Origin of the sequence: Enterobacter cloacae complex sp. ESBL7 (assembly GCF_041679625.1) — a bacterium.
Lineage (GTDB): Bacteria > Pseudomonadota > Gammaproteobacteria > Enterobacterales > Enterobacteriaceae > Enterobacter > Enterobacter asburiae_B.
In genome coordinates this window covers 1029636-1081788 of record NZ_JBGORN010000001.1, presented here as the reverse complement: position 1 = coordinate 1081788, position 52153 = coordinate 1029636, and the positions used below count along the sequence as shown (strand labels likewise).

Annotated in this window: 72 protein-coding genes, 4 tRNA genes and 2 pseudogenes; 19 read left to right on the top strand and 59 right to left on the bottom strand. The window is 52.3% G+C overall.

Annotated features, from left to right (window positions below; translation table 11 throughout):
- Positions 1–140: 140 nt before the first annotated feature.
- Positions 141–1640 (top strand): cyclic diguanylate phosphodiesterase, encoded by a 1500-nt coding sequence (locus ACERY3_RS05400; RefSeq protein WP_262770362.1) that lies wholly within the window; start codon positions 141–143, stop codon positions 1638–1640.
- Positions 1641–1930: 290 nt separating this feature from the next.
- On the opposite strand, the gene ACERY3_RS05395 is transcribed toward ACERY3_RS05400, so the two are convergent.
- From ACERY3_RS05395 to icd, 3 genes are all read right to left on the bottom strand, one after another.
- Entirely contained in the window at positions 1931–2176 is a 246-nt protein-coding gene (locus ACERY3_RS05395) for a DUF2543 family protein (protein ID WP_058840812.1), read from the bottom strand.
- A 74-nt stretch (positions 2177–2250) separates the two neighbouring features.
- Entirely contained in the window at positions 2251–2598 is a 348-nt protein-coding gene (locus ACERY3_RS05390; RefSeq protein ID WP_047061595.1) for a DUF1304 domain-containing protein, read from the bottom strand.
- Positions 2599–2675: 77 nt separating this feature from the next.
- The gene (gene icd / locus ACERY3_RS05385; RefSeq protein WP_032657958.1) at positions 2676–3926 is read right to left on the bottom strand and encodes an NADP-dependent isocitrate dehydrogenase; all 1251 of its coding nucleotides are present in this window, start codon (positions 3924–3926) and stop codon (positions 2676–2678) included.
- 117 nt (positions 3927–4043) lie between these two features.
- Between icd and rluE the strand changes: the two genes are divergently transcribed.
- The 6 genes from rluE to ACERY3_RS05355 all read left to right on the top strand — a co-directional run bounded on the left by rluE (position 4044) and on the right by ACERY3_RS05355 (position 9003).
- A complete protein-coding gene (gene rluE, locus ACERY3_RS05380) occupies positions 4044–4697 on the top strand; it encodes a 23S rRNA pseudouridine(2457) synthase RluE (RefSeq protein WP_058840813.1) in 654 nt (217 codons plus the stop codon).
- Positions 4698–4706: 9 nt separating this feature from the next.
- Positions 4707–5180 carry an NUDIX hydrolase gene (locus tag ACERY3_RS05375; protein ID WP_058840814.1) on the top strand — a complete coding sequence of 158 codons (474 nt, stop codon included), beginning with the start codon at positions 4707–4709 and terminating at the stop codon, positions 5178–5180.
- Positions 5181–5220: 40 nt separating this feature from the next.
- Positions 5221–6333 (top strand): tRNA 2-thiouridine(34) synthase MnmA, encoded by a 1113-nt coding sequence (gene mnmA, locus ACERY3_RS05370; protein WP_032657963.1) that lies wholly within the window; start codon positions 5221–5223, stop codon positions 6331–6333.
- 26 nt (positions 6334–6359) lie between these two features.
- The gene (gene hflD / locus ACERY3_RS05365; RefSeq protein ID WP_023311236.1) at positions 6360–6989 is read left to right on the top strand and encodes a high frequency lysogenization protein HflD; all 630 of its coding nucleotides are present in this window, start codon (positions 6360–6362) and stop codon (positions 6987–6989) included.
- Positions 6990–7008: 19 nt separating this feature from the next.
- The gene (gene purB / locus ACERY3_RS05360) at positions 7009–8379 is read left to right on the top strand and encodes an adenylosuccinate lyase (RefSeq protein ID WP_008500757.1); all 1371 of its coding nucleotides are present in this window, start codon (positions 7009–7011) and stop codon (positions 8377–8379) included.
- A 387-nt stretch (positions 8380–8766) separates the two neighbouring features.
- Positions 8767–9003, top strand: a complete 237-nt coding sequence (locus ACERY3_RS05355) for a hypothetical protein (protein ID WP_373225240.1) — start codon at positions 8767–8769, stop codon at positions 9001–9003.
- 15 nt (positions 9004–9018) lie between these two features.
- Here ACERY3_RS05355 and ACERY3_RS05350 read toward each other — a convergent pair whose 3' ends face one another.
- Positions 9019–9798: a DNA adenine methylase gene (locus ACERY3_RS05350; protein ID WP_373225239.1), complete on the bottom strand. Its 780-nt coding sequence runs from the start codon at positions 9796–9798 to the stop codon at positions 9019–9021.
- A gap of 900 nt (positions 9799–10698) precedes the next feature.
- Here ACERY3_RS05350 and ACERY3_RS05345 point away from each other — a divergent pair.
- Together ACERY3_RS05345 and ACERY3_RS05340 are read left to right on the top strand one after the other, a co-directional pair.
- On the top strand, positions 10699–11166 hold the full coding sequence (locus ACERY3_RS05345) for a type II toxin-antitoxin system antitoxin SocA domain-containing protein (RefSeq protein WP_335265247.1): 468 nt from the start codon (positions 10699–10701) through the stop codon (positions 11164–11166).
- Positions 11167–11177: 11 nt separating this feature from the next.
- Positions 11178–11567 (top strand): hypothetical protein, encoded by a 390-nt coding sequence (locus ACERY3_RS05340; RefSeq protein WP_335265246.1) that lies wholly within the window; start codon positions 11178–11180, stop codon positions 11565–11567.
- A gap of 105 nt (positions 11568–11672) precedes the next feature.
- On the opposite strand, the pseudogene ACERY3_RS05335 reads toward ACERY3_RS05340, so the two are convergent.
- The 11 genes and pseudogenes from ACERY3_RS05335 to ACERY3_RS05285 form a co-directional block, all read right to left on the bottom strand.
- A pseudogene (locus ACERY3_RS05335) lies at positions 11673–12037 on the bottom strand (tail fiber assembly protein).
- 62 nt (positions 12038–12099) lie between these two features.
- Positions 12100–14472 carry a pyocin knob domain-containing protein gene (locus ACERY3_RS05330; RefSeq protein WP_373225237.1) on the bottom strand — a complete coding sequence of 791 codons (2373 nt, stop codon included), beginning with the start codon at positions 14470–14472 and terminating at the stop codon, positions 12100–12102.
- Between the two features lie 65 nt (positions 14473–14537).
- Positions 14538–15200 (bottom strand): hypothetical protein, encoded by a 663-nt coding sequence (locus ACERY3_RS05325; RefSeq protein WP_373225236.1) that lies wholly within the window; start codon positions 15198–15200, stop codon positions 14538–14540.
- Positions 15200–16318, bottom strand: a complete 1119-nt coding sequence (locus ACERY3_RS05320) for a baseplate J/gp47 family protein (RefSeq protein ID WP_373225235.1) — start codon at positions 16316–16318, stop codon at positions 15200–15202. The genes ACERY3_RS05325 and ACERY3_RS05320 overlap by 1 nt, the downstream gene beginning before the upstream one ends.
- A 2-nt stretch (positions 16319–16320) precedes the next feature.
- On the bottom strand, positions 16321–16701 hold the full coding sequence (locus tag ACERY3_RS05315; RefSeq protein WP_373225551.1) for a phage tail protein: 381 nt from the start codon (positions 16699–16701) through the stop codon (positions 16321–16323).
- A 5-nt stretch (positions 16702–16706) separates the two neighbouring features.
- Positions 16707–17402 carry a phage baseplate assembly protein V gene (locus ACERY3_RS05310; protein WP_373225234.1) on the bottom strand — a complete coding sequence of 232 codons (696 nt, stop codon included), beginning with the start codon at positions 17400–17402 and terminating at the stop codon, positions 16707–16709.
- Positions 17399–18520, bottom strand: a complete 1122-nt coding sequence (locus ACERY3_RS05305; protein ID WP_373225233.1) for a type IV secretion protein Rhs — start codon at positions 18518–18520, stop codon at positions 17399–17401. Before ACERY3_RS05305 ends, ACERY3_RS05310 begins: the two co-directional genes overlap by 4 nt.
- Positions 18513–19484: a hypothetical protein gene (locus ACERY3_RS05300; protein ID WP_373225232.1), complete on the bottom strand. Its 972-nt coding sequence runs from the start codon at positions 19482–19484 to the stop codon at positions 18513–18515. Before ACERY3_RS05300 ends, ACERY3_RS05305 begins: the two co-directional genes overlap by 8 nt.
- A 3-nt stretch (positions 19485–19487) precedes the next feature.
- Positions 19488–21632, bottom strand: a complete 2145-nt coding sequence (locus tag ACERY3_RS05295; RefSeq protein ID WP_373225231.1) for a hypothetical protein — start codon at positions 21630–21632, stop codon at positions 19488–19490.
- A 98-nt stretch (positions 21633–21730) separates the two neighbouring features.
- Positions 21731–22018: a HigA family addiction module antitoxin gene (locus ACERY3_RS05290; protein WP_373225230.1), complete on the bottom strand. Its 288-nt coding sequence runs from the start codon at positions 22016–22018 to the stop codon at positions 21731–21733.
- The gene (locus tag ACERY3_RS05285; protein ID WP_373225550.1) at positions 22018–22296 is read right to left on the bottom strand and encodes a type II toxin-antitoxin system RelE/ParE family toxin; all 279 of its coding nucleotides are present in this window, start codon (positions 22294–22296) and stop codon (positions 22018–22020) included. Before ACERY3_RS05285 ends, ACERY3_RS05290 begins: the two co-directional genes overlap by 1 nt.
- Positions 22297–22458: 162 nt before the next feature.
- On the opposite strand from ACERY3_RS05285, the gene ACERY3_RS05280 reads away from it, so the two are divergent.
- Positions 22459–22638: a hypothetical protein gene (locus ACERY3_RS05280; RefSeq protein ID WP_373225229.1), complete on the top strand. Its 180-nt coding sequence runs from the start codon at positions 22459–22461 to the stop codon at positions 22636–22638.
- Between the two features lie 15 nt (positions 22639–22653).
- Here ACERY3_RS05280 and ACERY3_RS05275 read toward each other — a convergent pair whose 3' ends face one another.
- The 17 genes from ACERY3_RS05275 to ACERY3_RS05195 form a co-directional block, all read right to left on the bottom strand.
- Positions 22654–23031, bottom strand: a complete 378-nt coding sequence (locus ACERY3_RS05275) for a hypothetical protein (protein ID WP_373225228.1) — start codon at positions 23029–23031, stop codon at positions 22654–22656.
- A 51-nt stretch (positions 23032–23082) separates the two neighbouring features.
- Positions 23083–23571: a hypothetical protein gene (locus tag ACERY3_RS05270; protein WP_373225227.1), complete on the bottom strand. Its 489-nt coding sequence runs from the start codon at positions 23569–23571 to the stop codon at positions 23083–23085.
- 166 nt (positions 23572–23737) lie between these two features.
- Positions 23738–24139 (bottom strand): hypothetical protein, encoded by a 402-nt coding sequence (locus tag ACERY3_RS05265; protein WP_373225226.1) that lies wholly within the window; start codon positions 24137–24139, stop codon positions 23738–23740.
- A 14-nt stretch (positions 24140–24153) separates the two neighbouring features.
- Positions 24154–24588: a hypothetical protein gene (locus ACERY3_RS05260; protein ID WP_373225225.1), complete on the bottom strand. Its 435-nt coding sequence runs from the start codon at positions 24586–24588 to the stop codon at positions 24154–24156.
- Positions 24589–24630: 42 nt separating this feature from the next.
- Complete coding sequence (locus ACERY3_RS05255; RefSeq protein WP_373225224.1) at positions 24631–26172, bottom strand: phage tail protein; 1542 nt, start codon at positions 26170–26172, stop codon at positions 24631–24633.
- Positions 26173–26409: 237 nt separating this feature from the next.
- The gene (locus tag ACERY3_RS05250) at positions 26410–27021 is read right to left on the bottom strand and encodes a hypothetical protein (RefSeq protein ID WP_373225223.1); all 612 of its coding nucleotides are present in this window, start codon (positions 27019–27021) and stop codon (positions 26410–26412) included.
- Positions 27021–27716 carry a hypothetical protein gene (locus ACERY3_RS05245; protein WP_373225222.1) on the bottom strand — a complete coding sequence of 232 codons (696 nt, stop codon included), beginning with the start codon at positions 27714–27716 and terminating at the stop codon, positions 27021–27023. The genes ACERY3_RS05250 and ACERY3_RS05245 overlap by 1 nt, the downstream gene beginning before the upstream one ends.
- A 2-nt stretch (positions 27717–27718) precedes the next feature.
- A complete protein-coding gene (locus tag ACERY3_RS05240) occupies positions 27719–28111 on the bottom strand; it encodes a hypothetical protein (protein WP_373225221.1) in 393 nt (130 codons plus the stop codon).
- Complete coding sequence (locus tag ACERY3_RS05235) at positions 28111–28353, bottom strand: hypothetical protein (RefSeq protein WP_373225220.1); 243 nt, start codon at positions 28351–28353, stop codon at positions 28111–28113. The genes ACERY3_RS05240 and ACERY3_RS05235 overlap by 1 nt, the downstream gene beginning before the upstream one ends.
- A 43-nt stretch (positions 28354–28396) precedes the next feature.
- Positions 28397–29518, bottom strand: a complete 1122-nt coding sequence (locus ACERY3_RS05230) for a P22 phage major capsid protein family protein (RefSeq protein WP_373225219.1) — start codon at positions 29516–29518, stop codon at positions 28397–28399.
- Positions 29519–29529: 11 nt separating this feature from the next.
- A complete protein-coding gene (locus tag ACERY3_RS05225) occupies positions 29530–30291 on the bottom strand; it encodes a DUF6651 domain-containing protein (RefSeq protein WP_373225218.1) in 762 nt (253 codons plus the stop codon).
- Positions 30292–30402: 111 nt separating this feature from the next.
- Entirely contained in the window at positions 30403–31794 is a 1392-nt protein-coding gene (locus ACERY3_RS05220) for a DUF4055 domain-containing protein (RefSeq protein WP_373225217.1), read from the bottom strand.
- Positions 31795–31807: 13 nt separating this feature from the next.
- Positions 31808–33112: a terminase large subunit domain-containing protein gene (locus ACERY3_RS05215; RefSeq protein ID WP_047356340.1), complete on the bottom strand. Its 1305-nt coding sequence runs from the start codon at positions 33110–33112 to the stop codon at positions 31808–31810.
- Positions 33093–34139 (bottom strand): terminase small subunit, encoded by a 1047-nt coding sequence (locus tag ACERY3_RS05210; RefSeq protein ID WP_373225216.1) that lies wholly within the window; start codon positions 34137–34139, stop codon positions 33093–33095. The genes ACERY3_RS05215 and ACERY3_RS05210 overlap by 20 nt, the downstream gene beginning before the upstream one ends.
- Before the next feature lie 517 nt (positions 34140–34656).
- A complete protein-coding gene (locus ACERY3_RS05205) occupies positions 34657–34815 on the bottom strand; it encodes a hypothetical protein (RefSeq protein WP_373225215.1) in 159 nt (52 codons plus the stop codon).
- 1 nt (position 34816) lies between these two features.
- Positions 34817–35077 (bottom strand): DUF4752 family protein, encoded by a 261-nt coding sequence (locus tag ACERY3_RS05200; RefSeq protein ID WP_335266285.1) that lies wholly within the window; start codon positions 35075–35077, stop codon positions 34817–34819.
- Between the two features lie 230 nt (positions 35078–35307).
- Positions 35308–35520, bottom strand: a complete 213-nt coding sequence (locus tag ACERY3_RS05195; RefSeq protein ID WP_373225214.1) for a hypothetical protein — start codon at positions 35518–35520, stop codon at positions 35308–35310.
- A 321-nt stretch (positions 35521–35841) separates the two neighbouring features.
- On the opposite strand from ACERY3_RS05195, the gene ACERY3_RS05190 reads away from it, so the two are divergent.
- On the top strand, positions 35842–36348 hold the full coding sequence (locus ACERY3_RS05190) for a hypothetical protein (protein ID WP_373225213.1): 507 nt from the start codon (positions 35842–35844) through the stop codon (positions 36346–36348).
- 629 nt (positions 36349–36977) lie between these two features.
- Here ACERY3_RS05190 and ACERY3_RS05185 read toward each other — a convergent pair.
- From ACERY3_RS05185 to ACERY3_RS05060, 26 genes are all read right to left on the bottom strand, one after another.
- Positions 36978–37052 (bottom strand) — tRNA-Gly (locus tag ACERY3_RS05185).
- Between the two features lie 102 nt (positions 37053–37154).
- Positions 37155–37231 (bottom strand) — tRNA-Arg (locus ACERY3_RS05180).
- 73 nt (positions 37232–37304) lie between these two features.
- A tRNA-Ile gene (locus tag ACERY3_RS05175) sits at positions 37305–37381 on the bottom strand.
- Positions 37382–37596: 215 nt separating this feature from the next.
- Positions 37597–37672, bottom strand: a tRNA-Thr gene (locus ACERY3_RS05170).
- 326 nt (positions 37673–37998) lie between these two features.
- Positions 37999–38622: a hypothetical protein gene (locus ACERY3_RS05165; RefSeq protein ID WP_373225212.1), complete on the bottom strand. Its 624-nt coding sequence runs from the start codon at positions 38620–38622 to the stop codon at positions 37999–38001.
- Positions 38619–38876, bottom strand: a complete 258-nt coding sequence (locus ACERY3_RS05160; RefSeq protein ID WP_373225210.1) for a hypothetical protein — start codon at positions 38874–38876, stop codon at positions 38619–38621. Before ACERY3_RS05160 ends, ACERY3_RS05165 begins: the two co-directional genes overlap by 4 nt.
- The gene (locus tag ACERY3_RS05155; protein WP_373225209.1) at positions 38873–39175 is read right to left on the bottom strand and encodes a Ref family recombination enhancement nuclease; all 303 of its coding nucleotides are present in this window, start codon (positions 39173–39175) and stop codon (positions 38873–38875) included. The genes ACERY3_RS05160 and ACERY3_RS05155 overlap by 4 nt, the downstream gene beginning before the upstream one ends.
- 145 nt (positions 39176–39320) lie before the next feature.
- Entirely contained in the window at positions 39321–39488 is a 168-nt protein-coding gene (locus tag ACERY3_RS05150; protein ID WP_335265420.1) for a hypothetical protein, read from the bottom strand.
- A 386-nt stretch (positions 39489–39874) separates the two neighbouring features.
- Entirely contained in the window at positions 39875–40027 is a 153-nt protein-coding gene (locus ACERY3_RS05145) for a Hok/Gef family protein (protein ID WP_373225207.1), read from the bottom strand.
- 184 nt (positions 40028–40211) lie between these two features.
- Complete coding sequence (locus tag ACERY3_RS05140; protein WP_373225206.1) at positions 40212–40478, bottom strand: hypothetical protein; 267 nt, start codon at positions 40476–40478, stop codon at positions 40212–40214.
- Positions 40479–40524: 46 nt separating this feature from the next.
- Positions 40525–40920, bottom strand: a complete 396-nt coding sequence (locus ACERY3_RS05135) for a class I tRNA ligase family protein (protein ID WP_373225205.1) — start codon at positions 40918–40920, stop codon at positions 40525–40527.
- Positions 40910–41593 (bottom strand): hypothetical protein, encoded by a 684-nt coding sequence (locus ACERY3_RS05130; RefSeq protein ID WP_373225204.1) that lies wholly within the window; start codon positions 41591–41593, stop codon positions 40910–40912. Before ACERY3_RS05130 ends, ACERY3_RS05135 begins: the two co-directional genes overlap by 11 nt.
- A gap of 3 nt (positions 41594–41596) precedes the next feature.
- Complete coding sequence (locus ACERY3_RS05125; RefSeq protein WP_373225203.1) at positions 41597–41905, bottom strand: hypothetical protein; 309 nt, start codon at positions 41903–41905, stop codon at positions 41597–41599.
- Complete coding sequence (locus tag ACERY3_RS05120; RefSeq protein WP_373225202.1) at positions 41902–42360, bottom strand: ead/Ea22-like family protein; 459 nt, start codon at positions 42358–42360, stop codon at positions 41902–41904. The genes ACERY3_RS05125 and ACERY3_RS05120 overlap by 4 nt, the downstream gene beginning before the upstream one ends.
- Complete coding sequence (locus ACERY3_RS05115; protein ID WP_335265427.1) at positions 42357–42818, bottom strand: ead/Ea22-like family protein; 462 nt, start codon at positions 42816–42818, stop codon at positions 42357–42359. Before ACERY3_RS05115 ends, ACERY3_RS05120 begins: the two co-directional genes overlap by 4 nt.
- Positions 42815–43048: a hypothetical protein gene (locus ACERY3_RS05110; protein WP_115625659.1), complete on the bottom strand. Its 234-nt coding sequence runs from the start codon at positions 43046–43048 to the stop codon at positions 42815–42817. The genes ACERY3_RS05115 and ACERY3_RS05110 overlap by 4 nt, the downstream gene beginning before the upstream one ends.
- Positions 43045–43230 (bottom strand): hypothetical protein, encoded by a 186-nt coding sequence (locus ACERY3_RS05105; protein WP_193149846.1) that lies wholly within the window; start codon positions 43228–43230, stop codon positions 43045–43047. Before ACERY3_RS05105 ends, ACERY3_RS05110 begins: the two co-directional genes overlap by 4 nt.
- On the bottom strand, positions 43227–43424 hold the full coding sequence (locus ACERY3_RS05100; protein WP_373225201.1) for a hypothetical protein: 198 nt from the start codon (positions 43422–43424) through the stop codon (positions 43227–43229). Before ACERY3_RS05100 ends, ACERY3_RS05105 begins: the two co-directional genes overlap by 4 nt.
- Positions 43421–43705, bottom strand: a complete 285-nt coding sequence (locus ACERY3_RS05095; protein ID WP_373225200.1) for a hypothetical protein — start codon at positions 43703–43705, stop codon at positions 43421–43423. The genes ACERY3_RS05100 and ACERY3_RS05095 overlap by 4 nt, the downstream gene beginning before the upstream one ends.
- Positions 43702–44082 (bottom strand): hypothetical protein, encoded by a 381-nt coding sequence (locus ACERY3_RS05090; protein WP_373225199.1) that lies wholly within the window; start codon positions 44080–44082, stop codon positions 43702–43704. Before ACERY3_RS05090 ends, ACERY3_RS05095 begins: the two co-directional genes overlap by 4 nt.
- Positions 44079–44870 carry a ParB/RepB/Spo0J family partition protein gene (locus tag ACERY3_RS05085; RefSeq protein ID WP_373225198.1) on the bottom strand — a complete coding sequence of 264 codons (792 nt, stop codon included), beginning with the start codon at positions 44868–44870 and terminating at the stop codon, positions 44079–44081. The genes ACERY3_RS05090 and ACERY3_RS05085 overlap by 4 nt, the downstream gene beginning before the upstream one ends.
- Positions 44863–45084 carry a hypothetical protein gene (locus ACERY3_RS05080; protein WP_373225197.1) on the bottom strand — a complete coding sequence of 74 codons (222 nt, stop codon included), beginning with the start codon at positions 45082–45084 and terminating at the stop codon, positions 44863–44865. Before ACERY3_RS05080 ends, ACERY3_RS05085 begins: the two co-directional genes overlap by 8 nt.
- A gap of 96 nt (positions 45085–45180) precedes the next feature.
- Positions 45181–45474 (bottom strand): MarR family transcriptional regulator, encoded by a 294-nt coding sequence (locus ACERY3_RS05075; RefSeq protein ID WP_373225196.1) that lies wholly within the window; start codon positions 45472–45474, stop codon positions 45181–45183.
- A gap of 11 nt (positions 45475–45485) precedes the next feature.
- Complete coding sequence (locus ACERY3_RS05070; RefSeq protein ID WP_373225195.1) at positions 45486–45932, bottom strand: replication protein P; 447 nt, start codon at positions 45930–45932, stop codon at positions 45486–45488.
- Complete coding sequence (locus ACERY3_RS05065) at positions 45916–47052, bottom strand: DnaT-like ssDNA-binding domain-containing protein (protein WP_373225193.1); 1137 nt, start codon at positions 47050–47052, stop codon at positions 45916–45918. Before ACERY3_RS05065 ends, ACERY3_RS05070 begins: the two co-directional genes overlap by 17 nt.
- Positions 47053–47067: 15 nt before the next feature.
- Positions 47068–47526: a hypothetical protein gene (locus ACERY3_RS05060; protein WP_373225192.1), complete on the bottom strand. Its 459-nt coding sequence runs from the start codon at positions 47524–47526 to the stop codon at positions 47068–47070.
- 364 nt (positions 47527–47890) lie between these two features.
- Between ACERY3_RS05060 and ACERY3_RS05055 the strand changes: the two are divergent.
- From ACERY3_RS05055 to ACERY3_RS05030, 6 genes and pseudogenes are all read left to right on the top strand, one after another.
- Positions 47891–48055, top strand: a pseudogene (locus ACERY3_RS05055) (transcriptional regulator); the annotation flags it as partial.
- A 144-nt stretch (positions 48056–48199) separates the two neighbouring features.
- Positions 48200–48613, top strand: a complete 414-nt coding sequence (locus ACERY3_RS05050) for a helix-turn-helix domain-containing protein (protein ID WP_373225549.1) — start codon at positions 48200–48202, stop codon at positions 48611–48613.
- Positions 48614–48655: 42 nt separating this feature from the next.
- The gene (locus tag ACERY3_RS05045) at positions 48656–48979 is read left to right on the top strand and encodes a hypothetical protein (RefSeq protein WP_373225191.1); all 324 of its coding nucleotides are present in this window, start codon (positions 48656–48658) and stop codon (positions 48977–48979) included.
- Positions 48972–49451: a hypothetical protein gene (locus ACERY3_RS05040; RefSeq protein WP_373225189.1), complete on the top strand. Its 480-nt coding sequence runs from the start codon at positions 48972–48974 to the stop codon at positions 49449–49451. Before ACERY3_RS05045 ends, ACERY3_RS05040 begins: the two co-directional genes overlap by 8 nt.
- 413 nt (positions 49452–49864) lie before the next feature.
- Complete coding sequence (locus ACERY3_RS05035) at positions 49865–50014, top strand: hypothetical protein (protein WP_373225188.1); 150 nt, start codon at positions 49865–49867, stop codon at positions 50012–50014.
- A 25-nt stretch (positions 50015–50039) separates the two neighbouring features.
- Positions 50040–50324, top strand: a complete 285-nt coding sequence (locus ACERY3_RS05030) for a hypothetical protein (protein WP_373225187.1) — start codon at positions 50040–50042, stop codon at positions 50322–50324.
- On the opposite strand, the gene ACERY3_RS05025 is transcribed toward ACERY3_RS05030, so the two are convergent.
- The gene (locus ACERY3_RS05025; protein ID WP_373225186.1) at positions 50286–50528 is read right to left on the bottom strand and encodes a hypothetical protein; all 243 of its coding nucleotides are present in this window, start codon (positions 50526–50528) and stop codon (positions 50286–50288) included. The genes ACERY3_RS05030 and ACERY3_RS05025 overlap by 39 nt on opposite strands.
- Positions 50529–51481: 953 nt before the next feature.
- Here ACERY3_RS05025 and ACERY3_RS05020 point away from each other — a divergent pair.
- Together ACERY3_RS05020 and ACERY3_RS05015 are read left to right on the top strand one after the other, a co-directional pair.
- A complete protein-coding gene (locus tag ACERY3_RS05020) occupies positions 51482–51685 on the top strand; it encodes a hypothetical protein (RefSeq protein WP_373225184.1) in 204 nt (67 codons plus the stop codon).
- Positions 51678–51863, top strand: a complete 186-nt coding sequence (locus ACERY3_RS05015) for a hypothetical protein (RefSeq protein ID WP_373225182.1) — start codon at positions 51678–51680, stop codon at positions 51861–51863. The genes ACERY3_RS05020 and ACERY3_RS05015 overlap by 8 nt, the downstream gene beginning before the upstream one ends.
- The last annotated feature ends 290 nt before the right edge of the window (positions 51864–52153 follow it).

Genomic DNA, 52153 nt, shown 5'->3' with positions numbered 1-52153 from the left:
GAGAATTGTCTTAAAAAACTGATACTTTCGTATGAGTTCATCTGCCGGCATTTACTCACATGACGTGACTATCAGGCTTGTTCCTTGCCCTGGCTGTGTTAAGATTTGTGAAATCAGGGAGCGGACTGGATAACTGGAAAATGAAAAAGCTCATTGCCGTTGCTATTGTTTCATCGCTTCTGGTCTTCCTGTCTCTTTATGCGGTCAATGCTGTAATCATTGGTCAGCAGAAGAGCAAACAGCGTGAAATATCCCGTACCCTTTTACATTATTCAGAAGACGTGTCCCAAAGCGTGGCGCTGGGTCTCAAAAGCATCACGACGCAGGGATGCGATAAAACCAGCCTCGATCGCTACAGACAAATTAAGCTTAATAATCTTTATTTTGCCGATATCGGCTTTATTGAGAAGGGAAAAATAGTCTGTACCGCTTTTTGGGGGAAACTCGCGACGCCCGTTGCACTTCCTGCAGAACTGCATAAAACGCCGAGGGGCTTTCTCCTGGCCCAGTTTTCGAGAAAAGACTTTTTCACGGGCAATGCGGCAATTTATAATAATATTATTATCTTCACCTCCCGCTATGCTTACGATAAATTCACCCCGGTTACCGCAAGCTATTCGCTCAGTGCTACCACCAAAGACTTCGGCAGAGTCTTTTTTTCGGCCGCCACGGAGCTAAATCAGCAGAGCTGGCTGCATTCGACGTTGTTTACCCTGACCCTGACACAGTGCAGCGCATTCTGGGACCTGTGCGTCATCGTGAAGCATCACGACGCCGGGCTGGCCTCGTTACCTCCGTTTATCTTTGCGCTTCTCGCGGTCATTCTCTGTTTTATCTGGATTGCGATAACGCTATTTATCTTCCGTATCTATGAAGACCGTTTTTCTCTGGAACGTACGCTGATAAAAGCCGTCCTCACGAATACCATCAGCGTTAACTATCAGCCCATTATTCGCATTCACGATCAAAAAATCGTGGGTGTAGAAGTTCTGTCGAGATGGCGCGACCAAAAACACGGGGACGTCTCTCCGGAGCTGTTTATCCCATTAATTAAGAAGATCGGTCTGTATAAAAAATATTACAGTAATATTATCGAAAAATCCCTTTCCGAAATTGCCCCACTGGCGATAAAACACCAGCTGATAGTCTCAATAAACGTTGGGCACAAGGAAATTGAAGATGGACAGTTCATTACCATTTTGCGCCGTGCGTGTTTTGCCAATCACCTTCCCCTTTCCCTGATGAAGGTCGAACTCTCTGAGAAAGCCGTTTCCACGGCAGATATCCTCGAAGGATTCTGTCAGGAGCTGAAATCGCTCGGCGTTAAAATATCAATAGACGATTTTGGCGTGCAGAACTCGAACCTCGCCCGCCTTTCGCTGCTTGAATATGATGAAATCAAAATCGATAAGTCGCTGGTGGACGGCATCAGCGAGCATTATAAGCAAAACATCTTTGTAATCTTCAGCGATGCCCTTGCAAGATTGAATAAAACGCTTGTTTTCGAGGGCGTGGAAAATGAAATTCAATATCGGTTTATTGCAAGCAGATATCCTGATGCGCTGATTCAGGGATGGTATTTTTCAAAAGCGCTCACCCGAAGCGAGCTGGCGAAGCGACTCACCGGGGTCGCACCGTAACCCGAAGCCTTGCGCATCCGTTTTTTTCCAGTCGGGCATTTCTATTTTTTACGCAAAAACATATAGTCGTCACATTCAGCCGGTAGATTACCCTGAAGCACACTCATATTTTGGTTAAAAACGTGAAATTATCCTTACTATTCCCAGTGGTACTCTTTTGTCTAACCGTTATTTTCGCGCTGTTTATCGACGCCCCCGCTTCGCATATTCTGCGGAAAAAATGCATGTGGTCCGATAGCGTGATGCTGAGCTGTATCGCAAAGCATCAGCATAACGGTTTTTGAAGCAGACTATTCATTTCCCCACTGATTGAGGAAGTTCGCAATATCATCAACGCGACCCGCACGGATCCCGGCCTCAGTGGCCATATCCTGCTGGGCTTCCTCGCTAATCTCCTCATTATTCGATAAACGGGTGAGCAGCAGCTGGAAATAATGTGCCAGCGCGTCGCGCTCTGACTCAGCGACCTGCTCAGCGGCTTCCGTCGCGTACTCATCGGCAATGTCATAATATTTCAGTGGGATATCGTTGTTCATAACAGTCTCGTCGCTAACCTGTAAGGGTAAAGCCATCAGTATATCGGACGCCCTATCTCAACCAAAGCATTGCTTCAGATGAGTAACGCAAGCAGCGCTGCGAGAGCGGGCGCGGCCTGTACATACAAAATTTTTCGGCTGGCGGTGGCTGCGCCAAAGAGTCCGGCGATCAGCACGCAGGCCAGGAAGAAGATGGCCACCTGAATCCCCTTTTCCCCGAGCCAGAGGCTCCAGAGCAGACCGGCCGCCAGAAAACCGTTATACAGCCCCTGATTCGCGGCCAGCACGCGGGTCTCGCGCGCAAAATCAGGACGCAGATTAAAGGCCTTATGCCCTGTTTTGGTATTCCACAGGAACATTTCCAGCACAAGAATGTAAAGATGGATGAATGCAACGACAGCGATAAGGACGGTGGCTAACATCGTGTTGTCTCCCGCAGGCAGAGGCAAAAAAAACGGGAACCCTCAGGCCCCCGCTCTTGTTTAACCCAGAATCTGGATTACATATTCGCGATAATCGCGTCGCCAAACTCTGAGCATTTCAGCAGCTTAGCGCCTTCCATCAGACGTTCGAAATCGTAAGTTACGGTTTTCGCGTTGATCGCGCCTTCCATACCTTTAACGATCAGGTCTGCGGCTTCGAACCATTCCATATGACGCAGCATCATCTCTGCGGACAGGATGATAGAGCCTGGGTTCACTTTGTCCTGGCCTGCATATTTAGGTGCAGTACCGTGGGTCGCTTCGAACAGGGCGCACTCGTCACCGATGTTCGCGCCAGGGGCGATACCGATACCGCCAACCTGAGCAGCCAGGGCGTCAGAGATGTAGTCACCGTTCAGGTTCATACAGGCAATCACGTCGTATTCTGCAGGACGCAGCAGGATCTGCTGCAGGAACGCATCGGCGATCACATCTTTAATGATGATCTCTTTACCTGTGTTCGGGTTCTTGATCTTCTGCCATGGACCACCGTCGATCAGCTCACCGCCGAACTCCTCTTTCGCCAACTGGTAACCCCAGTCTTTGAACGCGCCTTCGGTGAACTTCATGATGTTGCCTTTGTGAACCAGAGTCACAGAGTCACGGTCGTTGGTGATCGCGTATTCGATGGCCGCACGCACCAGACGTTTAGTACCGTCTTCAGAGCATGGCTTGATGCCGATACCGCAATGCTCAGGGAAGCGAATTTTCTTCACGCCCATCTCTTCGCGCAGGAATTTAATCACTTTTTCTGCATCAGCAGAGTCCGCTTTCCATTCAATACCCGCGTAGATGTCTTCTGAGTTTTCGCGGAAGATAACCATATCGGTCAGTTCAGGGTGCTTAACCGGGCTTGGGGTGCCCTGATAGTAACGAACCGGACGCAGACACACGTACAGGTCCAGCTCCTGACGCAGTGCCACGTTCAGGGAACGGATACCGCCGCCAACTGGCGTCGTCAGTGGGCCTTTAATAGCAACGCGGTAGTCGCGGATCAGGTCCAGCGTTTCTGCTGGCAGCCAGACGTCCTGGCCATAAACTTGAGTAGATTTCTCACCGGTGTAAATTTCCATCCAGGAAATTTTACGCTCGCCTTTGTAGGCTTTCTCAACAGCGGCATCAACCACTTTCAGCATCGCCGGGGTAACGTCTACACCGATACCGTCACCTTCGATGAACGGGATAATCGGATTGTGAGGAACGTTAATCTTGCCGTTTTGCAGGGTGATCTTTTTACCTTCCGCCGGAACAACTACTTTGCTTTCCATTAACCTCTCCTTCGAGCGCTTCTGGTTGTTACTGATCTTATGTTAATAAATTGTAATGAGCCCTTCGATAGTACCTGATTGTCCTGCGCCATGAAAGGTCTTCGTTATTAGGCTATAATGCGGCAATTGATAACGCCTGAAAATACCATGAAGAAAACTTCTTTTACAAAACACTGGGTTGAGCGATTCAGCTCGCGACAAGCCGCCAGAAGACCGCAGGAAACCCAGCCGAAGCGGGTTATTTTGTTCAATAAACCCTACGATGTTTTGCCGCAGTTTACCGATGAAGCCGGGCGCAGCACGCTGAAGGACTACATCCCCGTTCAGGGCGTCTACGCGGCCGGGCGCCTGGACCGCGACAGCGAAGGCCTTCTGGTCTTAACCAACGACGGCGCGTTGCAGGCAAAGCTCACGCAGCCGGGCAAACGCACCGGCAAAATTTACTTCGTCCAGGTGGAAGGCGAGCCGGATGACGCGACGCTGGCAGCACTACGCAGCGGCGTGACGTTGAACGACGGCCCAACCCTGCCCGCAGGTATTGAACGCGTGAATGAGCCGGAGTGGCTGTGGCCGCGCAACCCGCCGATTCGCGAACGCAAATCCATCCCGACAAGCTGGCTCAAAATCACCCTTTATGAAGGCCGCAACCGCCAGGTTCGGCGCATGACCGCACACGTCGGCTTCCCTACCCTGCGTCTGATTCGCTACGCCATGGGCAGCTACACTCTGGAAACGCTGGCAAACGGCGAATGGCGCGACGTCACCCCTTAAGGAGTCACTATGTTTAAACCTCATGTCACGGTTGCCTGCGTGGTCCACGCCAGGGGTAAATTCCTTGTTGTTGAAGAGAGCATTAACGGCAAAGCGCTGTGGAACCAGCCTGCCGGACACCTTGAAGCCAATGAAACCCTGCTGCAGGCAGCAAAACGCGAGCTGTGGGAAGAGACCGGTATTCACGCTGAGCCCCAGCACTTCATCCGTATGCACCAGTGGATCGCGCCGGATCACACCCCGTTCCTGCGCTTTTTATTCTCCGTTGAGCTTAGCGAAACGTGCGCCACAGAGCCGCAGGATGACGATATCGATCGCTGTCTCTGGGTCACCGCCGACGAGATCCTGAACGCGCCAAACCTGCGCTCGCCGCTGGTTTCGGAAAGCATTCGCTGCTGGCAGTCTGCTGGCCGCTTACCGCTGGATGTCATCGGCGCATTTAACTGGCCGTTTACAGAGGGTGTCAATGGTGGGGGGGCGTGATAGAATACGCCGCCTTGAAGTTCAATGTCGTGAGTATTCCATGTCAGATAACAGCCAGAAAAAAGTGATCGTCGGCATGTCCGGCGGTGTCGATTCCTCCGTTTCCGCCTACCTGTTACAGCAACAGGGCTATAAGGTGGAGGGCCTGTTCATGAAGAACTGGGAGGAAGATGATGGCGAGGAATACTGCACCGCCGCTGCGGATCTCGCCGACGCGCAGGCCGTATGCGATAAGCTCGGCATTGAACTGCACACCGTTAACTTTGCCGCAGAATACTGGGACAACGTTTTTGAACTGTTCCTGGAAGAGTACAAAGCGGGCCGCACGCCGAACCCGGATATTCTGTGCAACAAAGAGATCAAATTTAAGGCCTTCCTGGAATTCGCCGCGGAAGATCTGGGCGCTGACTACATCGCGACCGGTCACTACGTGCGTCGCGCAGACGTGAATGGCAAAAGCCAGCTGCTGCGCGGTCTGGACGGCAACAAAGATCAAAGCTATTTCCTCTATACGCTGAGCCACGAGCAAATCGCCCAGAGCCTGTTCCCGGTCGGCGAGCTGGAAAAGCCGCAGGTGCGTAAAATCGCCGAAGAGCTGGACCTGATCACCGCGAAGAAAAAAGACTCTACCGGCATTTGCTTCATCGGCGAGCGCAAATTCCGCGATTTCCTCGGACGTTACCTGCCTGCTCAGCCGGGTAAAATTGTCACCGTCGACGGGGAAGAGATTGGCCAGCATCAGGGGCTGATGTACCACACGCTCGGTCAGCGTAAAGGCCTGGGTATTGGCGGGACCAAAGAAGGTAGCGAAGATCCATGGTATGTTGTCGACAAAGACGTCGAAAACAATATTCTGGTTGTTGCCCAGGGTCACGATCATCCGCGTCTGATGTCCGTTGGCCTTATCGCGCAGCAGCTTCACTGGGTCGATCGTGAGCCGCTGAAAGGCACGCTGCGCTGCACGGTGAAAACACGCTACCGTCAGACCGATATTCCTTGCACCATTACCGCGCTCGATGACGATCGCATTGACGTGCGTTTCGACGAGCCGGTCGCCGCCGTCACCCCGGGTCAGTCTGCTGTCTTCTACAGCGGCGAAATCTGTCTGGGCGGCGGGATCATTGAACAGCGCCTGCCGCTGCCTGCTGTTTAATACGATTCACACATAAAGGAGACCGTGTGGCGAAGAACTACTATGACATCACCCTGGCGCTGGCGGGAATTTGCCAGTCAGCCCGTCTGGTGCAACAGCTGGCGCATCAGGGTCATTGCGACGCAGATGCCCTGCACGTTTCACTGAACAGCGTTATCGATCTCAACCCCGGCTCGACCCTGGGCGTGTTCGGCGGCAGTGAAACTAATCTTCGTCTCGGTCTTGAAACCCTGCTCGGCGTGCTTAACGCCAGCAGCCGTCAGGGATTAAACGCGGAGCTGACCCGCTACACGTTAAGCCTGATGGTGCTGGAACGTAAGCTGAACGCCGCAAAAGGCGCAATGAATACGCTGGGCGATCGCATTGCCGGGCTGCAGCGTCAGCTCGATCATTTTGACCTGCAGTCCGAAACGCTGCTGAGCGCTATGGCCGGCATTTATGTTGACGTCATCAGCCCGCTGGGGCCGCGTATTCAGGTCACCGGATCCCCTGCCGTGCTGCAAAGTCCGCAGGTACAGGCAAAAGTGCGCGCGTCCCTGCTGGCAGGGATCCGCGCCGCCGTGCTGTGGCACCAGGTGGGCGGTGGCCGCCTGCAGTTAATGTTTTCTCGTAATCGCCTGACCACTCAGGCAAAACAAATTCTTGCTCATTGTTAACCTCCCGGAGTTGCGAATTATGGAATTATCCTCACTGACCGCCGTATCCCCTGTCGATGGACGCTACGGCGATAAAGTCAGCGCGCTGCGCGGGATCTTCAGCGAATATGGTTTGCTGAAGTTCCGTGTTCAGGTTGAAGTACGCTGGCTGCAAAAGCTGGCCGCCCAGGCAGCAATCAAGGAAGTTCCTGCTTTTGACGAAAAGGCAAACGATTACCTTGATAAAATCGTTGCCGAGTTTAGCGAACAAGACGCCGCGCGCATTAAAACCATCGAACGCACCACCAACCACGACGTGAAAGCGGTTGAGTACTTCCTGAAAGAGAAAGTGGAAAGCGTCCCTGCGCTGCATGCCGTGTCTGAGTTCATTCACTTCGCCTGTACCTCTGAAGACATCAACAACCTCTCTCACGCGCTGATGCTTTCCACCGCACGTAAAGAGGTGGTGCTGCCTTACTGGCGTAAAATCATCGACGCGGTAAAAGCGCTGTCCGTGGAATACCGCGACATTCCGCTGCTCTCCCGTACCCACGGCCAGCCAGCCACTCCATCCACGATGGGTAAAGAGATGGCGAACGTCGCGTACCGCATGGAGCGCCAGTACCGTCAGCTGGAGCAGGTTGAGATCCTCGGCAAAATCAACGGCGCGGTCGGTAACTATAACGCCCACATCGCCGCTTATCCGGAAGTGGACTGGCACCAGTTCAGCGAAGAGTTCGTGACCTCTCTGGGCATTCAGTGGAACCCGTACACCACGCAGATTGAGCCGCACGACTATATCGCCGAACTGTTTGACTGCATCGCCCGCTTCAACACCATCCTAATCGACTTCGATCGTGACGTGTGGGGCTACATCGCCCTGAACCACTTCAAGCAGAAAACCATCGCCGGTGAAATCGGCTCTTCCACCATGCCGCACAAAGTGAACCCAATCGACTTCGAAAACTCCGAAGGCAACCTGGGCCTGGCGAACGCCGTGCTGCAGCATATGGCGAGCAAACTGCCGGTATCCCGCTGGCAGCGCGACCTGACCGACTCCACCGTACTGCGTAACCTGGGCGTGGGCATTGGCTACGCGCTGATCGCGTACCAGTCCACCCTGAAAGGCGTGAGCAAGCTGGAAGTGAACCGTGACCGTCTGCTGGACGAGCTGGATCACAACTGGGAAGTGCTGGCGGAGCCAATCCAGACCGTGATGCGCCGTTACGGTATCGAAAAACCGTACGAGAAGCTGAAAGAGCTGACCCGCGGCAAACGCGTTGACGCCGAAGGCATGAAGCAGTTTATCGACGGTCTGGCGCTGCCGGAAGAAGAGAAAACGCGCCTGAAGGCGATGACCCCGGCGAACTACATTGGCCGCGCCATCACCATGGTCGACGAGCTGAAGTAACGCCCCTCTCCCCCTTTTCGCCCGAAAAGGGGGATGCTTTTCCCCGGTTTACTCAATGTTTATCCCCACAACAACATAATCAGCGTTAGACTGCACAGCGAAAAACACAACCAACACTAAAACAATAAGTTACTTATCATTCAGTGGTTTACTGAAATTGTAATGCGGACATTATCGGACAATAATGGTCATTTTATCGCCCCAAATCATGCCCCCAGAGCAGTATTGCCCCCAAATTTGCCCCCAAAATTCACACCTCTGCCAGCCCCCTTCTCACCATCACGCCTTGTAACACTCATCATTTCCACAACTCGCTTTTGGGCTGGATAGGTACCGCAACCAGAGTTAGTGTCTGACCCAACGAAAACACGCTATGGGAAGCACAACATGACCATCCAGACCGCAAAAACACGCCCTATGACCGATACCGCCCGCTGCATCAGAGATTCCATGATTCGGGCCGGTATTCGCAGCACATGGCCGCTGCACGACTTGGCTGACTACGCTGGTATTGAAGTGGGTAACGCTGAGTTTATCGTTACCCAGATGGAGCTGGCTGGATATGTGAAGAAAACACACTGGGGCCACTACATGCTGACTCAAACCGGGGTCACAGCGCTGTAACCCCGGCACTCATGGTCAGGTCGGGGTAAAGTTACAGATAAGCAGCTCTGCCGCCCTGTGGCCGTTATTACCGCCAACCGAGTAAGTGGTACTGGTGCTGCGAATGTCCAGACCGTCAAAAACCGCCCGCATGTCCGGGTGGTCGTTCACTGAAATAATAGCTTTCCCCTTAATTCCCCTTACCATTTCAGCCATAAACTGGTACTGCTCGATGCCGAAGGGTACGCCGTAGCCCTGAGTTTGCCAGTACGGCGGGTCGAGGTAAAAGAGCGTGCCGGGGCGGTCATAGCGGCGTATGCACTCCTGCCAGTCCAGATGTTCAATCGTCACGCGCTGTAGGCGAAGCCAGGCATCAGACAGCGTTTCTTCCAGGCGCATCAGGTTCAGGCGGGAAGGACTGGTGGCGCTGGTTCCGAACGTCCGGCTGTCAGCCCTGGCACCGAAGGACAGTTTTTGAAGGTAGAAAAAGCGGGCTGCACGCTGAATATCGGTCAGGGTTTCCGGTGGCGTCACTTTCGCCCAGGTGAATATTTCCCGGCTGGTTAAAGCCCATTTAAACTGCCTTATAAACTCTTCCGGGTGATTCTGCACAACACGGTATAAGTTGACGATATCGCTGTTGATATCGTTCAGCACCTCCACATCCGATGGCTCTTTCATAAAGAACATTGCTGCGCCGCCGCAGAACGGCTCGACGTAGCAGGTGTGCTCAGGGAACAATGGCAAAATGGTTTTTGCCAGCTTACGCTTACCACCAACCCAGGGTATTACCGGTAATGCAGAATGATTTTTCAAAGCGATCCCCTTCGTTATTGATGCTGCATTTATGCCCTTTATTGACATTCAGGGCATCCGTTCTGAAGATGAATCCGTCTGGTTCTTTCATCGGTTTCCAGACACAGCACAGCTTGTAGGATTCCGCATGGATGCGGTGCTGTGCGATATCATTATCAATGGCGGTGTGGTTTTACCTTTCATCTTGCGCTGATCGGTTACCCCAAAATTACACCGCCGCCCTCTATGGTGGCGCTTTCCGGGTTCCTGTTGTTCATCGTTATCGTCATTCTGGTTAGCGCCACCACCATTTGTTGACTTCTGCCACTCCCGTTATGAGTATCACCATGTCCGGTTTCCAGGCCGGTTTACCGGACACGGCGCAGCATTTGACGGGCAGTTGATGCTGCGCCATTTCCCTTTAGAGGCGATATGCTTCCTATCCATGGCAACGCAACCGCAGGATTTTGCGTTGCCATTTTTTTACTGCAGATTTTCCGTCAATTGGCAATTTGACCCAAGAACCTGAATCATTGTCATCACAAACGCAACTAGTTGAGGCACGCCATACGCAGGGCTCTCGATCGCAATAACAGCTGATACCGCAAGTTCTGTATTGGTTGGTTTATCATTTGCTTATTCATTACTCAAACAATGTGATACACCAGAACTATTGACAATTAAAAACACACACAATCAGTCAATTACTCCATCCAGTTGCGTACACGCATTTTATTGTGCTGTATTTTTTTATTAATAGGTTTAAGATCCTATCCAAGACTAGTGACTACAGAATCGAATGATATTATCATTCTGGGAATATAGGCTTAACCCTGCTATTTTTTACGTATCAGTTTTTTTTCCGGTGAATGCGTAGCCGCGCTTTATCCGACAACTTATTTTGATGAAAGGACGACCTCCATGGCATACCCAACAATAGCTGTTGCTAATGCCTTCATTGAACGTGCGTTAAAAGGCCAACTTCCCGATCTCGATCCCATGAAGCTGCAAAAACTGATGTTTTACGCACAATCCTGGCATCTAAAAATTTACGATGAACCTTTGGTCGATGACTTTTTCGCCAAGTGGCCATATGGCCCTGTAATCCCATCGTTATATCATGAAGTTAAGCATTACAAGTGCGGAAGCATCGGTACATTAATAAGCAATCTGGAAAGCAACGGATGGATTCAGAGCGTGGTTACTCCGACTGTTCCTCTCTCAGACATAAAAACCAATGAACTGATTGATAAAATCTGTAGCGTATATGGCCCACTTCGTGCGACCCAGCTTTCATATCTTACTCACCAGCCAGGTACTGCATGGTCAGTAACTGAAAAAGAGGGCTCTGTTATCTCTAACGAGGTGATGAAAGATTGCATCCAATAGGACAACTAAAAATGTCAGCTTCGCTCGATGACATTGGCAAGGGAAAGCCAAATGCCGGAGATATACCCGACTGGTCTCCTGGCGACTCAGCTCCTGTAAATCCTGAGCCAAAATCCCAAAAACACCCTGCACTAGTTAACGAGGATGTTCTCGACAGGCAGGCCGATCGGGCGCTTAGGGTAAAGTTCGGCGATAAGGCATACAAGGTCGCCCGCAAAAGCCTGTATGGCTGGAGCTGGCTTTTGGCTATAGACGCAGCCTTTCAATTCAGGTTTCAGCGTTCATTATTCGATGACAGTGTTTTGATTGCGATTACATCAGCTGTGACGCTGAACGTTTTTGCAGCCTTTCTGGGTGTAATTAGGGGGCTCTTTCCAGCGGGAAAGTCAGACAAGGAGTGATGGAGTGCGTCGCCATTAAAAGCCCCGACTGCTTACAACGGTTCGGGACTTTGCATTTTGGGGTGTAAAAAAGCCAGCTCATGGCTGGCATTCGCTCGTTGTTGCTTACTCCGGCTTATCCGGCCACTCAATCTCTGGCGCATCTTCCGGCTTAATACGCGTCAGCAGTACGCGGTATTTTTCCATTCGATAAGCTGAAACTTTTCGTCTTCAGTTGCCATACCGAGATCAACCGCATCCTGAAGAATGGCAATTTTTTCTCTGGCCTCTGCCAGCAATTGCCGCTGCGTCCCCTCAGCTACTACCACCGGGTCAACAACGGGGTCGGTCAGCACCGGCCTGCCGTTTGCGTCCGGGGTGATTTCCCTGCCTTTCTCCTGCCCGCTGAGCAGGGCGTTATATTTTGCCTCGGTGATTTCCACGGCATCATCAGGCCAGCCGTTAGCGCTTTTCTCGTAGGCTTCTTTCATTGAGCCGGGGTAAAAGCCGCGACGGGCGGCGCTGTAATAGTATTGTTCTTTCATTTTTCACCTTACTTGCCAAATGCAACCCAGAATGATGTGGCTTCCGGGTCACCACCTGAGCCATAAGTAAAACCGTTCTGGTCGCGCGATAACACCCTGATATTGGAAGCGGAATCTTTAATCGAGCCAACATATAAATCCAGCGTGAGCAGTACCCCTATACAGTAGTTCGGGAAGGCTCTCGGGAACGTTACGCCTGTGGATGGGCCGACGCGGTTAACCACCCCCATCTGCATAATCAAACCGGATGAGTCCTGCCACCAACCGCCGCCACTGCCAAGGGCGTCAATGATTGTCGATGGTGGCGGGTTGTTTGAAGAGTAAACTCGAACGCCTGGCGTGTCGTACACACCACCGCCCGCAATGATTGCATTTGGGGCGTTGAAGGTCCCGTCAGCATTAAAGCCAAATACGGCTCCATTACCGTTATCCCCGATAATCTGGATTATGGCAGAGCCAAAATCAGAATTTCCGCTGCGCAGGATGCCAAAGCTTACCGCAGCCCCGTAGCCATATTCTTCGGTGGCAGAAAGAGCTTTGATGATGGGTAAAAACTGAGAAACATCCTTAGGCGTCATTCGTCCATAAGGGATGATAAACGGTGCCGTAGGGTCAGCGTATTGATTTGCAAATGCCCCCGTACCCGGCCAGGCTGCCGGGTTTATATGGTAATAGCTGGCATTAGTAAGGTGATCAACGTTACCGCCATTGGCATTGAGTATTTCAACCCAGGCCTGCCAGGGGCCAGAGCCATTCCATTGCTCACTAAGCCCGCGAATAAATTTCCGCCTCGTGAACGTCGTGTATTCCTGCTGGCAGCCATATGCGCTCGGCGTGACCAGCAGAGTGCCGGCATCCGTTATCGGGTAATTATGTTCAGCTGTCGCGCCAGCATCAGCAGGCTGATAATAGACCCCTGCTGCGCTGATATCCCCCAGGGTATTGAGGTCGACACTTAGTGCCTGACTGAAAAGAGGGAGCGCCCCTGTTTGAGCTGCGGTCGGCGGATTCAGTGGACCGTAAAGCATTTGCTGCTTTTGATGGTTGACCGAACCATCAGCATTGACCTGCAGCCACTCAACAATGATGTTGCCGTCAGCGCGGACAAACATATTTGCTGAAAACTCCACCCCATCACCATTTGTGCCGTATTCAATATGCACCCCGGAACCAAAGTGCCCGAAGCGCTTATCCGCATCGCCGCCTCCCTGGATAAAGAATCGCGTGGGGAGTCTGTCCGGGGACTGAAGCTCGGCGTCAGTGGTTTGCAGGGCATAGCCGCCCAGCCCCATCCATCCGGGAACGGTCGCACGCCCGGCTGTCGTATCGGTCATGGAGGTGACGATATCGGCATCGGCAGCGCTGCCGAGTTGCACGTTGCCGTTGTCGGGTTCATGGCTGTTGACGGTTCGCACAAATCCCTTACTCAACGCGGACAGGTTAGTGTTCGCCAGCACCCAGGCGCTAAGTGTGCTGTTCCAGATCACTTCAATTTGTGCAGAGGCGAGAATTTCCCCGCCCGTCAGCGCGGTATTGGTATTGCTGTACACGGGAGCCGCTGGCAACCCGTTCGGTGAGAACGTCGACGCTCCGGTATTGGCACCTGAGGCCAGAAAGGTAAGCCGCATGCCGTCCGTCAGAGAAGTTACCGGCGGCGTGAAATCTGCCGCATAGGCATTTACGGTACCGTAGTCCCGTGCGTAGGTCATCTGAGAGGACTGGATTCCTGCAATAAGCCCACCAGCGGGAAGAAACGGTGCGCCGGGGACCATTATGATATTTGCGCTGGTCAGTTCCGTCTGTCCCGCGGCGACCATCACCACAAATGCGCCGATGTAACCCGAATCCGGCCCCGGCGTGGTCTGCGTACCGGTGGTCGCAGCAATACCTGCTTTTGCCTTAACAATGCATTTGCCGGAACGCACCGTACCCTGAGCGGTACCACTGTTATTCGGACCATGCCACGCCTGTGTGGGGTTTGAGGCATTGTAGTACGGCAGCACCGTGCTCTCCGTGTCGCTCTCTTCATATGCCATCTGAATCAGGTAGTTCTGGCTGAGACCATTCGTTGAAGGTGCCTGTAGTGGCAGGGTAATAGCATCAACCAGGAGCCCTTGCTTGAGAATGCTGTGGGTGGTGTCTGCCGGCAGCGAGGAATACGCCGTATCATCCACATTCTGCAGGCTGTAGATTTCGCCGGCACCTACCGTCACCGCCATGGAGGCGGGGCTGGTCGGCCGGCACGCCAGTCCGTGTAAAAACGTTGATTTACCCATGATGGCTTCAGCCAGTTTCGCGAGCCCCACCATGGAAAAACGGTTTGTTTCAAGCAGGTCATTTTCCAGCGGTATAGCGCCTGGGTAGATTATTTTTCGGTCCATTATTGCTCCGGATGAAAAAAAACGGCCACTGAGGGCCGTTTGTGTAGAAATGTGAATTTTGGGTATTACAGGATACGGACCCAGACGCGGGTTCCGCACATTTTGACACTGTCGATAGCGGCGTATATGTCCGCATCGCTCAACTGGCCATCGGCCATTTTTCGGGAAACCCACACCGCGCGGGAGGGGGTGCTGTAACCTGCAGTGCTGATACCGTAGCCGGCAATATCGGACACGCCATCGCCCACACTGCGGTAAACCGTTACAAACGCCTCATACGGCATATTCAGCGAACCGTAGCTGCCCGCCATGCCATAACCTGAGTTCGGGCAGCGGTAAGCGCCGGTATCTACCGGATTACCCGGTTCGATAATCAGCGGGTCGCGTCCGGTCAGCTCCCTGACCACCAGCACAATGGCACGGCGTGTTGCCTTCTCCCTGAACAGGTTCACCTTTATCCAGGCACGGTATGAGTCATCCGACTGCCCGAGCTGTCGCGGTAAATTATTCCCGAAAAAATCGCTGGCAATCATATCCAGCCAGCCGTCGGTGGCCGTATTAATACGGGTCTGCAGCCTGGCATACGCAATAAGCGCGTACAGCGACGCGTTGACGCTGGCGAAGCCCCGCAGGATGGCATCGATAACCACAGAATTATCGCCGAACCATGACTGCGGCATCAGACGCTTCAGGCGCCTGAACTGGTCGTTATTGTCTCCTGCCGCCATTATGTCACCTGCACCATTCCGGCCTTGATTGTCTGGCGACCATCAACGGCGATGTCGTCGCTGCCACCATTCAAAAAAATCCCCGTCACGTTGATGATGGCCGGCGATACGGCATACGCCACGGCTGACAGGCTGGTATATGCCAGAGGGTTACCGAGTCCCAGCGCGTTAATGTGTGTCACCAGTGCGGCTTTAACCTGAATCGCCAGCGCGTCATGGTCATAACCCGGAGCTGTCGTCACGCTCATGACCACATCCGCCGTTACCACGACGGGCGAAAAAACAGCGAAGACAATGGTAAAACCCCGCACGGCCTCAATCGCGTTGTACAGCGAGGAAATCAGCGCCTCTGTGGGATGGCCTGAGCCGTCATCCACCACCACGAAGAAAAAGCCCAGCCGTTCGCTGCCGTCATAGTTCTGGTTCTCAAAGAGCTGATACGTCAGCCCTTCACGCGAAGAAGATACAGCGTAACCAATAGCCCCTTTGGTGGCCTTGGACAGTGAGGCGATGTACTGAATAAACCGGGCGCGCAACTCCGGGTCGGTCTCTGCATCACTGCCGCTGGTAATCGCCGTTTCGTTGGTGACGGTATCGATCCCCGGAATGGCACTACCAATGGTATTAATGGCACCGACGACGGCGTTACCATCCGCCCCGGCCACCAGGGCCTGAACCGGCACCAGAACGGAAGTAATGCCCGGTGGCAGCACATAGCCCTTTAAGGACGCATCCCAGGTGGATTGCGTTGCATCGGCCTGTACGCTGTACTGCTGCGAGCCGTCGCGGGTCTGGGCAATGCTGCCCACCGGCACCACCGCCTGACTGGTGGCAGTGTAGCGGGCAAAGCGCACCATACCATCGGCATATTCCGCCCCGATACGTGTCACACCGAAATCCCCGACCCACGAATCAAGATCTGCACCGGAGGACGTTGCCGCCCGGGTTAGCGCCAGCAAATTGAGAACCAGGCTCTGTAGCCACATTGCCACTGCACTGTAAGCTTCCACCACTGCACGCAAAATACTGCCAATAGTGGTATCCAGCAGACTGGAGCTGCCCCCCTGAATGGCCGCCACCTGCTCAGCGACCAGCGTATTAAAGTCTTTTGTATCCATAGTCACCTGTTCACGTTAAAGGAAAGCAGCACGGGTTCCAGAGTTTCAGCATCGGTGTAGCGGATTGACACCGAGACCCCGTTGGGAATGGCCTTCACTGTGATAACCGGCGCAGGTGATTGTGCAACAGAAGCCTCCATAGCCATCTGCCCCCGGATAAGTGCAGTAATCTCCGGAATATTCGCCACCTCACCAACACGCTTCGGCAGTCCTGCCCCGTAATCACCATGGAAGAGATAATCACCGCCATCATCAGGTGAGCGGGGGTTGGTTAGCAGCCGGCGCAAGACCCGCTGCTGACTTCGGGTAGTGGCAGTGACGCCCTGCAGATCGCCGGAGGATGACGTACCAACATCCCCACCCATGTAATGGTCTAAATCCATCAGCTTCACTCTGGTCCCTCCGTTCTCACCGTGTCGCCACCGCCCTGCACGCCCGTCACTTCGTGATCGTGTGTTTCAACCTGAATGCCTTTGACCGTCGCCCCCTCTTTCACATCCAGCGGGCCAATAAGCGTGGCTGTGGTATCACCACCTTCCGCGACGGTCTGCGAAATTGGCCCGTTCAGCCCGATCGCACCGTTAAGGTCGATCGCCTGTGCGGTCGTGGTATGTTTGCCCTTCACTACTGTTGTGGCATCGCCCTCCACTGTCAGGTGATAATCCCCTTTTACGGTCTCTTTAAGATTGCCGGCAGTCTCCAGCTCGACGCTGCCATCGTTGTGAAATTTCAGTAACGAACCGGACTGATGCACCAGCCAGAACTCGCCCGATGGACAAGCGAGCGGTCTGTCTTCATCGTTATAAAATCGTAAGCCAGCAGAGCCGTATCCCGTCGCCCCCTCCTGATAGTCAATCTCCACCAGGTCACCGATGGATGGCGGACAGAACAGCCCCCACCCGCTGCCGACCCACAGGGATTTCAGCGGTAGCCACCCGGTCAGCACATTGTCCGGCTGCAGAGCCACCCTCACAGAGTAGGTTGCAGGGTCGTAGCTGGTGACCGTTCCCTGCCGGGTCGTTGCCACCGACTGCCCCGCCTGCTGCGCCGCCGCACGGATGGTATTGAGTAACTGGTTCATCATGAGGTTATCCCCAGATCGGGACTGGTGTTTTTGGCTGTTATGTTCATCCGGTATCCATCCGTTACGCTCAGCGTCCGTGCAATGCTTTCCGGGTAATACACCTGGTCAAAATCCGTCTGTGTTCCCTGTACGCGAACGGATTGCGCCACCGTCAGCAGGTTATCCGCCGGCATCCCAGCAGTAAGGTGCATCTCATGGCTGACAATATGCTCATACATCGCCTGCGCCCGCTGCTGCGCGGCCTCTTGTGTGAGCCCCGGTACGGTATAGCGATATCGCTGCGTTGGTGAGGTGGACTGACCCGGCAATGTGGTTTTACCCTGCTTCGGCCAGAAGGCGCTGAATCCCTTTTTGGCTTTAGCATTCCAGCTTCTGACCTCAACAGATATTCCTTTGGCAATGGTCAGGTTGCGGGAAAACTGCAGGTCAATGATGTTCGACCTGGCGTAGTCCCTCTGTGGATCTGGTGGTGTCCACTGAATCAGATAATGATTATCTGACGACGCCGCCCGCTGCGTGAAATACAGCGTGTTGCCGCTGACATACAGGTCAAATCCCTCCACGTTCGCCAGATAGCTCAGCAAATCCCATTCGCTCTGCTGCTGCGTGGTATCCACAAAATCGCTGTGGTAGAAGCTTCCCGACATGCGGGTGGTTGGCGTCACGACGGCCTTCAGCCCGTGGCGTGCCGCCAGCGTTTCGGCTATCTGGCTCGCGGTTTGGTTCGCAAAGTGTTCGCTTGTTTTTGTGTCGATAAAGAGTGCTGTATTGTCCCGCCCGTTTAGCTCCAGCGTCCCCATGGGGAAATCAGGGGAAAGCTCATCCACACGCCCCAGAATCAAGCGGTCGAGGTCTTTTTCGGTATAGTGCTGCGGGTCTTTGGGAAAACCGGCGAACACCTCCACGTCCATCTTTCTCTGGCTCGCGAACCACTGCAGGTTTCGCTGTGGCGGCAGCATCGAGGACACAAAGACCAGGCGAAACGTGTCTGCGCTGCGGTGTGCGTTGTTCACCACCTCCAGCGACCGCCAGCCGGTAATAATTTTTCCGCCAATTTTCACTATCCCCCGCGGGTAACGTACTGCTCCGGTTAATGCAACATCATTGATATCAGCCACTCATCCCCCCGCGGTTATTGCCAGATGCCGGTATGCTCAGGTCGGTCACACTGCCAATCTCCGGGTCGGTCAGGCCGTTTGCCTGCGCAATTGATGCCCACCCCATTGGATCCCCGTACGACCGCGCCGCCTGGGCATACAAATCACCGCCGGCCATCGTCACCACTTTCTCGCTTGAGGCTATCTGTCCGAGGTTCAGCGCCACCCGGCCGAGGGTTTTGGTAATAGCGAGCAGTGAGACGGTCTGCACCACTGCCGTGTTCTGTGTTGCAAAATTCTGAATATTGCGCGTCAGCGTATTACCCGGCAGCACGCCACCGAGGGTGGACAGCTGCTGAATGGACAGTGTCGCGGATGACAGCAGGTTACTGACGCACATCTGCACGCCGTGGATTTCGTACATCACACCTTTCACCGTACCGATCACGTCGTTGCTGAAATCATTGATGGTCTGCACCGTATCGACCAGGGAACCGAAGGCATCCGACAATTCGGGGATCCCCAGACTGTCCACCAGCGCCTGACACGCCGAAATATCGTCAAATACCAGTTGCTCCAGGCTCGGACCCGGCGGCGTATCAACAGCACTCGTCAGATCCTGCGACACCTCCAGCGTGATGTGGTAGGCGATCCGGTACGGCATCAGAAAATCAAAGGTCAGGCTTTTTATCACCGCCTGAAAACTCAGCTCCGACCAGGTGACCTTCACCGGCACGCCGGATTTACGCACGCCATCGAGATAGCGCGCCCTGCCCAAGCCATTGTTGCCCACAAAAAAGCCGCTCCAGGTGAGCGGCTCAGGGTCGGGTCCCATGGCATCTATTTGTTTGACTCCCCCCACCAGCCGATGGACCACCAGCGACTGGCTGCCGCCAAAGGGCAAGTTCTCCGGTAGCTCGTAGCGGGCAAAGGTAAACTGCTCCCCCGTAACCGAGTGAGTGAGGATTAATCGTGTAAGTGACATGATTTATTTTCCAAAGCCTACTGTTGGCGGTGCCATCGTTGGATCAAATGTACCCGGCGTTGAACGAGCTGCACGTTCAGCTTCTTTAACCTGGTATTTTGTGGTGGCCTGGTGAATGGGGCGACCATCGAGATTGGTGGTATGGTTTAGCTGAATGGTTTGCTCCTTCGCCGGGGGCACAAACTGGCTACTCATCGCGTTTGCATACTGCTGCGCATAGCTGCCACTATTGTCTTTGCTCTGCTGCTGACGCTTCATTTCAGCCACAAACTGCTCGTGCGCAGTCCCCTTTTCTGCGGTCACCGCCCCGGATGGAGCGACATCCTTCGCAGCATGCAGGGAGGGAGGATTTGTGTGAAGTGATGGTTCAGGATGCTCATGAGGATTTACCGTCACTGGCGTGATATTTACGCCAGGCAGATGATTCAGCAGACCAATGATATAATTTATCAGGGACTTAAAACCAGAAGCGATGACATCTATACCGTGTTGCATGGCTGCTTTCGCCCTGGCCCAGATATTCCGCATTATCTCTTCAAATTCTTTGCCCATCTGATTAGCGCTTTTTTTCACATCTTTATTATGTCGGTACAGATAAGACCCGGCCACCACTGCAGCGGTAATGGCCCAGACAACAGGCCCTCCCAGAATCTCACCCAGTACGCCCAGAGATCCCACCACGCCCGTAATCATCGTCGGGAGCCCAATCAATCCGGCAGCTGAAACCACCGAGCCAAGCAGCAATATTCCGCCGGACAATAGTGTGACACCCGCCAGTGCAGTCGCGGAATACATCGCAAGTTTTGAAGCCCATGGATGTTTCTCCATGAAGTCACTGATTGCGTCAAACATATGAGCAAACTCCAGCGTCAATTTGCTCACCGTGGGCAGTAGCTGAATGCCGAGAACGGCTTTTAAGTTCGTCCAGCTGGAGCTTAAGGCCATAGCCGCGCCATCTGGCGCATTCAGATAGTTATCATAGCCCTGGTTAAAATCCATGGCGTTTCTGAATACATGTGAATCTTTATCCAGCTTCGCTCTGTTTTTAATCTGCGCCGCCAGAAAATCCCCGGTTTTACGGTTAAAGTTGGCGGAAATAATTTGAGCAACCTGATCGTCGCTGAGATTTTTGCCGAATTTATCCCTGATCCTCTCTTCCAGAACAGAAACAAACTTATCCGGATCTCGCATGAACAATGTCGCAAAATTGGATTTCAGGCCCCCACTCAGTATTCGCTCAGCCCCCAGGCTTTGCATGTATATCTTTTGGTCTTCGGGGCTCAGCCCTTTCATGGCATTTTTTATTGACTGAATTCGCTCTTTGCTGATCCCTTCCTCCCCCAGCCCCAGCGTTGCCAGGAAGCCTTTAGCTTTCTGATCCATGTGACCGCCTACCAGCGAACTGAAAGAGGTCATGAGCATCGTACCGACCCGATCGCCTGATTTGAACATCGTCATCAGCGCCGCCATGGGGCCGTAGAGATAGCGATCGGAGAGGAAGGAGTACGCCATGCCGCCTGTCTGAGAGGCAAGCAGGAAATCCTGTGCTCGGACCCTGTTTTTTGTCGCCAGGGTGACCTGCGATGCCATAGACAGTTCTTTTTTGAACTCGGCCGGATTTGTCAGGACATCACCACCACGGTGCTCCAGCGCCTTCGCCATGGCATTCACGGCACCATCCGCGGCATGCTCACCCAGCGCCATTTTTAACATGGTTTCGTATTTGGTGAATTCTGGTGCGGTCTCGATGGCATGGTGCAGGTCACCAAAAGCGGTATGCAAGTCCTGAATTAACCGGATGTTTCCGGCAATAGTCGAGCCAAGAACCTTATGAGACAGGGTTGCTGCCATCGAGTTTACTTCTGCCATCTGCGATGCAGTAAGATTGAGCGTTCTGAAATCCGCCTGCGCCATCATCAGGTCTTTGGCTGACTTAAGCGTCGCGTCTATCCCTTTGGTTATCGCGAGACCAACACCGGTTAACGCCCCGCCCGCCAGCATCATTTTACCAATGCTATCCAGTCGGCGCTGAAACTCTTCCGCATCCCGGTTAGCGGTGGCGAACTTGCCAGAGATTGCCATCAATCCCTTGGTGATGTTCTCGGTCATCGTCACCCTGACGGCGACCTTATAGGCTTCGATGTCCATGGATTGCTTCCTGTGGGACCTGTAGAAAATAAAAAACCCACCATTTGGCGGGTTTTAGTTATTGGCGTTAATCCTGATAAAGGTACAGTTCAGCCTGCTCAGGCCATCTGAACCCGATGCAGTCTGGATACATCTATATGCTGCTGAGTCTGCCACAAATCATAATCATTTTGCATGCCGAGCCAGACTTGAGGCGAACTGCCAATGACAATAGACAGTTTCAGAGCCATCGCTGGTGACACATCAGACTGTCCAACAATCAAACGCAATACTGTCGACGGGGCCACCTCCAGCTCTTTGGATAAGCCACGCGCACTCAGCCCCAAAGCATCCATAGCTTCTTTAACCAGTACACCAGGATGTGGTGGGTTATACATCATAGCCATTAGTGATAATCCTCGTAGTTCACAATATAGACATCGCCATCAACAATCTCGAAGGTTATACGCCAGTTCCCGGTAACCGTGATAGACCAGATACCCTTCCTGTCGCCCATCAACTGATGCAGATAAAAGCCGGGAATGTCCACATCATCAATTTTCGCAGCCCTGTTAAGCACTTCCAGGCGAGTGGCTATCTTTGTTGCCTGTTTAGCATCAATTCCAGCCATAGAGCCTGATTCAAAAAACCTTTTCAACCCTTTGTGCTTAAAGCTCTTAATCATAATGCCCGTTTTTCGTAGTGTTGCGCGATACGCAAAGTATACACCATGCCGCGCACCATGCAACGCCTGGCAACGAATACACGGGATTACCTTGAAACGGGTGATAGCAGGCACAACATCCTGTTTTGCCACACTCCGTGGCGACATTTATGAGGATTACCAGTGTCATTAAAACCGGGCCAGAATTCTGGCAAAAATGGTGGTATTTTTCAGGAAATCGGACCTCGTGGTGGCGCAAAGGACAATTACGCTACCGTCCGTGATAACCAACGCATGCCACCTACGCAAAATCCTGGCAGCACGTGGAAAGAAATCAAACGTACGCCAGACAGCAAAAGATAATTAAGCCAAAGCCAGCTAACCCCTGGCTTTTTTAACATGCTCTTCTGCAAACCGAAACAACTTGTCCACCAGGTAACAGTACGTTTCATTGTTGCCGGCAGGGGAAATCTCAACGCCACTAATTTCGCATATTCTGAACGCAGCATGCGCACACTCATGCGCCAGCACATGCAGTTCGCCAGTAAACACGCCAACAAGAATGATTCGGGCACCGGTGTCGCAATTCTCCAGTTGGCGCACGCACCCTGCCAGATGGTCAACGTTGTCTGGCATAAGATGAAGTGACTGATACGCCTGCCGCCACTCTTCACGAGTGACGCACAGATAAACCTGAGCACACTCAAATAACGGAACCAGAAGCTGAGGAAGTTTCGGCCATTTCGCTTTTACCATTGTGACTCCGGTTAATAACCCCGCGCCGCTGGCGAGGCCGGGTATTAAGCTTCAGTACTCTTTGTTGTAACCGAGTGAAGCATGGATCGGTGAACCGCCAACGAAGCCGGAAACCACAGCTCTGCCGATGATCCGCTTGATAAACTTACCATTACGCTCAACAGCAGGACCCAGCACCGGACGTGGCGGGATTTTCGGTGTACCGAACTCATGGAAGACCAGCTTTTCATCCGTCGAGCCAATAACCGCCTCAAGCCCGTCAACCTGATGAGAAAAGCTGTCGCGCATCTCCCCTGTTCGCAGCAACGGCGCATCCAGAGGATACCCCTGTCTCGCCTTATCCTCCTCCGTTGATGGTGCCAGCGGATCCCATCCGGGAAACGGACCGATTGCGTCCTGATAGTGACCAATCTCTGATCTGGCCGTGTCTTCGATGCGCTGCGCAACCGCAGAGAGTCCTTCTTTCATTTTTTCGTGGATAGCCACATCCAGCGCAGCAAAATGAAGCGCAGCTCCCAAAAAACCATTCAGCTCTTTCACTTGCGCTCCTTCCAGCTCATGGATTGTAAATCGAACTCGCCACCTTCCAGCTCGCCAAAAATAACCGCAAGTCCCTGCCGTTTGGTCGCATCCATGGCAAATGCGACATCAAACGGCACGTTATTTTTAATAAGCCAGCAGGCTTCCCTGACGGACGGGTCCGTGATTATTTTTTTATATCGCTGGCGTTCTCACCTGCTGCCGCCTGACCGATAAAGTGTTCCGCAACCCCCCTGGCACATGCAAGGTTACCGTCTTCACCGAGGCGCTTATACAGTGCGCGGAGCTCACCATCGGATCCCGGCGTAACCACCACATCACCGTCAATGCTCGCCACATATTTGAGGTGAGCTACCTCCGACAGGTAGAGCATGTTAATCCCTTCAGCCCCCGAGCCGGCAGCTTTAGCAAAATCCAGATTTGCCAGTGGGTCGGGCTTTTTCAGCACTATGACTCGTCCCTGTGCATCGGTGACGGTCACTGTCTTATTACCAGCCTGAATAATCTTTTCGGACGGGGAAAGGGTCACCGTAGTACCGCCCACAGCCAACGTTTTTTGCTCATTCATGATTTAGTTCCTGTTTATGCCTGCTGGACACGGCGACTTGCCGTGAAAGTAACTTTCTGCGAAACGGATTTATCGCCGGCGCGTTCGCCTGAATCGTCATATTTCAGCATCACTCGTTCATAGCGATACTGCGACACGCTTCCATCCGGCTCGGTGATGGTTTCCTGCATGGTGACGGCTGGTTCATCCAGACCATTGAAGTAGTTAGCCTCCAGCTCAGCGAAGTACTGGTCCAGCGACGGCCCCCGCCGCTCAAGGCTGAACGAACCGTCCCAGCCTTTGAAGAAGCGCAGGTGGTCGGTATTGCCGGTGATATCAGTGATTTCCTGCTCTTTCGTCGTCTGCTTAGAGGTAAAGGAAATTACTTTGCCCAGATTAAGATGGGTACCGGAGGCGAGAGTCACGACAACTGTCGTATCGCGCCCGATGGAATAGCCGTTCTGCGGCATGATGCATACCTTATTAAAAAGCCCGCATTGCGGGCTGTGGGATTAAGCAGATGAGGATGAAACCACGTTGACGTTAACCGACTGACCGCCTTCCACGTTCACCAGTAGCTTAGTGATGATGGACAGATAGGTAACCCGGACATCGATTTGTTCCCAGCCCAGAGCAACACGGCTTGCCGGGTTGTTCGATTTATCCAGCTTCACGGTAAAAGCGTCTTTTGTCGGGTTGTTCACATCGCCAATCATGCCCTCCAGCTGCATATTCGCCAGAAAGCTCGATACCGTGGAGCGCGCCTGGCTACGCTGCGCCGGAGACTGGAGGCGACCGATATAAATCCCCATTCCCTTATCCAGCGTGTACGCGATGTAGTTGGTCAGCGCGGTATAGTTGTCGCCGTTAATCATCGGGTTGCTGGACGAGTTACATCCAATGCGCCCGCCGAACTGATTACCCGCGGGGATCGGGTTGGTAATGACGTCTATCCCGGCTTCCGTCAGCTGCTGCAGCTCTGCATACGAGTACTGCATACTCTGTGCCGATTTCTGGGTGGCGATGATGCCATAGAGCGGTTTGTTCAGCGTGGACTGCTCTGGTGACAACGCTGCACGACGACCGGCCAGAAAAGCCTGTGGCGAAATGAACCGCTTAACGCCGTTCACCGTGTCGTTAAACAGGCAGTAATCGCCCAGCATTACTTTCACCCCCCAGCAGTCGATGCCGGCGCTATTTTTAGCATTGATGGCATCCGTTATGGCTTCGCCGGAGGGGCCAACCACAAACATATAGACGCCTTCATCAAGCGAGAACGCAGCCTGATCCGTCCACGTTGTGCTGTCGTCACAGTCCGCCAGGAAAGCCGTTTTAACACCCGTACCGCGCAGGGCGTACATTCCTTTTCGGGGAGCCACATCGACACCCAACAATGTAGAGCCATCAACAGAGTTAACACCATCCGTTCCCCCTTTCAGGGTCACAGAACCCGCTGTTGGGGCCGTTGTTCCTGTGCCCGCTGTGGCAACCACCAGTCCCGAGGCTTCCCGCATCGGTCCGGTACCGTTGTTAATGGCATCAGCAATAGCCTTCCACAGCGCAGCCCCTGTCAGCCCTTTACCCAGGCCGTCATAGACCTCCGGGAGCAGACCGGGTAACAGCACGGTCACGCGCCATGTTCCTGGTTTACTCCCTGCGGCCAGCGCAGCGGAGATGCTGTTGCCGGTTGAGCCGGTATATTTCGCTGTCAGCGTCAGACAGTCCGTCTGAATCACTGCGGTTGCAGCAACGTCGGTTCCATCCGTCACACGCACACAGCGGAAATCGTTGGCACCGTTAAGAATGGATGCCCACACCGCGGTACCGAGATCGTATTTTCGGGCTTTGATATTGCCGAAAGCCTGTACGCAGGCGGTAAGGTCTCCAACCGTCACCGGCGCATTGACAGGCCCCCATGATGCTGTGCCCACGATACCAAGAATATTCGTCGGCACGCCGTTGATGTAATTATCCGACGGGGGCACAATCTGAACATACACGTCCGGCACACTAAGCGCCGTGGTGTTAATGTCCCCCTGTTGTAAAACGGTCATTTATTGCCTCCAGAAAAGCAAAAAACCGCCATCAGGCGGCGGTGTTATCAGATTTCCCGGCTTAGCGGGAGTTTTTATGAGGCGTTTTAGCAGTTGCTAACTTCTGCTCTGGCTGCTCTGGTAGGAGCCTGACAAAGTGCGCCCGCTCCGAGGACAGGATTTGTTCAATCACCTTTTCGTCGCTCAGAGTGTCCCCTACCTGGTATTCCGCGAATGCCTGGACCACTCGTACTTTCATTAAGTCTCTCCGTTAATAATGCGCCGAACAGAACCTAAAACGGGACTGTCAGGCTCTGACGCAGCGGCGACAATCACGCAATCCGCCTCAATCGCCCTGATGGCCCAGGCGCTTTCCGTCTGGTACACGCCGTAGTTGACGGCATAAAAGAAATCACGACGGTAAACGCCGAGTTTCTGATTATCGTCATCCTGCAGCGAGGAGATATAGGCGATGGTCGCCTGCGAACCATCAGACAGCGTGAGGCGACACTCCGCCGACAGCGATGGGTCGATGGCATTCGCCAGCGGGTCACGCCTGTCGAAACAGCTCGCCCACACCGTAATCTGGTACTGCCGGGTCTCCCGCCGGACTTCGCGGGTTATGGTACCCCGGCAGCCGTCGTTAGCGCTTTCTTCCCATTCGCCGTCGCCTGTTAACACAGAGGTCACCTTACTGCCGGGACGCGGAAAAACAGAGATATGCACCGCCCCTGCAAGCAGGTCCTCTTTCAGTTGTTCCGGGTTGGGCCAGCCCTGGTACACCCGGACCGGGTAATCCGGCGCGAGCGAACGGCACACGCCCGCCACCAGCTGCACCAGCGCATTCCCCACATCGGTAATATCGGCCATCAGATGTGCACCTCTATCGCCTGGAGCCGCCAGCCGGTATCGGACAGCTCTGCGCCACTGACGGAGAACATATTGCCCAGGTCGTCCACCAGCACATCCCCCGGGTGGAACACGAGCGGCACGGAGACCGGCAGCATGATTTGCCAGCCGAGCTGTTCCGGTGTGCCGGCTTTGAGTGCCGCGCCATTGCGCAACTTCCCTTTGCCGAACAGCACCGACGCGGGCCAGCCAGTGGCAGGAAGCCCACCGCGAGGGCTGCTTCCCAGCACATCGACAGATTCATCCGCCGACTGGCACAACCCGCTGTATGGCAGCACGCTGACGTTATCCGACTCGCTCTCCGGGACTGGAACAACGGGGCGGGTCATCCGCACGGTACGGTTACACTCAACGCAGATGACCGGCAGCAGCTGCTGTTGAGCGGCGATAAAGTACGTACTGTCGGTACCCACCAGATAATCACCTGCCAGCGTCTGACGCCCGTCAAGGTCGCCATACCATAGAGGGTCGCCTGGATGGTTAGCCTTGAGGTACTTGTTGTCGGTGTTGTTGAATGCCGCGTTAAGCGTAGTGACCTTGTTGGTGAATGGATCCGATGCCGTCGCCGGCCGCATCACGTCAAACAACAGTCCCAGCCTCAGCGCCGCCTTTCCCCTGCCTGCGTAGATTTTGGCGTGGATCCGCGCTGCATCCATCCTTACCCCCTCACCACCCGGCATCCGGTCTGCCCCAGCCCCGGTCCTGGTGCAATCCCCAGAAATGCACACATTTCCCGTCGCCACAGATTGTAAAGGCGAAGACGGTCGCCCACTTCTTGCTTGTTGTGCACCCAAACAGCGGCCACATCCGTATCCAGATTTTCACCCGATGCAGGAATCGCAGCCTCAAGGGTAGTAAGAGTTGAAAGATAACCTAGCAGGGTGCTTTCTTCCTCCGGCCGCAGCGAAGTCAGTCGATGCTGCAGGGTCTGCCAGGTACCGGGTGAAACCCAGCCGTAAGCAAAATCACGGCTGTCATCGGCTACGGTATCCCCCAGCATCGGATAACCAGCATAGCGCCGTACATCAGATAACTGCTGGTCATTCAGCATCACTTCACCTCAAGCCAGCCGCCGGGATAATAATTTCGCACTTCATCCGGATGAACATTTGCAGTGTGTGGAGGGGGCCACTGGTCCGCATCTCGAGACATTTTTACAAGCGTCGGCGTTTCCGGCGTTTCCGGCGTTTCCGGCGTTTCCGGCGTTTCCGGCGTTTCCGGCGTTTCCGGCGTTTCCGGCGTTTCCGGCGTTTCCGGCAGCGCAGGCTCATCAGTACTGTTTCGCTTAGCCATCTTTTTCTCCGTTAATGCCGCCGGTAGGCCGGCGGCCAGATAATTAACCCATCAGGATCGCAGTATGCTCGGGCTTGATGTTTTTAACCCCCCATGCCGCCGCCACTTCGTAACGCACGCGTTTGTACAACTTGTACATGGATACTTCGAAGCTCATTCCGGTCCTCGGATCGGTGATCATGACGCGGTCTTCTGCCATATCCCCTTCCTCCGGCAGAGCCGGCGCACGCGTTGCCAGCACGACAGCGGAGCGGCTGAATGCAAAGTTCGCAGTAAACGCACCTGCGAGCGTGACGGCAGAGCCTGTCGCGATATCCTCACGCAGACCTGGTGCACTAATAGCAACCACGCCACCAACAAGATCCGAGGCCACCACATACTGGAAGTTGCCAATAGTGATAACGTCACCGGCTACAATGGTACCAGTGCCCGTATCCACCGGAATAAGGTAAGTCCCGGCAGTCAACGCGCCGTTGGTGAGATATCCCGCCCCCGTCCCCGCCGTATGGATCGCCACACCTGCAGATTCACGAATTTTAAAACCATGCAGTTCAATCAGCGTTCCCTGAGAACGAACGACTTCAGTTCCGGCCTCGTTTGCTTTGGTCAGTTGCGCCAGAGTACGCAGACTCGCCCCCGAGGTCGTGTCGATGACACACTGCAGATCGCTCGTAGGAGCACCGTTATCCTTGAGGATTTTAAGCGTCTGGGCCGTATCGCCGAGGTTCTGTGCAAATGGCGTAACAGATGCTTTACCCGCTGCTCGTGATGCCAGAAATGCCTGCTGTCCAATATCCACTTCGATTTCATTCACCAGCGTACGGATAGCCTGGGTAATTTGATCGCGTCGGATATTGGCATAACCAGGCCCCGTATTAACTCCTCGCTGTTCTTCACCTGTCCAACGGAATGGCACCACACGGGATTTAGTGATAGCGAAAGGCGTGTTGCCGATATTCTGGTCGCCATCATCTGGTGGCAACTGTCCCGGTGTCGTGTCTTCCGCTTTGGACGCGGGTGTTATCGGGATGCGAATTGCCTGATTTAGCGACGCCCGCTCCGCCGTTGCATCAAGGGTCACGGATGGAATAAAACCGGCCATTTCACGCGATACAATATCGAGGGATTCATAAAGGTCCGGAATAAGGTTGTTTAATGAGTTCATCGTCTATCCTGTTAATCGGTAATTTTTCCGCCAGATTTTGAGAACTCCATGCGCTCTGAGGCAGACATGGCATCAAAACCTGCTCGTGATACAGATGTTTTTGCAGGGTTGGTTGGCCCGCCACCTCCACCGCCAGCACCGCTACCCGAAGCTCCGGTACCTTTAAGGATTTGATCGCGGTATGGGTAGCTATCTACAAGAATTTCCAGCGCCTCATCAAATCCGGCGACTTCCCCCGGGTTGCTGGGGCTAAACAGCTTGTTCCCCGCTTTGTCGTAGGCCACCACTGCACCATCTTCAAGACGGAAGTGACTTCCAAAACGGGCTTCCACCAGATCTGGCGGAATGGCCATTTTTTCGGTAATGAACTGCGAGCGGGAAAAACTGCCACCAACCTTTTCAGTAACCAGCGCTTCACGAAGTGAGTCACGTTCGGTCACCACTGGTGCGTATTTCTCCTCTACCGCCTTGATGGCCTCCAGCTTTACCTTTTCAACTTCACCGGCATCCACCAGTTTTTTCGCATCAAGGTTTTTAACGATATCCATGGCCTTTATGGCTTCAGCCGGATCCGCAATACCAGAAAACATCTTCAGACTGGTTTCAGCTGTCTCAGCACGTTCACGGTGTGATTTTGCCTCTCCGTTCAGTCGGGCGATGGTAGCCACCGTCCCGGAGACATCAAAGGCAATGTCTTTACCTTCGTCATTGACATAGACCGGTTTACCATCGGAGACCACAACGTGGCCGTTTTCATCAAGTTTCAGTTTCATTGGGAATTTGCCTAACTAAGGGGGGCCATCCGGCCCGGAGCACCGCTCGCCATCCGGTCTGCGGCAAGAAAAAACCCGCCAGGATGGCGGGTTCGAATTAATGGAAAGAAATCAGGCGTTCAGTTCAGTTGTGCCGGGTTTGGCAGGCTGGGTCGCGATACGTTTTTGTTCCTCTTCCCACTTAATTTCGGGGCTTATCATGCCCCGACGTTGGATCTCTCTGAACAGAGTCTCATTGGAGATCGAACCAGCAATATTCATCTCCAGCAGTAGCTCGGCAGAGGCTTCTGCCAGCGTGGCAGCGCCGAAATCCCGGAAAATGGTGATATGACCGCACTTTTTATCGCCTAACCATTCAGCCAGTAACGCGATGGCCTGACTGGCGGCATCCTGCAGGTCACCAACAATACGCTGCAGGGCGCAGGTGCCAGATTCATCGTCAGCCATAGTCTGCGCAACTGTATTACGTCCGGGTTTTATAACCAGCAGCTCAGCACCGATTTGACGCATCTTGTCTTCAAGATCGAGAATATCCATTCGTCCCGCCTCAATAGCCTTACCCGTGTGCTCCACATATTTGAGATCACCTTCGGGGGTGTCTGTCGATATAACTGAAGCAGCACCAACGGTAATCGGCGCGTCACCGAGCTGGCGACCAAACAGGATTGGAACGCGGGCCACGTGCAGAATTGTCTGCTGGTCGCTTTTTGTCTGCCAGTGCTCCACATTCATGAACGCCAGCTCAGCAAGCGGCGGGGTGGCCAGCATAAATCCGGTCTTGTTACCGTAGACGGGTACAAACGGGATTTTTTTCAGGCTGGTTTTGCCCTCTTCCACCAGCACCCATTTTTTCTCGCCGGTGGTTTCTTCCTGACGTTCCTGATAGATACGCCAGCGCCCAATATCCAGTACCCTGACCTGCTCTATCGTCTCTTCAGAAAATTCATTCTTAGGGTCTGATTTCTGGACATATTCAACAAAACGCAGGTGGGTAATGGTTTCCCTCCCCTGAATACGCTTCGATTTATAATCCAGCAACATGGTCGGGCTGATTTTGACAAAGTAAGGACGCAGCCCCGCAGCCTTCTCCTGCGCCAGATTCATCTTTCCACTGACCCGCGGGTAATCCACAAGAATACCACTCAGGCCATAGGCAAGAGCCTCTTCGCAGACGTTAGCGAGGAAGCTATGCAGATTGGTCCCTTCGAGGTCGATATCGTCAAACGTCTCGCTAACCCGTTCAGGAATATCAGCATCCCAGGTCACGGGTCGGGAGAAAGGTTTGCCGCTCAACACCTCAACGGTGCGGGAAAATGCCGGGAACAGCGTTGCGGTTTTACGCCGGGCCTCATAATAGCCCCCGTCTTCGTTAGGCCACTGAGGTAACCATTCTTTCCCCGCAGCACGCATCGAGGCCGTTCCGCCCAGCAATGCGGTAATCATCGGCCAGCAGCCTGCGATAGCCTCTATCCGTGGGGATCGCTTTCGAACATCATTACTCATAGGAAATATCCAGTTAACCAGAGAACGGCCGGACCGTTGTTTTACGGGAAATAATCGGGAACTGCTTCACGATGTAATAACCACCAGCATCGTTTGGGTGATCGTTATCGGATTTTTTATCAGGTTCTCCGGTTTTCTCATCCCATATCTGCTGTTCCAGTGATTCCGAATACATCGGGCAACGTTTCACATTGACCTTATAGCGGCGCTCGTTCTTGCCGTTACAGAACATCGCATTCATCGCGTTAATTCTGTCTTTCACCGGGGGATTAGCGGCATTGACCACCACATTAAACCCTGCCTGTTTTAACTGAGCGATGTCGGTCGCGCTGGCGTTGCTGGATTTACGCGAATCGCCGGAAGCATCCGGATAGACGTAAATCTCTCTGACCTTGCGGTAATTATTGCCGTCGTAAAGCCAGAACCGCTCCTTGATGATGCGGATCATATCCGGCGTGTCGTAGGCGTTGATGATTTCCGTTACTGCGCATGGCAAACCAAGGCGCAGCACGTGAACGATGCCGGCCATTTTCCCGACGTTAAAGTCCATGCCGATATAAAGCGGTTCCCCGGGCTGCTCCACCTCTTCGCAGTTATTCAGGCGCCTGTCGAACTGGTGGTAAATGGTCCCGCTGGTCAGGTTAGTAAATAACCCACGCAGATACGCTTTAATCAGCTCAGGTGGGTATGACTCCAGAAGCGACGGTATATAGTCGGCCGGCAGGTTGGCCTCGTTATCGAAGGTCGAAGCCTGCACCAGACCATACAGCGTGCCCAGCTCGGGCTTTTCCCGGATGGCTTTAACGAACTGCTCGTAAACAAACTTGAACCCTTCCGGCGTGGTGGTAACGTCGATACCGTTGCGTAATCCGTCAACCTTGTAGCGCATACGGGCAATGATTTTTCGCCAGGCGGTTCTCGCCTTCACCTTCGGCAATACATCAAGCTCGTCCACCAGCGCATTACCAATTTTAAAACCTACAATGGTCTGAGGCTTCTCCATGGAACGGCAGATGGTGGTTCCGCGGTATTGTCGTCCGGCGTAAAAGTGAACCTCTTTATTGCTCTCGTTGATTTTAACGTTCAGACCCCAGTCGAAAGCCACCTCTTCAACTGTCGGGTAGAAAATGTCACGAATCTGCGGATACGTTGGCGCGAAATAGCCCTGGTTTATTTTCGGGTGTTCCCACATCCCCTTACAGATACCACCGCAACCCACCCACGTTTTGCCGGAGCCAAAGCCAGCCACATAGGCTTTGAACTTATGCGGCATTGCCAGAAACTGTGCCTGGGGGACGTTAAGCGTCGGCGATATCATCGTCTTCGCTCCTTACGCGCGCATCCACCACGTTGATATTGACGACGACTGGTGTTGGTTCGTCGTCTTCAGGATCTGCTGCCAGTTCTTTGCGGAGTTTGTCGATCTCCAGTTGTCGGCGTTCAGCTTCCAGTGTGAGTAAACGTCTTGCCTCCGGACCGTCAAAGAGACCGAGATTTTTTGCGATATTTTCCAGCATCTTGTCACGGTTGCTAATGAGCACCTCGACACCATCACGGGTGGTCTTAACACCCTGGTATGCCATCTGCGCACCTGCGGAGAGTTTTTTCGACGCATGAATATGAACATGACCGTAACCATCTCCCTCACACTGTGGGCATTCAGGGTTAGCTGAGCGTTTGGGACGAAAACCAAAGCCACCTGCAATCTCCGGCGGCTTTTTACCTTTGGTCTCAGCCTCCGCTCTCGCCTTATTGAACTCACCCTCAGTCCACTGATAATCGTGGTGCTTCCCCCAACAATAACGGCAGCAGGTCCGCCGATATTCGACGAGCTCATTCACATCGACAGTCGCAATGGTCCACATGCGGGTTAATACATCATCAGCAGTGAAAAGCTGGCGGGCAATGGCCGCTTTTTGCTGATTCGCGATTGCAGTGCGAATTGAAGTTTTTTGAAGTAGCTGATAGCCAATCTGACCGGCAGTATCCTTACTGTATCCAGCGCGAATGGCCGCCTGTGTAGCATTAAAATCCTCAAGATATTCAACGACAAAATTAGCTTGCTGGTCGGTCACCCCACCATCATCCATTAACTCCTGTGCTGCCTCCGCCACTTGCGAATTCGCAGTTTTATTCGCAATTTGCTGTTGCGAATTCGCAGCAGCTGCAGAAGCATTCGCACCGACATTATCCAGGAGCGCTTTTGCTTTTTTTATCGAGATATGTCTTTTTGCTGATGTCCAGGAATAACCATTATCTTCACACCATTTCTGAGGCGATATCTCTGTTCGCCTCCATGCCTCGGCAAACAGGGCTAACACCTCATCCCAGTTCACTCTGGACATACAGAACATTCCTCTGGTCTGAAAACTATAACCCCGGAAAATCGAGGCACCCCAAAGAACTCAAACAGATCGTTTATGCTGATATCTGCACACAACAGGCACAGTAAACAGAAGAAAATAAAAGCCGCATACTACTGTATGCAGGATGCGTGATGGGAAGCGGCATACCGCTTTGCATTATTTCCAATCTCCCGCTCCCGTTCCGACACTAATCACGCTTTGCATTACATAACATCAGCAAAGTGCTTTATGACCATTTGCCCGTATCCATGCGGGCTTTTTTTTGTCTTTCCGATTTGACAACTCACCAACCCGTTTTGACGCTTAATATGCGACTCGATAAAAAGACGCATCCTGATGATGAATGCTCCTACTTGTTTCTTTGCCCGCGTGTAGCGGGCTTTTTTTTGCCTGAATTTGACAAGTTAAGCCACCGTGCTGACAGTAAAAACTGCAGTACAGATAAACTTCTTTTACTTCAGAGCTTTCTTTTACCCGCCGCCCAGGCGGGTCTTTTTTATGGCTCAAGATTACAAACCACCACCGAATTCCCGTTCACCAGCACGCGGGTAAAACTCATCGGTTCGGTTGAAGTGATCTGCACGCCGACGTAACGCTGGGATACGCAGCCGGTAAGCAAACACGACAATGCCAGGCATAATGTCAGCGTTCGCATATCAGCTTTCCCTTTTGATGACATAGACAACGATATCACCTTTGGTGGTGAGTAACTTCTGGGTGCCGGGAGGCATCTCATCAATATCGAAGGCATCACAGAACTCGCTCATTGCCTTGTCCTGTACCGGTTGCCTGCGTCGTCGTAGCCACTTGCGGAGAAGGATGCCCAACAGCCACTCGATGGACTTGACGATGATGAACACGTAACTAAGCGCTATCAGTCCCATAATCGCCCAATCAATGAAACTAAACTGGTGCATTAATCACCCCTTAATCGCAGTGATTAATTGCGAAATCACCCATATGAATGGAATCACCCAAACAAGTAAAAATTTCCAGCCTGGTAATTGCTTAATCATTAGTCGCAACTCCCGTATCAGTTTGCTAAAATCAATCACATGTTCTCCCTGCCTCACTCAGGTGCAGAAACAGAAAACCCCGACTGTTTGCCGCAATCGGGGTTTTTGCTTTTTGTTGGCTCAGACTACTTTTAAGGCTTACAAGTCTGGCTCTCGCCGGGGTTTGTATCGATGCAAGCAGAGCCGCTCGGATACGTCAGCACCACGGTGTTGTCCGGCTGAACCTCTGCGTTGGTGAGGCTCTGACCGCCTTTACCCGTAGCGCGGGTAAAGGAGACGGCAGAACATGCCGCTAATAGAGCAGCGCCCACCAGCAGCCCGGCGAGCAGTAGTTTTTTCTTCATGGGATCCTTACCGGAAATAAAAAAGCCGCGCAGTGCGCAGCTTGATGATTGTGCCAGAGTACGTCTGGCGGCGATTACCCTGCCGGTGATATAGTCAAATCGCCAAAATTGATATATCGAAACCTACAGTGAGAATTTTAAGTATGTCTGATAAAAAGATTCCAGTGTTCGACCATATGCCTGCAGGGTTGATTCGTTCTCATTCAGAGCCACCATCAAAGGGAGGGCACATGCCTTCTCAACCTGTTCGAACCCCTGTTAATAATACCCCCCCAGCTCCCCCTGCTAACTCAGGAGGAAGCAGCAAAAAGTGATTAATCTATGAGCCGAGAAGAAGTTTTAGACAGAGTCCTGTTCTCTCACTATTTTGAGAAAATGTTCAGCACATTAACCGGTCGAATCGACAGGTTACTATCCTTTTTGTCATTATTTCTCGGCTCTTCGATTGTTGCCGACATTGGAAGTCCAGTATGGAGCGGTATTTCCATCGCTATGATTTCCGCACTTCAGATGACTTTCCAGTTTGGCAAGTCGTCTGAGCACTCACGAAAGCAAGCTAAACAATACCAGGTTCTTTTTACAACGGCATTCAAGCTGGACGATGACGAGCTATTTAACAAAATGCTCGAAATTGAAGATAATGATTTTGAGCCATGGGCAGTATTGCATAACCCGGCAATACTCAGAACCCGAATTCACCTGGGTGTGGCCCCCGACGAACATGAACCAGACCTAAATATCATCGAGCGAATTACAGCCAGAATAGCTGGGGGTCCCTCTAAACGCCCCATGACCTCTTCACCAGATAGCAAAAAAAACACGCGTTAACGTGGGCCTGTGAAAAAATAGCTTAACGGGATAATCAGGGGTTGTGAGAGCTATCTGGAGTTTTCTTTTTCTCTGTGAGGGCTGGGGTACTTTCAGGCTGTAAGGCTTTAACCATCCGTGAATGCTGCACACCCTGCCGGGATGATTCAGAACGAATCTGTTTACCGCTTATTACCACCGGCCTGAGGCTTTCACTCCCGGTGTGCATCACTTCAGGTGTAGCCAGTGCAGAAAGCGTAATCAGCATTCCACCAAACAAAAAGCATAATTTTCCGTGCATTATTTACTCACCAGTAAAATAAGTTAACTGTTGCGGTGTGGAGTGCCTCTCCATGAGCCTTTGGTCAGCCACCGTAGCTCGCGACTTTCTCATTCAATCAGGGTCTGCTGTTTCGCCCCTACGCATAGTGGGATTCACCGCAACAGCAAAGCACACTACCCAACTTATCATCCCTGAGAAAACAGGTTTGTCAGCGCGCTTTGCTGTTGATGTTTTCGCATTCGACTGGGTGCCGACCTGGCTCTTCAGTATGCTCAGGCCAGATAAGAACATACTCAGGAGGCACCCATGCGAATGCGCCTTCCGGTAACTCGGGGTTAACCCTTCATCGCAGACCGGAAGGCAAAACTGGAGCGGTCAGCGGGAATCGAACCCGCATCATCAGCTTGGAAGGCTGAGGTAATAGCCATTATACGATGACCGCAAAATGCGGGTCTCTTTCCCCGCCGTCAACGCTGGCTTATTTAGAGTCCATCTCGTCAAGGACTATCGCGTCGGTAGACCTACGTCCAGGCCTACACTTGCATGGTGCGCTGTACTGGAGTCGAACCAGTGACCATTGCCTTCGGAAAGCAATACTCTATCCATCTGAGCTAACAGCGCTTTGGGCCGCCATCGAGGCCTCGAACCCCGTACCTGCAAAATGCACGCTCTTCCTGTTGAGCTAATGGCGGTCTGGTGGCCCTTGCTGGACTTGAACCAGCGACCGGGCGATTATGAGTCGCTCGCTCTGACCGACTGAGCTAAAGGGCCAAAAAAATTGTTGTGATGCCGGGTGCTTCCCGGTGAGCCTTTGGTCAGCAGCCATGGCTCGCGCGCATACGTCAGATTTCACACCAAACCGGAACAACCGCTCGCTGGTTACGCCCCTCCGCTTAGGGGGATCCATCACAACAAGGAAGTACACTGTCCCGACACGCCCAGTGAGCGGGATTCATCCATGCAGTGCACTTTCTTTTTGTATGAAATGGTGCCGACTACCGGAATCGAACTGGTGACCTACTGATTACAAGTCAGTTGCTCTGCCTACTGAGCTAAGTCGGCGCGGATGGAATGATGGAAACGGGGAAATGGGCGTGACAACCCTTCATTAACTCTTAGTTACCTGAATAATCAAAAATTAACACATCATCCAGAAACGTTTTCCAGTAAGGATGGCAGTTAGGTTGCCACCAGATATGCAGAAAGCCCACGCGTTAGCGTGGGCTTTCTGCATATCGGTGATCGTACGGCCATTCAGGCCGCGCAATATATCCAGATAATAAAAAACCCCGCCGGAGCGAGGTTCAAATTTTGATTGCTTATCGAGTCTGCCATCGTTGCGCAGCTCTGCCAAGCATGAATTAATTATCAACTTTTTGTGTCTGTTTTCAAGTTTTATTTTCTGAGGCTTGTTTAAGGGCTGCGCGCATGCTCAGGAAGACGGCGCTGTTAAAATGACTTACGCACCATCTGGCGCGGTCTTCAGCCTGCTGACGGGTCAGCCAGGGGGCAACATTCTGCAGGTAACGCCCAATGTCGCTGATACGCTTGCGGCGGGCGTAGAAATCAATACCGACCACATAGACCGGGTCATCATTGCTTAACGCTGACAGAATGCAGCGCTCTACAAAATCCGCGTCGTCTTTCTGCATCTGCCTGTCCAGCGTGTCAGCCAGAGATGGTTTCGGCCAGAGAATGGCTTTCGCCATCTTCAGCAACTCCTCGCCACGATAACCAATCTTCCTCAGACCTTTAATCGTATCGGTGATCCTCTTTGCCGCTTCGTCTGACCACTCCTCTCCCTGTAAATCGTGCCAGAATCCACCAGCCTCAAGCATCGCCTGTTCCGGCGTTCTTCCGCCATAGTATTCACCCCAGACAGACAGGAGTGATTTAGCCCATGCACTCTGGACGCTGGTTAAAGGGCGGAATTTACCCAGCCAGCTCTTACGCGGTGCGGCAGCTGCTTTTTCCAGGGCAGCGGTATGTTGTCGGCGTTGGCGTGGAGTCACAGCAGCACCTCCTGGATAATTCGTTCAATCTGCGATACCTGGCTTTCCAGCTCCGCTACGCAGTCCACCAGCTCGTCTACCGCCTTTTGGGTTCGGTGTTTTGCCTGCATCAGTTCACGGAGTGCCGGTACCAGAGATTTTTTCAGTGCGTCTTTGGTAGCTCCGGTCTTTTCCAGTTGCTCAGCGTGGCGGAGCATTTCCTGTGCCTGCTGGCGGAGTTGTTCTGGGGTTGGTGCGATTGTTCTTGATTTCATACTGCCTCTCCCAGCTCGTACATAACCTGCACCAGCAATTCGGTTTCGGTTCCGAAGTTGTTTTCCCATGTCTGACGGCCAGCATGCACGGCTTTACCGTGCCCGCCATCTCGGTGATGAAACGGGCAAAGCGGAATAACGTGGAAGTTGTCAGCGCGGACTGATAATCCTGTGCCTTTACTGCAGTGGTGGATTTCAGCAGGAGTGTCCTCGTAACCGAGGTTTTTACAAACGATGCAACCCAGCCCGGCAACGCGGGACAGGTGAAGCTTTTCGGCTTTGGTCTTTGATTTGCTCATGCCGCACCGCCTGGGTGCGAAAGACAAACGGAAACACCGTGCCGGAAGGTACGGTGTAAATAAGGTAGTTCTATTTGACGCGCCATCACGCTTCCTCAGTGATGGTGCAACAGGTCCGGTGTTCAGCCGGTCTGCTTATTATAAATCAATCATCTCGATTACCAAAGTAGTCTCTACTCTCTTTGTCAGACTCAGGCTCTATGAGGATTGCACAACAGGAAACCAAGACGCACTGATACCCTCCTTTGCCATCTGAAATAATATCAAAGCGACCAGCCACACGGATAATCTCCAGTAATTCTTGCTCACTCATAATTTGAAATCCTTCCAAATCGATAATCCCTTTCGGGTCCTGCCGTCCTGGCTATCTCCTTATGCACAACAGTGATTTAACCGAAATTTAACAACAAGTCTAATAGGCTGCGTAGATCAATCTTTACCATTTCGATCTGTTTTAACGATCAGTTTCTGACCGTTACACTTTTCTTTGTATTTTGATTGACAAATAGCCTGAAAAAGATTCATTAGGGATTTATTTGCATTTATTTTTGAAATATATGCTATTTCTTTGATTGTCAGGATTGATAAGTTTCATACGTAAACAAAAAGAAAAACCCGCACGAAGCGGGTTGATGGGTGTGGGTGCGTTGAGGATTGAACCAGCAACCAGATACGCGGGGATTGCTCCCCGCGCAATGGCTACTTCTTCGATTCGTAGGCGAGAACAGCCTTAAACTCCATACCATGCTCTTTGAGACTCAATTCGCAGAGCGAATCCCGTACCATGAGCGTGAACCCCAGCACTGTTATACACAGCACCACGATTGCCACAAGGGCATATTTTGTCAGCATGTTCTTGCCTCCATGCAAAGAAGAGACTAACATCTGAATTGTCTAGGTTCATACGTTTGCCTCAGGTTGATAGAAATATCTCCTGGGGCTTTCGTCTATCTGGACCTCAGTAAATGCCTGAAACCAGAAAGCCTCAAGCACCCGGCGTCATTCTCTGCCATTTCCTCAACATTTCAAAGCATTATTACATCGGGCTCTTCCGTTCCGTCTTATTGTGAACCTCCCACAGACTGATACCGCAGCTGGCTACGAATCCCGCCAGGTAATCCAGACCTGACCATTCTCGAATACCGCCACGCGCCGCCTCTACAAATACAGCGATATCTTTATCCCGCCATATACCGAACAGACGCCAGCCACCTTCATCTGTTTTAACTGCAGCTACGCGCGTAATAACACCCGTCTGGTGCAGTTCAATAAAGGCAGGTTTCTTACGGGTAATTATTCGCATAATGACAAACCTGAGATTTGTTGATAACAAATTACGTGTTTGCGTTTTATTGTTTTACCCCCTGCTCCGTATTTTTAAGGTCATTCTCTGCAAAGAGGATCGCCGTTCTCGCAGAGCGAAGCCGGGCTTTAGCGTTTTTCTCTTCACGCTCAAGACTTGCAACTGACTCGCGTAGTTCATCACGGCGCAAATAAAGCTTCTTAATTTCCCTCACGATGTTTTCACCATTGCGGGAGCGCGAAAGGATAAGCTCAAAGGGGTCAAGATACGCACCGCACTGCTGGCATAGCAGCGTTCTGTTGACTTCTGATACCTGGCACAGATGATGAGGGCAGTGCTTCTGCGCTGCCGTCTTATTGTCGGTAACCACTATATCGAGGAGCCTTTCCTCTTCCCGCTTCGGCTGCACCAGCTGGATGACGTTATCGCTGTTATCGTCCATCCGATACCTCCTGCTGCGGTGCTGCTGCAATCATGGCACGGTAGATATTTGAAAGTCTTGTCTTCATCAGGCGTGACATTTTCCCTGTATCAGTGAGCGTTCTGTACCCTGCGAATTCTTGCGACATAGTCGGCTCAACCGGCACCAGTACATAACCATCCGGAACCACTGAAGAGTTGCTGCAGCGCGACTCGGCAATTTTTGGCGAAGAATCCAGTGCTGGCGCGGCCTGGATGGTGCAGCGCGACTTGACGTTTTCGGCACCCTGAAGCATGGCGGCGCGTAAGTCTCTTACTTCCTCAGCAAGTCGATGCGCACAGTGCGTATAGGCTACAGCCACTCTCCTTTCGCAATTCATCGCATGGTTCAGCATTTCTCCAGCAAGGTTATCCAGCGCAGTTATGTCCAGCACAGATACCGGCGCTGGAGGGGCTGCGTAGAGAGCAACAACATCCCCAACAGTCCGCTCCATCGCCTCACCTAAATCGCGATATGCTGGCGTTGATATGATGCTGCTATCCTTCAAATCATCCGCCATAACAAACGCCACAGCCTCCGCTTCGAGCGATGCCAGCGCCAACTTGAACGCCTCGAGCGTATTGCTGTCGGTGATGCCAACAGCTTCAATTGCAGAAATCTGACTCTGCAGCCATTCTTTGGTAATAGTGCTCATCGGTTAGTCCTCGATGGTCGGCATGAATGACAGGTCAGCAAAGAACTCGCCAAATCCAAAGCACACTGAGTAAGCAAGTCGTCCGTGATGCTTGTAGCCAGGGTTGGTAATATCCGTAGTGGCATACGTCGCTGTGATTTCTGCCACTACTTCATCTGGTTTTGATGGAGTCTCTACCCAGGGGATGCAAATCAGATCAAAGTCACGCGCCATTGTCCCGTGGATTGCCATCGCGTACCCGTGCTTGCGTGCTATCTCTGCCAGTGCTGGGTATAGAGCGCAATAAACTGGTGCCAAGTTAGCTGGTTTCATGATGCCTCTCCTTTACCGGCTGCGGCGGCCGGCATATCGCACATGTTTGTCGGATGCGGGTTTTCGCGAATAATTCGAGCCATTCGTGCCGCCGGGGTTTTTGTCTCTTCGTTGAATTCACGAATTACAGCCGCCAACTTTTCGGCGTCAGCAGGTGAAATATCACCATCGATAAACATAACTGGCTTACCCTGCGTCGCCTCCAGCTCCGCAATGCGCTTGTCTTTGGCTTCAAGCTCATCCAGCAGCGCCAGCACGGTGGTTGGGTTAGCTGCGGCGATGAAGACTCCATTTAGCGCAGATTGTTCATCGTTGAGATGACTACTATCCATCCTCACAATGGCCAGCGATGAGGTGTCATCAGTAATGGCACAGTCAAAAATGGAATACTTCCAATCGCCCTGAGTCGCCATCTCCGCCGCTTCACGTAATGCGCGTTTGTCGATGTTGCTCATTTGATGCCTCCCTTGCCATCGGCACGAATGCCAAGGATGGTGTCGATTGTCTCGTTGCTCAGAGGGGCGTATTCGCCGTTTTTGACCAGGCATTCTTTAACGTGCTGGACAAACTCAGTAAGTTCAGCCACGCGTTCCTCTGCTGCTTTGCACTGCATTTGCCATTTGATAGCAAGATTGATAGTGCTGTCAGCGCAGGAGGATTCGTTAGCTTTGCCGTCTTGTGACTCTGACAATTCATCCAGCAGCGCCAGCACGGTCTCTGGGTTAGCGGCGGCGATGAATCTGGCGTTATCAAAGTCCTGCTGCACCGACGTATCGTCACCGCATATGCCAGTGAGAATGGAATTAGCGGTGCCATTTCGCATAATCCACACCTCACCGTTTTCTTCTTCCCATGGACCTGGTGTTGCCCTGGTAGCCAATTGGCGCAAAGCCTGTTTGTCGATGTTGCTCATTGGGCGGCCTCCTCAAACAGAACTTCACCCTCAATACCGCCAACCTGATAAACGATCGAACTATCATCCCGATATTCCATCGGTGCAGCGCTCCAGCCTTCTCCGTTCGGTTCATCATCATCACCTACCTGAACAAAGCCACCTGCAACTACACGGGCCGGATACACTTCACCCTCGGTCCACCAACCTTCGGTATCTTTGATGCACTTAATTTGCAGTGTATTGCTCATTGGGCGGCCTCCTGCGTTGCCTCGTTGATAGCCTTTTCAACACGACGATAAACACGCATTGATTCCTCTTCGGTCAGCTCTCGACCAAGCTCAAACTCAAGAGAATCAACAACAAGAAAAGAAAAACCCTCCACAGAAGACAGCATTGACGATTCGATTGCCGCATCGGTTAACTTGCTCATTGTGCGGCCCCTTCTGTCCGTACCGGGATGAAACGCGATGGCGACCAGTCGCAATAGTTATCCGTCTCTGTGTGGCCGAACATAGCCTTACAGCGCCGAATGTGATGGCAATTACCGCAACTAGAGCCTTTTGGCAGGCGCATTTTATCCGGGTCAGTTGGGTCAAAGTTCAGCTCTTTGGTGTTGTTGCTCATTGGGCGGCCTCCTGGGCTGGCATCAGTGCTTCACGCACGCAAGGCTTGTAGTAGTGGTGGAAAGCGAACGTCAGGCCAAGCTTAGTTGGCTTCTCCTGCTTCCCCAGCAACCCGAGGCGCGTGCAAATTGTCGTTGCTGTCCATCCTGAGTGATATCCAGCCGCACGCTTCATGACTGTTTCAGCCAGGATGGTGCGGAAATCAGTGCGCCCGAAATTCGTGTTTCCGAAAGCGGCATTGATCACTTCGTCGGAGAGGTGCGCGTCGATAGCGTTGCTCATTTGCCCTCCTGGCGAAGCTGTGCGGCGAAATATTTAGCGGCACCCAGTACTTCGCCAATATCTCTCTGAGACTCTCTATCTCCGCATGCATCCCTCAGAATAAACTGCGCGAACATCTCCACACCCTGCGCCCGCACTTCAGCCAGGGAAGCATCAGAGACCGCTGAAAGGAATCCCCGCTGGTGCAAATCCATCAGCAGCGTGAACTGGCTTCGCGCTGAGACAATCAGCATGTAGCGGATGCTGTTAGCGAACATCGATGTATTGTCGTCGTGCAGCAGCTCCTCGACGTCGTTCCCTCCCGTGTTGTGGAATAACGGCAGGTATTGACGCATCCAGTCGGGAACGGTATATAACTCTTTGGATGATTTACTCATACTGACTCCTCCTCTCCCAGCACCCAGCGCAACGCGGCTGCATATTCGCCGCTGGCAGTTTCGAGGGCACTGGTTATGTCTTTACGGGATTTCATGCGTGGCCTTGTCTCGCCCAGAACCTGCCGCTGACGGCGCGATTTTTCATGGCCTTTAGTACCGGCGGTTGCCACTTCCAGCTCTCTGACCTTTTCCCGCTGCTCGTCCGGCGTAAGTGATGCCAGCTGACGGGCCTGGGTGACGGTCACCGTGCCGGACTCCACGGCGTCACGTACTGCCTGCGTGGTGTCCAGCAGGGCCAGTGTGGCGCGAACGGTCTGGATACTGACGCCAAACATCAGGGCGAGATCTTCTTCGTCGTGCCCGCGCTCCAGTGCATCAGCCATTTTTTTCGCGCGCCCCACAGGAGTGTCTGCCTGGCGAATTTCGTTAGCGCTAATCATCGCCTGTGCCATACGAACTGCAGAACCGCGCTTCGTCACTGCAGGTACTTTCAGCGTTTCCTTTCCCGCGGCCTGCAGACGGATATTCGCTTCCAGTGTGTGCCGGACACGCTGTCGGCCATCTACCACGCAGGACAGCCCTGTTTCCGGGTCTTTCCAGACGATAATCGGCTCAAGGACACCCTGGTCCATGATGTTCAGCACCATCCCTTCGCTTATCGGCAGGTGAATACGCTCGTCGTATAGCGGGTGTGACCTGTCCGTCACCAGGTGCAGCTTTTCCGGCTCGAAAGAGAGAACGTTGCTCTTCCCGCTGGCGCCATAGGCGTCGATAGAGTTTTTAGCCATTGTTTTGTTCCTGTTTTACCTGGTCTGTCAGTTCCTGCCAGCGTCGCAGCAGTTCTTCACGCGCCCCCTGCTTACCACCCAGTGAATAACCCATGCCGATATGGTGATGGCCAACACAGCGTATTTGCGCTGAGCCCGCCCAGTAGGTCTCTTTGAAAAACATCTCAACCGTGCTGCCACAGGTTGGGCACTGAGGTAATTTATTCCCGCTCATCTTCATCTCCCCAGAACCCCATCAGGTACATAGCCCAGGAACTTAAAAACCATGCTGGCGTAACAAAAAACGCCGCAACGATAAGAAAATGCACAATCATGTCGTTGCCCCGCAACGCGCAGCATGGCGGCACTCCTTCAGCAGCTGGTTGAACATCACGATCGCAGGGTTGCTGCTGCACCCGAACGGCATTTCGTTGAAGTACCAGGTTGCGTTGCCACCACTGTTTTTCGACTGAGTAACCCGACCCGCGGCAAGCATCTGACGCAGCTGCCCGCTGACTGAGCAGACGCTTCTGCCCATCGCCCTGGCGATATCGCCGGAGGTCATGCCCGGGTTGGTCCTGATAAATTCCAGTGTTGTTGTTTCAGTGTTGGTTTTGGCTGCCATAAATCCTCCTGTTAAATCAGCCCTGCCGCTTTCCGGCGTCGGTATTCTTCCTGCAGCACCTGTGCTGGTGTCGGCCCTGTCGGGTGCCGGGGCGCTTCAAGTTGCTTTCTCACCAGCGGTATTTTTCCACCGCCAGCAACATGCTTTTCCCACTTCACCAGCTGCCTTGCTGCCAGCCCTTCCAGCTCCGGGGTTGTCATCTGACGCTCCACACCAGTACGACGCATTTCAGTGCAAATCTGGTACAGCACCGGATGCTTCCACGGGTAGCTCTCGCTGCTGTGGTATCGGAATGACAATCGACGCCACCGCCAGAACTCGGTCATCACATCCTCAACCTTCAGCCCCAGCCTTCCGCCGCTGCAATCCGCCACCAGCGTGACAAACTCAGCCAGGTCCGGAGGCCAAGAATTCCCCTCAGCGCAGCGGGCTACCATCGCATTACAGACGCTCGTCATCTGGTCGCTGGTCAAATTCCCAATCTGAGCAATCCATAGGTCCGACGGAGCCGATCCGTTTTTGCTCTCCCAACGGTTTGAGTAGATTTCCACCATGAGCCCCCAGAACGTCCACGCTCTGTCCTCGCTCTCTGAGCTGTGCTGCGCGCGCATCGAGCATTCTGCGCTGTGCTGCGTTGGCGGTAGGTGGGTACCTGTCCAGTCCTGCATGGTTGTTACCTCGCGATTGTGTTGGTCTTGCACCCTGCAGGTTGCTGGCAAATTTCAGCTCCCACTGCGTCTGGGTAAAAACTTTCCCTTCGGATATCCAGTAAGCAATAAAACTCGCCAGCTCAGCCCGCAGGTTTAAACCGTCCTGCACAGGCTTACCCCACAGCACGGCCTGTCGGCGAAAATCTGGTGATGGCGTCCATTCGGAATGCATCTGGAATTTCCCATTCAGCTGGGCTGCAGGAAAAATCATTCCCGGCTGCCCAGGGTATTCAGGAATCGGCCCGTCGTTAACTGGTTCGACCTCTGAAGCCTCGCGCGCGTTATGTGTGGGGTTTAATGACGGATCAGTAGTTAATGACGGATCGGGGGCAATTTTTAGGGGGGTTAAAATGCCGTTTTCACCAATTTTTGACCCCTCAATATTTGACCCGTCAAAATTTGCCCCCTTATTTCCACTATCTGACCCCTCAATATTTGTCCCCTCACCTTCATTATTTAAGGGGGCATTTTTTGAGGGGTTAATAATTACCCCCTCCCCCTCACACCCTGCCGGAATGCAGCGAGAGCCTTTCTTTTTCGCTCTTTTTTCCTTTATTTTTTTACGCCCCTGTGCGGCAGCAGCCTCAAGTTTCTCTATATTTATTTGGTAGATATTCGTTAAATTTCGACCGCCAACCTTACGCTCGGTTTTGGTGATCCATCCGCCACTCACCAGCTCAGCCAGTGCGTTCTTGACGGTCGCTTCACTTTTCGCGCCGATCTCAATCTGGAGGGTTTCAATTGCAGGCCAGGACACGCCATCAGCATTGCTGTAATCAGCAATTCGGGCCATCAGGGCAACACGTGAAATACCGAGTCCGGCCTGTGCACAACCCTCCCATACAAGTCCGAGCAACTTGCTGCTCAAGAAAAACCTCCAGACTCAGTGAAACAGGCTATTGCCAGCCGGGCCGCTGCCGTAATGGCGCTCCGACATGGAGATCATCGCGCCAAATAACGCATCCATATCGTTGTCGATGCGCTCACGGCGCTGTACAAGCTCCCGGATAGTCGGCGATGTATGGCTGCGCATTTTCATCACCAGCATCACAAGGTGGGATTTGCCGCTTTCAAGCATTGCCCGCTCAATAGCCGGGAGTAAGGCCAAAAACTTGGTGCGCTGTGCCAGGGTATTACCGTTAATCCAGCCGTCGTGCGTGCGAAATAAACGCTGGCGGTTGGTATTATTTGCGGTATCTGACGAACCCGGTCGCAGCAAAAGCGATGCTTTAGTATCAATTTCGTGCAATTTTTCAGCTATTTGTAGAGAAACAGCGTCCTGCTTCTCAAACTGCAACCAGGACCAAACCATCTGTGATGCGTGCTTGAATGTGTTTTCCATTAATCAGACTCCTTCTCGTTTTTCAGGCAAAGTTACACCGTCTGGAATTGCGTCAGTGAGGTTTGGGTATGTTGCACTGTCGATATCGTGAGGTGTAACACTCCACTCAGTTGCCTCGCACCACAGCAAAATGGTTGGCCCCTTTAGCCTGTAGCGACCTGTTATTACGTGGCTAACCATCCCCTGGCTAGCGCCCACTTTCTCTCCAAAAGCCCTCTGACTTAAACCAGAGAGCTTTAGATATTCTCCAAGCTTCATTTTTTGGCTCTCATTTTGAACAGGAGTAAATTAATAGCATAGTTATTTTTACATGTAAATAGCAATGCTATTTCTACATGATTAGCAAACCTATTAGAATGGGCGTATGAAAAGAAAGAGTTTGTCAGAGCAGGACATTGAAGCCGCTCACCGACTAAAAGATATATGGAATAACCGTAAGGCTGAGCTTAGGCTTACGCAGGATCGTGCTGCCGAAATTTTGGGGTTTTCTACCCAGGGCGCAGTAAGCCATTATCTCAATGCAAAAACGCCCCTGAACCTTGAGGCTGTGCTGAAGTTTGCGAATTTATTGCAAGTTCCACCGGAGTTGATTAGACCCGACTTCTCGGAGTTGCTGAGTATAGCTCGCCAACTAACTCCAAATGTTGTCGAAAAAGACGAGTCTCAAGAGTCGGTGGAAGATTCTTCCAGCAGCGTAATAGCGAATACAACATACCGCATCAAGCTGGTGATGAAAGAAACCGGCTTGAGTCAGGCTGAACTCGCACGCCGCATTGGCGTTGCACAGCAAACCGTTCAGAAGTGGGCTCATGGCATATCAAGCCCCACAACAACGAATATGGATAAGCTATCTGATGTTACGGGTCGCCCCCCTTACTGGTTCATGCTTCCGCCAGATGAAGGCGATCAGGTAGTGACTCCAGACTCAATGAAAATCGGCCCGCTTCAGCGTGACCTACTTAAGACGTTCAGCGCCTTCCCTAAAGAGGATCAGGAACTGATGCTCAAAGAGATGAAGGACAAGAAAGAAACGATGGACAAGACTGTTGCTCGCTGGCTCGAAGCTCAAAAGAGCCACAGAGCTTAACGCATTCAATACCTCCCCCTAACTATGCGAAGGTCTGCTAAGATGCTAATAACTAATGAAATACTAGCTGCATATTTTGGTCGAATGCCAAACGCAGAGATCATATGCCCTGTCTGTAAAAATATAGGCTGGAAAGTAAACGGCGCTCATGTAATTGATACATTTGATAAAAAAGGTGACAAGGTAGTTAATCACATACCTTATAGCCGATTAGATGAAGAAACCGATAAAACAACAACGTTTATGGGTGGGTTTCCTGTTATTTTCCTTGTTTGCCCTTCCTGCGGGTATATGCGATTGCACTCCTATAAGGTGCTGCGAGATAACATAATGAAAATGGATGCTCCTGGGGATGCAGATGGCTAATACGGCGGATATCTATCATCTTGAAGACCAGAAGAACGCTAGAGCAATGGTTGCAAATGCTATAACACCGCCCCATACTACAGAATATGGCAGCGGAAATGGCGGAGGAGGTAACATGGAAGCTCGCGTAGCTAAACTTGAAGCGACTATAGAACACATTGCTTCCGATGTGACAGACATAAAGACCGAAGCAAGGCAAATATCCACCAATGTTTCATCGTTAAAAACAGATGTTGAGCTAATAAAATACGACATTGGTACGCTGCGTACAAAAAACGAAGAGTTTAGCAATGAACTCAAAGAGTTGGAGAGAAAAATTGACGCAATAGGAACATCGGTCAACTCCTTTAAAACAACGATGAAAGTCTCAGCCTCAGTTTTATCCGCAGCAATAGTGGTTTTTGGCGTTATTGCTGGCCCCTACCTGGAAAAGATAGTCACCATACTGAATGGAATGGCTCTAAAAAATTAACGATCCCCCTTCCCATCCCGCTCCGGCGGGATTTTTTTTGCCTGCCGCATTAGTAAATAACAATGCTATTGACACAAAATAAATAGCAGTGCTATTGTTACCGCATCAACACCACTCACCCAAACGGACAACGGCAGAGCAATACTTCGAGTTACTCCGCTGCCAGATGGGTTAAGTAGCCAGCCTGAGGCCTAAGAACATGACGGCGAGTGAATAAACAGCAGGTGCAACAGGTTCAAAGTTCCGCAAGCCAGGCGTTACTGGCAAAGCAATAGTTAACAACCAAGGCGCAGTGATTCAGCAAAACGTTCCGCCAGCCTGGCGTTAAGGGCAAAGAATTTATCAGCAACACGACGCTGTAGGTAAAACGTTCCGCCTCCCCGGCGTTAAGGGGAAACACAGGAGAAGCCAGGATGACACACGCAATCAAACAGATCGTCGATACCGATGGCGAGCCAATGATGGAAGTAGTGGTTCACAGCGATTGCTCAGCTGTTGATATGGAAGCGATCCACGCTGAGGCGCTGGGGCTCAACGACCTCTCCTGCTTTTCTGCGTTTTAGCTCTTTAAGCAACGGTGAATTAGAAATGACGACCTACTCAGGAAAAAATGTATTAGCTCTTGCTGCGGAAATTGCAGAAACCGCTTATCAGATGGCCAGCACTCAAGGGATTAACCCGAAAGATGCCCGACTTGCACTGGAGCTCGCCAGCCGCGTATTTATCGGAAGTAAAGAATCGCCAGAAACCCTAGCGAAAAAAGTTTCCGACGAGATATTAAACCTTAAGGCTGTAATGATACGTAACCCAGATATCGGGGTTCAACTTGAGAAATTAATTATCGCTGCTGATCGGCTCCTTGAGGAAAAGTGAAAGTTGATAAGAAATAGTATAAGGCTCAGAAGCTGACGCATTCTTTACCGATGGATATTTGGAGATTATTGCCGAATCAAGTTTATCTCGTTGCTCGGGTGAGAGGAGTGTAATTAACTCTTCCAATACAGTTGCAACCGCCTCTAGCCGTACTGGAAGGAAGAGAGGCATGTTTTTCTCAATTTCTTCTTTTATATAGCTCATTTAGTTTCCTTGTATGGTTTGAACTCCCCGCAAGGATATCACCGCCGCCTGAGGTGAATAAATAAACAGGCAATCAACCAAACTCGACGTAGGGGTACGTAGAGGCCCCTCGCCGCCTGAGAGGGTTAACAAAGCAGGCACACAACGGAGTGAATCATTCCTGTCTCTGGTCCGGTATCGCGACTGGTGGGGACGGGTAGCCACACAAGCCGCAACGCGAAGCGGCCCGAGTGGAGTTAAGCGCGGGGAACCTTATCGGGGAAGTGAAGCCCTGGGGGAATGGTTCACTCCGTTGTGGTGAGTGCACAGGCTGATGTGCAGCGGACTTTTAATCCGTGCGGAGAACTGGCAAAACCAGCCCGAAAGCCGGAAGACGTGAGCCCCGGCCACCACAATCTGACACTACGCCCGGAGACGGAGACGACAAAGTAACCTGAATGGCGAAACGTCAAAGCACCTGAACCGGCAATGTGTGCCGAGGACGGAAGGCATATGCCGTGACAAGCCGGGAGAGACCGGAACACAACACGAAAGCGCATTCCGGCTTTTCACATTTGAGCTTTGTCGTTAAACCAGATGGTGGAATGCGCTTCCGGTTGTGGTAATCCGCAGAACGGTGCGGCGGTAAGTATGGCCAGGTGCCCTTCCTTCACCTGGATAGAGACACCGGGTTACCAGGTTGACCATACGCCTGAGTGGTAACCCCGCCACAACACAATGCTGTGTAGTCCTTGTCGGTATCAGTTTTCTTATCCTTTAGCTGATACCGCCCTTTTTAAAAATTGATTTTTCTGTGTGGTGAATGCGGCTAAGCGCACGCGGCAGAACTGAACAATCAGTCCTTATCAGTAGTTGGGTGAATTGTAGTCGGCGTTAATTCTCAGTTCGTTAACGTCACCGGGAGGCACCCGGCACCACACAGCAAAGTCTGTTTAATATATATGGAGATAATTATGGTTGTTAGTATTTCAATTGCCGTTATTAGTGTTATTTCATTCTGCCCTGTTATTGAATGCAGTGAATGTAAAACAACTACATGTCCTTTTGACCGCCATTACGCCAATCGACTGGAAAAAGCTAAATCTGAATATGATGAAGCATATAAAAACTTACTGGAAAAAGAGGCTAACCTCAGGATGGTGGTGCTGTATGGTTAACTTCACTCCTGAGGATGTAACCAGGCGCACAGCTGAAGCCGCCTATAAGAAAGAACTGTCCAGCATAACGGGCGTCAGGGAGTTCAGGGAGAAAGCCAGGCTGGATGAACGCTATGCCGCATTAATGAGCAGGGTAATAAATGACCGCGGGAGTAGAATACATGCATACAGGCAATAAGCTCTTCATAGTTATTTCAGTTTCATTCGCTATTTTTGGCTTATTAAGAAATGAATGGGTATATAGAAAAAGGTTGAAGGTTTTACGTTGCATGGACAGCCATTATTACAACAACCTGCCATCGTATCATTTCATGTTTATTAAATTCTGGGTATGGGATATCAACCTTTTCTTTAAGTAATTAATTAAATACTTTTTTATTAATGCCTTCACTGGCAGGGCTTCACTCACTCTAAATTCTGGAAATAGAAAATGGAAAACAAAATTTGTAGTTGCGTTTCATGCGGAAA

Excerpts from the sequence above, each read along its gene's own strand:
- ACERY3_RS05095 (WP_373225200.1), bottom strand. The coding sequence starts at position 43,705 with ATGAGCAACGCTATCGACGCGCACCTCTCCGACGAAGTGATCAATGCC.
- ACERY3_RS05400 (WP_262770362.1), top strand. The coding sequence starts at position 141 with ATGAAAAAGCTCATTGCCGTTGCTATTGTTTCATCGCTTCTGGTCTTC.
- ACERY3_RS05325 (WP_373225236.1), bottom strand. The coding sequence starts at position 15,200 with ATGGCGGCAGGAGACAATAACGACCAGTTCAGGCGCCTGAAGCGTCTG.
- ACERY3_RS05250 (WP_373225223.1), bottom strand. The coding sequence starts at position 27,021 with ATGGCCGATATTACCGATGTGGGGAATGCGCTGGTGCAGCTGGTGGCG.
- ACERY3_RS05160 (WP_373225210.1), bottom strand. The coding sequence starts at position 38,876 with ATGAAATCAAGAACAATCGCACCAACCCCAGAACAACTCCGCCAGCAG.
- ACERY3_RS05090 (WP_373225199.1), bottom strand. The coding sequence starts at position 44,082 with ATGAGTAAATCATCCAAAGAGTTATATACCGTTCCCGACTGGATGCGT.
- ACERY3_RS05285 (WP_373225550.1), bottom strand. The coding sequence starts at position 22,296 with ATGATTAAGAGCTTTAAGCACAAAGGGTTGAAAAGGTTTTTTGAATCA.
- ACERY3_RS05150 (WP_335265420.1), bottom strand. The coding sequence starts at position 39,488 with ATGAGTGAGCAAGAATTACTGGAGATTATCCGTGTGGCTGGTCGCTTT.
- ACERY3_RS05145 (WP_373225207.1), bottom strand. The coding sequence starts at position 40,027 with ATGCTGACAAAATATGCCCTTGTGGCAATCGTGGTGCTGTGTATAACA.
- ACERY3_RS05395 (WP_058840812.1), bottom strand. The coding sequence starts at position 2,176 with ATGAACAACGATATCCCACTGAAATATTATGACATTGCCGATGAGTAC.
- ACERY3_RS05015 (WP_373225182.1), top strand. The coding sequence starts at position 51,678 with ATGGTTAACTTCACTCCTGAGGATGTAACCAGGCGCACAGCTGAAGCC.
- ACERY3_RS05245 (WP_373225222.1), bottom strand. The coding sequence starts at position 27,716 with ATGGATGCAGCGCGGATCCACGCCAAAATCTACGCAGGCAGGGGAAAG.
- ACERY3_RS05080 (WP_373225197.1), bottom strand. The coding sequence starts at position 45,084 with ATGAGCGGGAATAAATTACCTCAGTGCCCAACCTGTGGCAGCACGGTT.
- ACERY3_RS05190 (WP_373225213.1), top strand. The coding sequence starts at position 35,842 with ATGAGCCGAGAAGAAGTTTTAGACAGAGTCCTGTTCTCTCACTATTTT.
- ACERY3_RS05355 (WP_373225240.1), top strand. The coding sequence starts at position 8,767 with ATGACCATCCAGACCGCAAAAACACGCCCTATGACCGATACCGCCCGC.
- ACERY3_RS05240 (WP_373225221.1), bottom strand. The coding sequence starts at position 28,111 with ATGCTGAATGACCAGCAGTTATCTGATGTACGGCGCTATGCTGGTTAT.
- ACERY3_RS05200 (WP_335266285.1), bottom strand. The coding sequence starts at position 35,077 with ATGCACCAGTTTAGTTTCATTGATTGGGCGATTATGGGACTGATAGCG.
- ACERY3_RS05110 (WP_115625659.1), bottom strand. The coding sequence starts at position 43,048 with ATGAGCAATACACTGCAAATTAAGTGCATCAAAGATACCGAAGGTTGG.
- mnmA (WP_032657963.1), top strand. The coding sequence starts at position 5,221 with ATGTCAGATAACAGCCAGAAAAAAGTGATCGTCGGCATGTCCGGCGGT.
- ACERY3_RS05375 (WP_058840814.1), top strand. The coding sequence starts at position 4,707 with ATGTTTAAACCTCATGTCACGGTTGCCTGCGTGGTCCACGCCAGGGGT.
- ACERY3_RS05275 (WP_373225228.1), bottom strand. The coding sequence starts at position 23,031 with ATGGTAAAAGCGAAATGGCCGAAACTTCCTCAGCTTCTGGTTCCGTTA.
- ACERY3_RS05115 (WP_335265427.1), bottom strand. The coding sequence starts at position 42,818 with ATGAGCAACATCGACAAACAGGCTTTGCGCCAATTGGCTACCAGGGCA.
- ACERY3_RS05020 (WP_373225184.1), top strand. The coding sequence starts at position 51,482 with ATGGTTGTTAGTATTTCAATTGCCGTTATTAGTGTTATTTCATTCTGC.
- ACERY3_RS05255 (WP_373225224.1), bottom strand. The coding sequence starts at position 26,172 with ATGACCGTTTTACAACAGGGGGACATTAACACCACGGCGCTTAGTGTG.
- ACERY3_RS05290 (WP_373225230.1), bottom strand. The coding sequence starts at position 22,018 with ATGGCTATGATGTATAACCCACCACATCCTGGTGTACTGGTTAAAGAA.
- ACERY3_RS05340 (WP_335265246.1), top strand. The coding sequence starts at position 11,178 with ATGTCAGCTTCGCTCGATGACATTGGCAAGGGAAAGCCAAATGCCGGA.
- ACERY3_RS05125 (WP_373225203.1), bottom strand. The coding sequence starts at position 41,905 with ATGAAACCAGCTAACTTGGCACCAGTTTATTGCGCTCTATACCCAGCA.
- purB (WP_008500757.1), top strand. The coding sequence starts at position 7,009 with ATGGAATTATCCTCACTGACCGCCGTATCCCCTGTCGATGGACGCTAC.
- icd (WP_032657958.1), bottom strand. The coding sequence starts at position 3,926 with ATGGAAAGCAAAGTAGTTGTTCCGGCGGAAGGTAAAAAGATCACCCTG.
- ACERY3_RS05130 (WP_373225204.1), bottom strand. The coding sequence starts at position 41,593 with ATGAGCACTATTACCAAAGAATGGCTGCAGAGTCAGATTTCTGCAATT.
- ACERY3_RS05225 (WP_373225218.1), bottom strand. The coding sequence starts at position 30,291 with ATGAAACTGAAACTTGATGAAAACGGCCACGTTGTGGTCTCCGATGGT.
- ACERY3_RS05140 (WP_373225206.1), bottom strand. The coding sequence starts at position 40,478 with ATGCGAATAATTACCCGTAAGAAACCTGCCTTTATTGAACTGCACCAG.
- rluE (WP_058840813.1), top strand. The coding sequence starts at position 4,044 with ATGCGGCAATTGATAACGCCTGAAAATACCATGAAGAAAACTTCTTTT.
- ACERY3_RS05230 (WP_373225219.1), bottom strand. The coding sequence starts at position 29,518 with ATGAACTCATTAAACAACCTTATTCCGGACCTTTATGAATCCCTCGAT.
- ACERY3_RS05330 (WP_373225237.1), bottom strand. The coding sequence starts at position 14,472 with ATGGACCGAAAAATAATCTACCCAGGCGCTATACCGCTGGAAAATGAC.
- ACERY3_RS05045 (WP_373225191.1), top strand. The coding sequence starts at position 48,656 with ATGCTAATAACTAATGAAATACTAGCTGCATATTTTGGTCGAATGCCA.
- ACERY3_RS05295 (WP_373225231.1), bottom strand. The coding sequence starts at position 21,632 with ATGGACATCGAAGCCTATAAGGTCGCCGTCAGGGTGACGATGACCGAG.
- ACERY3_RS05155 (WP_373225209.1), bottom strand. The coding sequence starts at position 39,175 with ATGAGCAAATCAAAGACCAAAGCCGAAAAGCTTCACCTGTCCCGCGTT.
- ACERY3_RS05135 (WP_373225205.1), bottom strand. The coding sequence starts at position 40,920 with ATGGACGATAACAGCGATAACGTCATCCAGCTGGTGCAGCCGAAGCGG.
- ACERY3_RS05315 (WP_373225551.1), bottom strand. The coding sequence starts at position 16,701 with ATGGATTTAGACCATTACATGGGTGGGGATGTTGGTACGTCATCCTCC.
- ACERY3_RS05220 (WP_373225217.1), bottom strand. The coding sequence starts at position 31,794 with ATGAGTAATGATGTTCGAAAGCGATCCCCACGGATAGAGGCTATCGCA.
- ACERY3_RS05035 (WP_373225188.1), top strand. The coding sequence starts at position 49,865 with ATGACACACGCAATCAAACAGATCGTCGATACCGATGGCGAGCCAATG.
- ACERY3_RS05310 (WP_373225234.1), bottom strand. The coding sequence starts at position 17,402 with ATGATGAACCAGTTACTCAATACCATCCGTGCGGCGGCGCAGCAGGCG.
- ACERY3_RS05075 (WP_373225196.1), bottom strand. The coding sequence starts at position 45,474 with ATGGCAGCCAAAACCAACACTGAAACAACAACACTGGAATTTATCAGG.
- ACERY3_RS05025 (WP_373225186.1), bottom strand. The coding sequence starts at position 50,528 with ATGAGCTATATAAAAGAAGAAATTGAGAAAAACATGCCTCTCTTCCTT.
- ACERY3_RS05120 (WP_373225202.1), bottom strand. The coding sequence starts at position 42,360 with ATGAGCAACATCGACAAACGCGCATTACGTGAAGCGGCGGAGATGGCG.
- ACERY3_RS05100 (WP_373225201.1), bottom strand. The coding sequence starts at position 43,424 with ATGAGCAACAACACCAAAGAGCTGAACTTTGACCCAACTGACCCGGAT.
- ACERY3_RS05030 (WP_373225187.1), top strand. The coding sequence starts at position 50,040 with ATGACGACCTACTCAGGAAAAAATGTATTAGCTCTTGCTGCGGAAATT.
- ACERY3_RS05235 (WP_373225220.1), bottom strand. The coding sequence starts at position 28,353 with ATGGCTAAGCGAAACAGTACTGATGAGCCTGCGCTGCCGGAAACGCCG.
- ACERY3_RS05040 (WP_373225189.1), top strand. The coding sequence starts at position 48,972 with ATGGCTAATACGGCGGATATCTATCATCTTGAAGACCAGAAGAACGCT.
- ACERY3_RS05300 (WP_373225232.1), bottom strand. The coding sequence starts at position 19,484 with ATGTCACTTACACGATTAATCCTCACTCACTCGGTTACGGGGGAGCAG.
- ACERY3_RS05320 (WP_373225235.1), bottom strand. The coding sequence starts at position 16,318 with ATGGATACAAAAGACTTTAATACGCTGGTCGCTGAGCAGGTGGCGGCC.
- ACERY3_RS05210 (WP_373225216.1), bottom strand. The coding sequence starts at position 34,139 with ATGTCCAGAGTGAACTGGGATGAGGTGTTAGCCCTGTTTGCCGAGGCA.
- ACERY3_RS05260 (WP_373225225.1), bottom strand. The coding sequence starts at position 24,588 with ATGCCGCAGAACGGCTATTCCATCGGGCGCGATACGACAGTTGTCGTG.
- ACERY3_RS05265 (WP_373225226.1), bottom strand. The coding sequence starts at position 24,139 with ATGAATGAGCAAAAAACGTTGGCTGTGGGCGGTACTACGGTGACCCTT.
- ACERY3_RS05105 (WP_193149846.1), bottom strand. The coding sequence starts at position 43,230 with ATGAGCAAGTTAACCGATGCGGCAATCGAATCGTCAATGCTGTCTTCT.
- ACERY3_RS05390 (WP_047061595.1), bottom strand. The coding sequence starts at position 2,598 with ATGTTAGCCACCGTCCTTATCGCTGTCGTTGCATTCATCCATCTTTAC.
- ACERY3_RS05205 (WP_373225215.1), bottom strand. The coding sequence starts at position 34,815 with ATGCGAACGCTGACATTATGCCTGGCATTGTCGTGTTTGCTTACCGGC.
- ACERY3_RS05070 (WP_373225195.1), bottom strand. The coding sequence starts at position 45,932 with ATGACGAGCGTCTGTAATGCGATGGTAGCCCGCTGCGCTGAGGGGAAT.
- ACERY3_RS05085 (WP_373225198.1), bottom strand. The coding sequence starts at position 44,870 with ATGGCTAAAAACTCTATCGACGCCTATGGCGCCAGCGGGAAGAGCAAC.
- ACERY3_RS05345 (WP_335265247.1), top strand. The coding sequence starts at position 10,699 with ATGGCATACCCAACAATAGCTGTTGCTAATGCCTTCATTGAACGTGCG.
- ACERY3_RS05195 (WP_373225214.1), bottom strand. The coding sequence starts at position 35,520 with ATGAAGAAAAAACTACTGCTCGCCGGGCTGCTGGTGGGCGCTGCTCTA.
- ACERY3_RS05060 (WP_373225192.1), bottom strand. The coding sequence starts at position 47,526 with ATGGAAAACACATTCAAGCACGCATCACAGATGGTTTGGTCCTGGTTG.
- ACERY3_RS05215 (WP_047356340.1), bottom strand. The coding sequence starts at position 33,112 with ATGATATCGCCGACGCTTAACGTCCCCCAGGCACAGTTTCTGGCAATG.